At 54.3% G+C, this 57,671-nt stretch carries 52 protein-coding genes and 1 riboswitch (1 of these 53 running past the window's edge); of the genes, 12 read left to right on the top strand and 40 right to left on the bottom strand.

Annotated features, from left to right (window positions below; all coding sequences use genetic code 11):
• A protein-coding gene (locus JXO50_01970; protein ID MBN2331851.1) for a glycosyltransferase crosses the window boundary here: on the bottom strand, window positions 1-416 show its beginning. The gene continues 454 nt to the left of window position 1, outside the view; the window shows 416 of its 870 coding nt (coding positions 1-416); its start codon is at window positions 414-416; the stop codon falls past the left edge of the window.
• A gap of 28 nt (window positions 417-444) precedes the next feature.
• Window positions 445-612, bottom strand: a complete 168-nt coding sequence (locus JXO50_01965) for a hypothetical protein (protein MBN2331850.1) — start codon at window positions 610-612, stop codon at window positions 445-447.
• A gap of 25 nt (window positions 613-637) precedes the next feature.
• Here JXO50_01965 and JXO50_01960 point away from each other — a divergent pair, with 25 nt between their 5' ends.
• Window positions 638-1,279, top strand: a complete 642-nt coding sequence (locus JXO50_01960) for a sulfurtransferase (GenBank protein MBN2331849.1) — start codon at window positions 638-640, stop codon at window positions 1,277-1,279.
• Between the two features lie 120 nt (window positions 1,280-1,399).
• Here the strand turns inward: JXO50_01960 and JXO50_01955 are convergent, their stop codons facing one another.
• From JXO50_01955 to JXO50_01840, 24 genes are all read right to left on the bottom strand, one after another.
• Window positions 1,400-2,854, bottom strand: coding sequence for a leucyl aminopeptidase (locus JXO50_01955; GenBank protein ID MBN2331848.1), 1,455 nt, complete (start codon window positions 2,852-2,854; stop codon window positions 1,400-1,402).
• A gap of 106 nt (window positions 2,855-2,960) precedes the next feature.
• Window positions 2,961-3,533 (bottom strand): HD domain-containing protein, encoded by a 573-nt coding sequence (locus JXO50_01950; GenBank protein MBN2331847.1) that lies wholly within the window; start codon window positions 3,531-3,533, stop codon window positions 2,961-2,963.
• Between the two features lie 7 nt (window positions 3,534-3,540).
• Window positions 3,541-3,840, bottom strand: a complete 300-nt coding sequence (locus JXO50_01945; GenBank protein MBN2331846.1) for a hypothetical protein — start codon at window positions 3,838-3,840, stop codon at window positions 3,541-3,543.
• 14 nt (window positions 3,841-3,854) lie between these two features.
• Window positions 3,855-4,241, bottom strand: a complete 387-nt coding sequence (locus JXO50_01940; protein MBN2331845.1) for a YraN family protein — start codon at window positions 4,239-4,241, stop codon at window positions 3,855-3,857.
• Window positions 4,238-4,837, bottom strand: coding sequence for a ribonuclease HII (locus JXO50_01935; protein MBN2331844.1), 600 nt, complete (start codon window positions 4,835-4,837; stop codon window positions 4,238-4,240). The genes JXO50_01940 and JXO50_01935 overlap by 4 nt, the downstream gene beginning before the upstream one ends.
• Before the next feature lie 83 nt (window positions 4,838-4,920).
• Window positions 4,921-5,265, bottom strand: coding sequence for a 50S ribosomal protein L19 (gene rplS, locus JXO50_01930; GenBank protein ID MBN2331843.1), 345 nt, complete (start codon window positions 5,263-5,265; stop codon window positions 4,921-4,923).
• 110 nt (window positions 5,266-5,375) lie between these two features.
• Window positions 5,376-5,951 carry an RNA methyltransferase gene (locus JXO50_01925; GenBank protein ID MBN2331842.1) on the bottom strand — a complete coding sequence of 192 codons (576 nt, stop codon included), beginning with the start codon at window positions 5,949-5,951 and terminating at the stop codon, window positions 5,376-5,378.
• Window positions 5,951-6,697 (bottom strand): tRNA (guanosine(37)-N1)-methyltransferase TrmD, encoded by a 747-nt coding sequence (gene trmD, locus JXO50_01920; GenBank protein MBN2331841.1) that lies wholly within the window; start codon window positions 6,695-6,697, stop codon window positions 5,951-5,953. The genes JXO50_01925 and trmD overlap by 1 nt, the downstream gene beginning before the upstream one ends.
• A gap of 7 nt (window positions 6,698-6,704) precedes the next feature.
• A complete protein-coding gene (rimM, locus tag JXO50_01915) occupies window positions 6,705-7,223 on the bottom strand; it encodes a 16S rRNA processing protein RimM (GenBank protein ID MBN2331840.1) in 519 nt (172 codons plus the stop codon).
• Window positions 7,223-7,456 carry a KH domain-containing protein gene (locus tag JXO50_01910; protein MBN2331839.1) on the bottom strand — a complete coding sequence of 78 codons (234 nt, stop codon included), beginning with the start codon at window positions 7,454-7,456 and terminating at the stop codon, window positions 7,223-7,225. Before JXO50_01910 ends, rimM begins: the two co-directional genes overlap by 1 nt.
• A 129-nt stretch (window positions 7,457-7,585) precedes the next feature.
• Window positions 7,586-7,840 carry a 30S ribosomal protein S16 gene (gene rpsP, locus JXO50_01905; GenBank protein ID MBN2331838.1) on the bottom strand — a complete coding sequence of 85 codons (255 nt, stop codon included), beginning with the start codon at window positions 7,838-7,840 and terminating at the stop codon, window positions 7,586-7,588.
• A gap of 32 nt (window positions 7,841-7,872) precedes the next feature.
• Window positions 7,873-9,201, bottom strand: coding sequence for a signal recognition particle protein (gene ffh / locus JXO50_01900; protein MBN2331837.1), 1,329 nt, complete (start codon window positions 9,199-9,201; stop codon window positions 7,873-7,875).
• Window positions 9,202-9,322: 121 nt separating this feature from the next.
• Window positions 9,323-11,545 carry a UvrD-helicase domain-containing protein gene (locus JXO50_01895; GenBank protein MBN2331836.1) on the bottom strand — a complete coding sequence of 741 codons (2,223 nt, stop codon included), beginning with the start codon at window positions 11,543-11,545 and terminating at the stop codon, window positions 9,323-9,325.
• On the bottom strand, window positions 11,545-13,350 hold the full coding sequence (locus JXO50_01890) for a chloride channel protein (protein ID MBN2331835.1): 1,806 nt from the start codon (window positions 13,348-13,350) through the stop codon (window positions 11,545-11,547). Before JXO50_01890 ends, JXO50_01895 begins: the two co-directional genes overlap by 1 nt.
• A 285-nt stretch (window positions 13,351-13,635) precedes the next feature.
• Window positions 13,636-14,070, bottom strand: coding sequence for a CBS domain-containing protein (locus tag JXO50_01885; GenBank protein ID MBN2331834.1), 435 nt, complete (start codon window positions 14,068-14,070; stop codon window positions 13,636-13,638).
• Window positions 14,071-14,574: 504 nt separating this feature from the next.
• Window positions 14,575-16,413, bottom strand: a complete 1,839-nt coding sequence (gene glmS, locus JXO50_01880) for a glutamine--fructose-6-phosphate transaminase (isomerizing) (GenBank protein ID MBN2331833.1) — start codon at window positions 16,411-16,413, stop codon at window positions 14,575-14,577.
• Window positions 16,414-16,419: 6 nt separating this feature from the next.
• Window positions 16,420-17,859 carry a bifunctional UDP-N-acetylglucosamine diphosphorylase/glucosamine-1-phosphate N-acetyltransferase GlmU gene (glmU, locus tag JXO50_01875; GenBank protein MBN2331832.1) on the bottom strand — a complete coding sequence of 480 codons (1,440 nt, stop codon included), beginning with the start codon at window positions 17,857-17,859 and terminating at the stop codon, window positions 16,420-16,422.
• Window positions 17,860-18,066: 207 nt separating this feature from the next.
• Complete coding sequence (locus tag JXO50_01870; GenBank protein MBN2331831.1) at window positions 18,067-18,477, bottom strand: F0F1 ATP synthase subunit epsilon; 411 nt, start codon at window positions 18,475-18,477, stop codon at window positions 18,067-18,069.
• 26 nt (window positions 18,478-18,503) lie between these two features.
• Window positions 18,504-19,919 carry a F0F1 ATP synthase subunit beta gene (gene atpD, locus JXO50_01865; GenBank protein ID MBN2331830.1) on the bottom strand — a complete coding sequence of 472 codons (1,416 nt, stop codon included), beginning with the start codon at window positions 19,917-19,919 and terminating at the stop codon, window positions 18,504-18,506.
• 37 nt (window positions 19,920-19,956) lie between these two features.
• The gene (gene atpG, locus JXO50_01860) at window positions 19,957-20,817 is read right to left on the bottom strand and encodes an ATP synthase F1 subunit gamma (GenBank protein ID MBN2331829.1); all 861 of its coding nucleotides are present in this window, start codon (window positions 20,815-20,817) and stop codon (window positions 19,957-19,959) included.
• 94 nt (window positions 20,818-20,911) lie between these two features.
• The gene (locus tag JXO50_01855) at window positions 20,912-22,420 is read right to left on the bottom strand and encodes a F0F1 ATP synthase subunit alpha (protein MBN2331828.1); all 1,509 of its coding nucleotides are present in this window, start codon (window positions 22,418-22,420) and stop codon (window positions 20,912-20,914) included.
• 6 nt (window positions 22,421-22,426) lie between these two features.
• Window positions 22,427-22,975, bottom strand: coding sequence for an ATP synthase F1 subunit delta (gene atpH / locus JXO50_01850; protein ID MBN2331827.1), 549 nt, complete (start codon window positions 22,973-22,975; stop codon window positions 22,427-22,429).
• A complete protein-coding gene (locus JXO50_01845) occupies window positions 22,972-23,589 on the bottom strand; it encodes an ATP synthase F0 subunit B (GenBank protein ID MBN2331826.1) in 618 nt (205 codons plus the stop codon). Before JXO50_01845 ends, atpH begins: the two co-directional genes overlap by 4 nt.
• Before the next feature lie 20 nt (window positions 23,590-23,609).
• Window positions 23,610-24,035 (bottom strand): ATP synthase F0 subunit B, encoded by a 426-nt coding sequence (locus JXO50_01840; protein ID MBN2331825.1) that lies wholly within the window; start codon window positions 24,033-24,035, stop codon window positions 23,610-23,612.
• A gap of 377 nt (window positions 24,036-24,412) precedes the next feature.
• On the opposite strand from JXO50_01840, the gene JXO50_01835 reads away from it, so the two are divergent.
• The 10 genes from JXO50_01835 to JXO50_01790 are packed head-to-tail and all read left to right on the top strand — an operon-like array spanning window position 24,413 to window position 32,049.
• Window positions 24,413-25,489 carry a Na(+)/H(+) antiporter subunit B gene (locus JXO50_01835; protein MBN2331824.1) on the top strand — a complete coding sequence of 359 codons (1,077 nt, stop codon included), beginning with the start codon at window positions 24,413-24,415 and terminating at the stop codon, window positions 25,487-25,489.
• A 3-nt stretch (window positions 25,490-25,492) separates the two neighbouring features.
• Window positions 25,493-25,759, top strand: coding sequence for a pH regulation protein F (locus JXO50_01830; GenBank protein ID MBN2331823.1), 267 nt, complete (start codon window positions 25,493-25,495; stop codon window positions 25,757-25,759).
• Window positions 25,760-26,071 carry a monovalent cation/H(+) antiporter subunit G gene (locus JXO50_01825; GenBank protein MBN2331822.1) on the top strand — a complete coding sequence of 104 codons (312 nt, stop codon included), beginning with the start codon at window positions 25,760-25,762 and terminating at the stop codon, window positions 26,069-26,071.
• A complete protein-coding gene (locus JXO50_01820; protein ID MBN2331821.1) occupies window positions 26,068-26,313 on the top strand; it encodes a DUF4040 domain-containing protein in 246 nt (81 codons plus the stop codon). Before JXO50_01825 ends, JXO50_01820 begins: the two co-directional genes overlap by 4 nt.
• Window positions 26,310-26,606: a hypothetical protein gene (locus JXO50_01815; protein MBN2331820.1), complete on the top strand. Its 297-nt coding sequence runs from the start codon at window positions 26,310-26,312 to the stop codon at window positions 26,604-26,606. The genes JXO50_01820 and JXO50_01815 overlap by 4 nt, the downstream gene beginning before the upstream one ends.
• Window positions 26,607-27,020 (top strand): cation:proton antiporter subunit C, encoded by a 414-nt coding sequence (locus JXO50_01810; GenBank protein ID MBN2331819.1) that lies wholly within the window; start codon window positions 26,607-26,609, stop codon window positions 27,018-27,020.
• A gap of 4 nt (window positions 27,021-27,024) precedes the next feature.
• Window positions 27,025-28,524, top strand: a complete 1,500-nt coding sequence (locus JXO50_01805) for a monovalent cation/H+ antiporter subunit D family protein (protein MBN2331818.1) — start codon at window positions 27,025-27,027, stop codon at window positions 28,522-28,524.
• Between the two features lie 26 nt (window positions 28,525-28,550).
• Window positions 28,551-30,044 (top strand): monovalent cation/H+ antiporter subunit D family protein, encoded by a 1,494-nt coding sequence (locus tag JXO50_01800; GenBank protein ID MBN2331817.1) that lies wholly within the window; start codon window positions 28,551-28,553, stop codon window positions 30,042-30,044.
• 9 nt (window positions 30,045-30,053) lie between these two features.
• On the top strand, window positions 30,054-30,272 hold the full coding sequence (locus JXO50_01795; protein ID MBN2331816.1) for a hypothetical protein: 219 nt from the start codon (window positions 30,054-30,056) through the stop codon (window positions 30,270-30,272).
• A complete protein-coding gene (locus JXO50_01790) occupies window positions 30,259-32,049 on the top strand; it encodes a Na(+)/H(+) antiporter subunit D (GenBank protein MBN2331815.1) in 1,791 nt (596 codons plus the stop codon). The genes JXO50_01795 and JXO50_01790 overlap by 14 nt, the downstream gene beginning before the upstream one ends.
• 113 nt (window positions 32,050-32,162) lie before the next feature.
• On the opposite strand, the gene JXO50_01785 is transcribed toward JXO50_01790, so the two are convergent.
• From JXO50_01785 to JXO50_01720, 14 genes are all read right to left on the bottom strand, one after another.
• On the bottom strand, window positions 32,163-33,944 hold the full coding sequence (locus tag JXO50_01785; protein ID MBN2331814.1) for a penicillin-binding protein activator: 1,782 nt from the start codon (window positions 33,942-33,944) through the stop codon (window positions 32,163-32,165).
• Window positions 33,920-34,453, bottom strand: coding sequence for a DUF1669 domain-containing protein (locus tag JXO50_01780; GenBank protein MBN2331813.1), 534 nt, complete (start codon window positions 34,451-34,453; stop codon window positions 33,920-33,922). Before JXO50_01780 ends, JXO50_01785 begins: the two co-directional genes overlap by 25 nt.
• A gap of 303 nt (window positions 34,454-34,756) precedes the next feature.
• The gene (locus JXO50_01775) at window positions 34,757-35,404 is read right to left on the bottom strand and encodes a phosphoribosyltransferase (GenBank protein ID MBN2331812.1); all 648 of its coding nucleotides are present in this window, start codon (window positions 35,402-35,404) and stop codon (window positions 34,757-34,759) included.
• Between the two features lie 39 nt (window positions 35,405-35,443).
• Window positions 35,444-37,171: an adenine deaminase gene (ade, locus tag JXO50_01770; protein ID MBN2331811.1), complete on the bottom strand. Its 1,728-nt coding sequence runs from the start codon at window positions 37,169-37,171 to the stop codon at window positions 35,444-35,446.
• 150 nt (window positions 37,172-37,321) lie between these two features.
• Complete coding sequence (locus tag JXO50_01765; protein ID MBN2331810.1) at window positions 37,322-37,888, bottom strand: HPF/RaiA family ribosome-associated protein; 567 nt, start codon at window positions 37,886-37,888, stop codon at window positions 37,322-37,324.
• Between the two features lie 65 nt (window positions 37,889-37,953).
• On the bottom strand, window positions 37,954-38,403 hold the full coding sequence (locus JXO50_01760) for a CBS domain-containing protein (GenBank protein ID MBN2331809.1): 450 nt from the start codon (window positions 38,401-38,403) through the stop codon (window positions 37,954-37,956).
• A 391-nt stretch (window positions 38,404-38,794) separates the two neighbouring features.
• Window positions 38,795-40,522: an acyl-CoA dehydrogenase family protein gene (locus JXO50_01755; GenBank protein ID MBN2331808.1), complete on the bottom strand. Its 1,728-nt coding sequence runs from the start codon at window positions 40,520-40,522 to the stop codon at window positions 38,795-38,797.
• Window positions 40,523-40,532: 10 nt separating this feature from the next.
• Window positions 40,533-41,546, bottom strand: a complete 1,014-nt coding sequence (locus JXO50_01750; protein MBN2331807.1) for an electron transfer flavoprotein subunit alpha/FixB family protein — start codon at window positions 41,544-41,546, stop codon at window positions 40,533-40,535.
• A 9-nt stretch (window positions 41,547-41,555) separates the two neighbouring features.
• Complete coding sequence (locus JXO50_01745; GenBank protein MBN2331806.1) at window positions 41,556-42,425, bottom strand: electron transfer flavoprotein subunit beta/FixA family protein; 870 nt, start codon at window positions 42,423-42,425, stop codon at window positions 41,556-41,558.
• A 212-nt stretch (window positions 42,426-42,637) separates the two neighbouring features.
• A complete protein-coding gene (locus JXO50_01740) occupies window positions 42,638-43,885 on the bottom strand; it encodes an amino acid permease (GenBank protein MBN2331805.1) in 1,248 nt (415 codons plus the stop codon).
• Window positions 43,886-43,978: 93 nt separating this feature from the next.
• Window positions 43,979-45,178 carry an HlyD family efflux transporter periplasmic adaptor subunit gene (locus JXO50_01735; GenBank protein ID MBN2331804.1) on the bottom strand — a complete coding sequence of 400 codons (1,200 nt, stop codon included), beginning with the start codon at window positions 45,176-45,178 and terminating at the stop codon, window positions 43,979-43,981.
• A 1-nt stretch (window position 45,179) separates the two neighbouring features.
• Window positions 45,180-47,543: an FtsX-like permease family protein gene (locus tag JXO50_01730; protein ID MBN2331803.1), complete on the bottom strand. Its 2,364-nt coding sequence runs from the start codon at window positions 47,541-47,543 to the stop codon at window positions 45,180-45,182.
• A gap of 16 nt (window positions 47,544-47,559) precedes the next feature.
• The gene (locus tag JXO50_01725) at window positions 47,560-48,312 is read right to left on the bottom strand and encodes an ABC transporter ATP-binding protein (protein MBN2331802.1); all 753 of its coding nucleotides are present in this window, start codon (window positions 48,310-48,312) and stop codon (window positions 47,560-47,562) included.
• A gap of 340 nt (window positions 48,313-48,652) precedes the next feature.
• On the bottom strand, window positions 48,653-57,112 hold the full coding sequence (locus tag JXO50_01720) for an autotransporter outer membrane beta-barrel domain-containing protein (protein ID MBN2331801.1): 8,460 nt from the start codon (window positions 57,110-57,112) through the stop codon (window positions 48,653-48,655).
• Here JXO50_01720 and JXO50_01715 point away from each other — a divergent pair.
• Window positions 57,102-57,386, top strand: coding sequence for a hypothetical protein (locus JXO50_01715; protein MBN2331800.1), 285 nt, complete (start codon window positions 57,102-57,104; stop codon window positions 57,384-57,386). The two genes, JXO50_01720 and JXO50_01715, sit on opposite strands and share 11 nt — an antisense overlap.
• Window positions 57,361-57,436: riboswitch (cyclic di-GMP riboswitch) on the bottom strand. It overlaps the preceding gene by 26 nt.
• Window positions 57,437-57,671: the final 235 nt, after the last annotated feature.

Below are 57,671 nucleotides of genomic sequence, written 5' to 3'. Positions count from 1 at the left end.
ATCTTACGCGGATTGACCCGCACACCCCGGCGCATCCAGATCTCTTCCGTCTGGCAGATCAGTGCCTGGGGATGGCGACGGAAAAAAGCTATCTGGTGGGCAAGCTTGTCAGGCAGCCAGAGATCATCCGAATCCAGCAAAGCGACAAACTGACCGCAGCTTTTACGGATCCCACGGTTGCGGGCCGCACTGACTCCTCGATTTTCCTTGGAAGAGAGCAGGGTACAACGATCACTGTAGGCCGCTACATGCTCTCTGGTCCCGTCGGTGGAACCATCATCAACAACAATGATCTCCAGCGGCCGGTAGGTCTGCTCAAGTACCGACTGCACCGCTTCAACAACCTGTGAGGAACGGTTAAAAGTCGGAATAATGACACTGACCAGAGGATTTTCTTCAGCTGCTGACGACCTCATCACACCCCACATAGCCCATGCTGTTTACCTAAACGCCGGCGGCAACCGGGAGAAGCGTCTGTAAGAGGCCGACGACAGCTGCATCAAAACCAACCCGTTCAGGAAAATTTTGTGCAAGAATTGTCACGGTGGCAAGAAAAGCTAATCTATTGACAAATGAACTACCGCTGAATATAGTAATTTCTATACTATTCATCCATATCTTGAAAGGGAGGATTACCATGAAGCATACCTGCAGTTCCCCGCCTAAAACAGCCGCACTATTCCTTGCCATGATATTCTGCCTGGCAGCACCAGCCTGGGCAGCACAGGATTCCACCCTGACGGCCAACATCACCTCTTTGGAGGCCTATAATATCTTAATGAAAACGGCAGATACCTATCTGGTAGATGTCAGAACCCCGGAAGAATATCAGCTTATCGGCCATGCCCCCATGGCTTACAATATTCCCTTCATGTTTCTCAGCGATGAATTCGTTGTCAAGGGAGATAAGTTCCGTGGTCAGACGGCCGGCAAAACCCGCTATCAGTATTATCTCAACCCCGATTTTATACGCGAAGTGGGCAAAAAATTCAAGAAAACCGACACACTGCTGGTCACCTGTCGCAGCGGCAACCGCAGCGTCCCGGCAGTCGATCTGCTGGTAAAAAGTGGTTTTACCAAGGTCTATAATATCAGCGACGGTTTTGAAGGGGATAAGTTTACCGGTCGGACGGAAACCGAAAAAGATCTGCTGCCTCAGTACAGCAGCTTTTATGGCCACCGCAATGTGGTCAATGGCTGGAAATTCTACGGACTTCCATATACCTATCACCTGGAACCAAAATATATCTACGGACCTCACATCAAAGATACGCCCTAACGTGACCTTGTTGGCCGCTCATCGCTTACCTCTGAAAAGACAGTACTATCCTGGCAAAAACAACAAGGGGGTATGGCTAAGCCATACCCCCTTTATATCCACATAACAGCACAGCCAAAGCTACAGGTTTTTGACAAATCCGGCCAGTACCCGGGCACCGAAGCCGGTTGCTCCGGGAGCAAAATACTTCCATTTCTTATTCACAAAGGAGGGGCCGGCAATGTCCAGATGCGCCCAGGGAAGCTCCGGCGGCACAAATTCCTGCAGAAAAAGGGCACCGCGGATGGTGCCGGCATAACGGTCACTGCCCACATTGGCCAAATCAGCAATATCCGATTTCAAGTCTTCCTTATAGCCTTGCTCCAGCGGCAGTTGCCAGAGCATCTCACCACAGTTCTCACCGGCTTTACACAGACGGTCGACAACCTTCTGTTCACCTAGGACCCCGGCAATGCGGGTTCCCAGAGCCACCAGGCAGGCACCGGTCAGCGTGGCGATATCAAGCAGATAGTCAGGGTTCAATTCAACCGCCCGCAAGATGCCATCGACCAGCACCAGACGCCCTTCGGCATCGGTATTTTTCACCTCCACCGAAGTGCCGTTTTTCATCACCAGAACATCGCCCGGCCGCTGGGCCCTGGCATCCGGCATATTTTCTGCCAGCACCACAATGCCGGTAACCGACACCGACGGTTTCAGCGCCGCAATAATCTCCATCGCCCCGATAACCGCGGCAGCACCAGCCATATCCCGTTTCATCTCTTCCATGGACGCCGAAGGCTTTAGCGATATCCCGCCGGAATCAAAGGTTATCCCTTTACCCACCAGAGCGACATGGAAACGACTTTCTCCTGCCGGGTGATACTGCAACTGGACCATCCGGGGCGGCCGTTCGCTCCCTCTGCCCACCGCCAGCAAACCGGCATACCCCTCACGCCGGAGACGGCTTTCATCCCAGACCTCCACTAACAAATCTGATCGTTTGGCTATGTCCAGACAGGCAGCAGTCAATTCCTCCGGCCCAAGATTGGCGGCCGGCTGATCAACCAGATGGCGCACCCGATTGACGGTCGCACATACCTTCTCCGTCCGCTGCAGATCAGCATTGATGGCAACGGCATCAAGGGCGCCGACAACAAAGGTGATCTCCGGCAGCAGGCTTTCCTCTCTGGCCTCTTTTTTAAAGGTGGCAAAACGGTAGCCGCCCAGCATGATCCCCTCCAGGGCTTTTTTATGAAACCCCAGGGCATCCGGGGCATCAAGGACCAAGGTAACCCCTGACAGCTTCATCTCCCGGGCAACGCCGAGGGCCTGGGCAGCGGCAGCCTTCACCGACTCCCAGATATTCAGGGGGGAAAACGACTGCAGGGGGATCAGGTAGTCACCAGAGGAAAGGTCCTCACCCGCAACAAAAACCGCCTTTTTGATCTCCTTACGAGCCAGCACGTCACGCAGCTTCAAAAGCCGGTCATCGGCAGCAAAAAACTGCCGGTCATCAGCCAACAGATAAACCCGTAATTCCTGCCGGTCAAGCGGCACCGCTGACCTAACCTGCCATTGCATAGTACTATCCATACCTCAGTTCCTTCCCGCCACCAGGAATCCCGGCGCCCGGTACACGGCCAAACTCCCTCTGGAACATTATGCCGGGAGCAGTGGTTTGCGCTGATTAATCACGCTTCTACTTGCCATTGATCCACCAAGCTTCATCCTCATCCTCAAACCACCAGGCTGACCAATCTGTCTTTAAAATCACATGCGCCAGCTTGATGCCGGCTTCCGTTTGCAGCCGTTTGATAACAAGCGGAATCCAGTCAGCCGAATATTTATTGCCCAAATCCTGACATTCGCGCAGCAGCAACAATAACTCAAGCTGATCGGCATCGTTGGCCAGCCGGGATTCCTGTGACTTCCCCTCATTGAACTCGGCAAAAAGGACGGCCATCTCCTGACCGAAAAAAAGCGGCCGGGAGATATCTTTCATGGCCCTTTCTTCATTGGACTGAACATACTTTTTATTGACATAATTGAGGTCGCCGGTACGCGACTCCACCAGATCATGGAAAAGACACATCTTCAGCAGCCGGCCTTCATCAACATCATCCGTCAATTGGGCCAGGACAAAACCAATGTACACCGTGCGGCAGATATGCTCGGCAACCGACTCATTGCCCGAACCCAAAAACTGCAGGCCACTGCGGGGCGTCCTCTTCAGCATGCCCACTTCAAAAAGAAATTTCGCTATCTTATCCATGCCTGCCTTAAAAAATTTTCAGTGCCTCGATTTCCCGCAGCCGGGCTAACACCATATGTTTTTTCAACTGGCCCGCTTCATACTTCATCTCATCACCATCCTCAAGGGCCGCGGCAATCTCCCCCTCTAGCTGATCCAGGGCGGCAGCCAGCTTTGCATAGGATTCCTGCAGCTGCTCGGTAACCTGCCCCAACTCCTCGTCAACTTCCGCCAGCAGGGACGGCATCCATTGTTCGTCATCAACCTGATCAGGAAGAAGGTTTTCATCCTCTAGACGCTGTCCTTTTTTTCCCTGCTGGTCTGCCATTCATCACTCCCCTGTCAGGATATAAAAAAAGCGGCCGGCAGCCACTCAATCACCGGCTCGCCAGCTGTTGGTTTGCTGATTGCCACCACATCGAACCGAACATCTGTACTCCATTGCCGCGCAGCAATATACCACGTGGCACTACGGATAATTTTTCTCTGCTTGGCAAGCGCCACTGCTTCCTGTGGCTGGCCAAAGGCCGTCGACCGTCTGGTTTTCACTTCACAGAATACCAGACAGTCGCCATCCTGGGCAATGAGGTCAATTTCACCTAAGGGACATCGGAAGTTCCGCTCCACAATCCGCAGCCCCCGTTCTTCAAGATAGACTGCCGCCAGCCCCTCTCCCCATTGTCCCAACCGCTGGTTTGCCCCCGCCGGTTTAGACCTGATCTTCTTCATGGCTTCACTTTAAACGTTCGGCGGTGAACCGGGGAAAGCCCCCACACTCCCACTGCCTGGCGGTGTGCAACAGTGCCATACCCCTTATGCCGGTCAAAACCATATTCAGGGTAGCAGCGGTGATAGTAGGCCATGATCCGGTCACGAACAACTTTGGCAAGGATGGAGGCGGCAGCAACAGCCTGGCAACGGGCATCACCTTTCACCAAAGCATACTGGCACAAAGACAAAGGGAGCCGCTGACAGCCATCGACCACCACCAGATCCGGATACAGGTGCATCCGGCTGACCGCCCTGCCCATGGCCAGAAAGGTCGCCTGAAGGATATTCAGGCGGTCAATATCAACGGCACCGACCACCCCGATACCATAGGTAATCGCATTGCTGACGATCATATGAAAAAGCTCCTCCCTCCGTGTGAAGGAAAGAGCTTTTGAATCTTTAACCCCAGCTAATGTCGTTGCTGCCGGCAATACCACCGCAGCTGCCACCACCGGCCCGGCCAGCGGACCACGCCCCACCTCATCAACCCCGGCCACCAAAGGGTAACCGAGATGGTTGAAACACCTCTGAAGTCCCCTTAGTGAGGCAGTCATCGTCTCTCTACACCACCCTGGTACGAAAAGAGCAATAAACGGCAAACAGCAACTTCGAGAGGCAGGCCGGCAAGCAAAAGAAGCTACCTGATGGTTCTGATTCGAGCAGCTTTGCCTTGCAGTTTCCGCATGTAGTACAGTTTTGCCCGTCGTACCCGACCACGCGATACCAGTTCAAGCCGATCAATCATGGGAGAATGCATCGGGAACGTCCGTTCAACTCCAATGCCGCCGGAAACTTTGCGGACGGTAAAGGTTTCACGATTTGATTCACCCTGACGGCGGAGGACAAACCCCTGGAAGACCTGGATTCTTTCCTTTTCTCCCTCACGAATCTTAACGTGTACCTTCACCGTATCACCAGCTTTGAACGGTGGGATATCCAACCGCAAAAAATCCTGTTCAATCTGTGCTATCTGATTCATTATGCTAACCTTTCCTCACAACATGTCCACCAGTCAAGACTGGCTGATAAAACAACATGATCCACGTGCAACATTATAACAACAAGCTACATCACGCCTGATGATGTTATGCTCTACCTGCTCTCCGGTCGTCTGGCCAGCAGTCGGTCAAACATAATCGCTGCGGCAGCCCTGACCGGCAGGTGGTTGTACCCTCTATCCGGCTCAATCGGTTCCAAAAGATAATCCACGGTTGCCAGCAATCGGCCGCTGATCCCCCAGGAGGTGCCCAGCAACAGCAGATACCGTCCGGCTTGCCTTTCCAAAAGTTGGCGCAGGCCGGCAAAACTTATGGTTGTCCCGATTTTCTTCGCACTGGTGGCTACCGTAAAGACCTCGCCATCAGTCTGCTTCGCCACGCTCTCGACAACCTCACCAAGGCTGTGCGCCAACCTGATGCAAGACAATGCCAGGCGTCGATCAGGATTATGGCGGCCTCCATGGCCATCCGTCCAATGGGTGACAATGTCTCTGACCAACTGCTGCTGCTCAGGAATCGGCGTGACAATCCACACCTCACCGGCACCATATGTGCATGATATCCTGGCCAGATCATGGAGGTCAAGATTGGTTACCGCCGAGGTAATCTCGTTGCCTGCCTTATCGACAACCGGGTAGTGGAGAAGCACCAAGGAAACAGAACCATTCATCACGACTGTTTGCCGTTCTCCCGTTCCCTTTCCCAGCGGGCAACCAACTCCATTTCCTCAGCTGAAAGCCGTGCCGTCGACAGCAGATCCGGCCGGCGGCAAAACGTCCGCCAGAGAGCCTGCGTGCGACGCCATTGGCTGATCTGCTCATGGTGTCCAGAACGCAACACCTCCGGGACCACCAAACCATCATAGTCAGCCGGCCGGGTGTAGTGCGGATATTCCAGCAACGGCGAAAAGCTCTCTTCGGCCAGTGAATCGGCAGAACCAAGCACCCCGGGCAACAACCGCACAACAGTGTCAATTATCACCATTGCCGGCAATTCGCCGCCAGTCAGGACATAATCGCCAATGCTGATCTCCTGATCCACAAAAGCGCGTATCCGCTCATCAACGCCTTCATAGTGGCCACAGAAGAAAATCAGTTGCCTTTCACCGGCCAGCTCACCGGCCAGCTTCTGGGTCAGCTGCGTTCCCTGAGGTGAAGTCAGGATGACTTTTCCCGGGCCGCCCTTCCCCTTGATTGCTGTAATAGCCCGGATTGCCGGCTCCGGCCGCATGACCATCCCTGCCCCGCCCCCATAAGGGTAATCGTCCACCACCCGATGGCGATCATGACAGTAGTCCCTGAGGTTGTGGACCTTCAGGTCAAGAAGTCCCCGGTCAATAGCCCGCCTGATCATGCTCTCGGCAAACGGCGAATCGAACATCCTGGGAAAGATCGTCACCACATCGATCTGCAACATGACAGAGCTATTCACCTTCCTGCAGATTCTGCAGATCAACAACCATGCACCTTGCCTCAAGATCAATACTGACAATGAACGGAGCGGCGGCCGGGACAAGAACCTCCGCCATACCAGCCTGCCCACGAATACAGTAGACATCGTGGGCTCCGGTCTGCATTATTTCATCCAGCGTACCAAGAACCGTACCAGCCGTATCTTTGACGGTCAGCCCCAACAGTTGGAAATGATAATACTCATCATCAGCCAAAGTTGGTAGATTCTCAGCCCTGACAACTACTTCCGCCGGGATCAGGGATTGGACTGCATTGACATCAGCATAGCCATCGAGGTGAAAAATATAGCCGCCGCTCACCGGTCGTCCACCGGCAAGGGTGACCGGCACCAGACGACCGCCGGGAAGCCGCAGATGAACCCCGGGAAGCGTCAGATTTTCAAGCGATTCCCCCAGCAGCACCACCTTCACATCACCACGCAGGCCATGGGACTTGACAATCTTTCCCAGCACCAGCCAGGAATCAGCCATTACTCAACAATCTCTAAAATGGTTTTCTTGCCCAACTTCGCCGAGGTTGCCCCCATGATCGTTCGCATCGCTCGCGCTGTTTTACCTTGTCGGCCGATGACCTTGCCCAAATCACTCTTGGCAACCGACAACTCGATCACGGTAGCATTTTCACCCTCGACTTCGGTGACTTTCACCTCTTCAGGATTATCAACCAGGGCTTTGGCAAGATATTCGATCAAATCTTTCAGCATGGCTCTTCCTCCATTGATCTCTCGGAGCTGGCCAACCGGCTCCCTTGAGGATAGCGTGGACCGTGGCACCCTTGCGGAGATGGGACGCCGGACCACCAGCCTTACCCCTCACCCCTCAGGAACAGCGGCCTATTCCTGATTACCGGCAGACTGCGCCCGCTTGATCAGGTTGGCAACCGTCGTCGTAGGCGTTGCACCCTGCCCCAACCAATAGTTGACCTTGTCTTCCTTCAGGACAACTTCACTGGGGTTTTTACAGGGGTCGTAGGTTCCCACCACTTCGATAAAACGCCCGTCACGGGGAGCTTGGGAATCGGCCACTACTATCCGGTAAAAAGGTTTTTTCTTTGCACCTTTACGGGTCAATCTGATTCGCACTGCCATTCGCTCTGTTCTCCTTTTTCAGGGAAATACCCTTACTGTAAAAGTTTTTTCAATCCTTTGGGACCCATTTTATTGAATGTTTTCATCATTTTTTTCATTTCCAGATAATTTTTCAGCAATCGGTTGATATCCTGCACGGTGGTGCCGCTGCCAGCAGCAATACGCTTACGACGACTGCCGTTAATGAGCCGGTAATCCTGGCGCTCCTTGGCGGTCATGGAATTGATAATCGCCTCAACCCTGCTCAACTCCTTATCATGCTGACCATCCTCAACCAGATCTTTTACTTTACCCAGACCGGGGATCATTTTCAGCAGACCACCCATCGAGCCCATCTTTTTAATCTGCTGCAACTGGGTGCGAAAGTCTTCAAAATTAAAATCATTTTTCTTGAGTTTTTGCGCCAGCGCAGCGGCGTTTTTTTCATCAACAACTTCCTGGGCCCGTTCAATGAGGGTCAGGACATCACCCATTCCCAAAATCCGGGAAGCCATGCGATCGGGATAAAAGACATCCAGGGCGTTGAGCTTCTCCCCTTCACCGACAAACTTGATTGGCTTGCCGGTCACGGCGTTAATCGAGAGGGCTGCGCCGCCGCGGGCGTCACCGTCAAGCTTGGTCAGCACTACCCCGGTGATATCGAGCAAGTCGTGAAACGATTTGGCTATCGTTACCGCCTCCTGGCCAGTCATAGAATCGGCAACCAAGAGAATTTCCTGCGGCTTCACTGCCCCTTTCATTCGCTCGAGCTCAGCCATCAACTGTTCATCGATATGCAACCGACCGGCAGTATCAATTATAAGGACATCAATCCCATGGTCTTTACCGTAATGCAACGCATCCCGGCTGATGTCAACAGGATCCTGGCCGGCATGCGACGAAAAAACCGGAATATCGATCTGCTTGCCAAGACTTTGCAACTGGTCAATGGCCGCCGGCCGATAAACGTCTGCCGGCACCAGCAAAACCGACTTTTTTTCCCTCTTTTTCAGATGCAGGGCCAGTTTGCCACTGGTGGTTGTTTTCCCTGACCCCTGGAGACCTACCATCATGATCACCACCGGGGGGGCTGCCGCCAGATCGAGGGGGACACCAACACCGCCCATCAGGGAAACCAGCTCATCGTGAACAATCTTGACAAATTGCTGGGCCGGAGTCAGGCTCTGGAGAACCTCCTGCCCCATGGCCCGCTCACGCACAGCCTTAACAAACTGCTTGACCACTACGAAGTTGACATCAGCTTCCAGCAACACCATCCGGACATCCCGGAGCGCTTCCTTGATGTTCTCTTCGGTCAGCCGGCCATGTCCGCGCAGCTTCTTAAAACTTAGCTCTAACTTATCTGATAATGATTCAAACATAGCGTTCCACAGACACTTCCCCCAGAATAATGAAGCCTGCGATGATACCTCAAGGAAATGGAAAAGTCAAGGGCGGGGAAATGATAAAAATCACTCTGGGAAAACCCCGGTTAACACCCTTTCAGCAACGTTCCAGCTTCGCATAACGCAAGGATATTTTCTTGCGCCCACGATCACGAAAGATAATAACCAGCTTCAGGTCATCGCCATGACCCTCTCTGGCAGCCACCACTCCGGGGCCAAAAACCCCATGAATCACCTTGCAGCCAACCGGAAACCCGGCATTGGAAGAGGAATCACCCGGCGAAACCTTTTTGGCCGGCGCCGGTTTTACTCCGCTGCTTTGCTGATGTTCCCGGACCCTTTTCCCACCATGGGTTGGACCTGAAGCCGCATCCTCCTGCTGAATAAGCTGACGGGGAATATCAAACAAAAAACGAGATGGCTTATTGTCACTTCGGACCCCCTGGAATTGACGACTACGGCTGGCAACCAGGTAGAGCTTCTCCCGGGCCCTGGTCATCCCCACATAGCACAACCGACGCTCCTCTTCCATCTCGGCATCCCGATTGTAGCATTTGCGATTTGGAAACAGGCCTTCCTCCATTCCAGCCATGAAAACAACCGGGAATTCAAGCCCTTTAGCGCTGTGGAGCGTCATCAGGGTTACCCGTGACTGCTCCGGCGCACTGCGGTCAACCTCGCTGATCAAAGCCACCGACTCCAGATAGTTGGCCAGCAATGGCTGACTTTCATTGCTTTCCCAGGTTACAATGGAATTGAAGAGTTCGGCGATATTCTCCTTTTTTCCCTCATACAAATGGGCACCAGAACCCCGCTGCAGCCAGGCAGAATAGTCGGTTTTGGCAATGATATCCTGCAGCAGTGCACTGATTGTCCCCTCTTCCTGCCGGCGCCATTCCTGAACCTGCTGGACAAAAGCAACCAGCGCCTGCTTGCTTTTCCCGGCTGACGCCGAATCCGCCACCCACAACTCCAATGCCTGCCAAAGAGAACACCCCTGCGCTAACGCCAGTTCCTTAAGACTCTCTACCGTTTTTTTCCCCACCCCCCGGGCGGGAACGTTGATAACCCGTAACAGACTGACACTATCTTTGACATTATTAACCACCCGCAGGTAGGCCAGCAGATCCTTTACTTCAGCCCGATCATAAAACCGGAAACCACCAACGATAACATAGGGAATCCCCTGTCGGCTAAGGACTTCCTCCAATACCCGGGACTGGGCGTTGGTACGGTAAAAAATAGCATGGTCGGCCAAATCCCGCTCCTGCCCCCTTATTTTACCGATAATAAAGCGGGCTTCATCGTATTCATCGGCAGCCACATGCAGACTGATCAACGCTCCAGTCTCATTGCGGGTCCACAAATCCTTTCCTTTCCGTTGCCGGTTATGAGAGATAACCCCGTTGGCGGCTTCAAGGATATTCTGGGTGGAACGATAGTTCTCTTCGAGACGGACAACCAAGGCAGCAGGATAATCAGCTTCAAAATCAAGAATATTTTTCAGCCGCGCCCCCCGCCAGCTGTAGATCGACTGATCATCATCACCAACCACGCAGAGGTTGCCACGTTTTTCAACCAGCATCCTCAGCAAACGGTACTGAACCTCATTGGTATCCTGATACTCATCGACCAGCAGATAGTGGAAACGTTCCTGATACTCCGCCAAAACGTCAGGACATTGGGAAAAAAGTTTAATCGTCTTAAGATGGAGATCGCCAAAATCGAGGGCATCGTTGTGCTGCAGCTGCTGCTGATAGGCGGTATAAATTCCGGCGATGGTCTCTTCCTGCCAGGTCGATGCCCGGCGGCTGAAATCATCGGCATCGAGAGCCTTGTTCTTGGCATCATTGATAACCGCCCGCACCACTTCCGGTTTAAGGCTCACTTCTGAAAGATTATGTTTCTTAAAAACCTCCTTGATAATACTCAGCTGATCCTTGTCATCATAGATGACAAACCGTTCACTGAAACCAAGACGGCCGATATGACGGCGCAAAATACGGGCACATGTAGCATGAAAGGTATTGATCCAGAGTTTGCCAGCGGCCGGGCCAACCATCCGGTGAACCCGCTCACGCATCTCTCCAGCTGCTTTATTGGTGAAGGTAACCGCCATGATGGATGCCGGTTCAATCCCTACAACACCGATCATATAGGCAATCCGGTGGACAATAACCCTGGTCTTGCCGCTCCCCGCTCCCGCCAGAATGAGCAACGGCCCAGTGCACTTTCTTACCGCCTCCCGCTGGCCGGGATTGAGACCGGCCAGAACAGTCTCCGGATCGGCTGCATATCCTGTCCGACTCATGGCCACCATCAGGCCACCTCATCCGGCACTGTTTTTCCCTGCAGTTCTCTGCCCAGCAATGAACGGTTGTAGGCAGAAATAATGTCCTGCCGGGAAACCATGCCAATTATTTGCCGAGCGTTATCGACGGCCACTACCGGCAAATAGTCAATATTGCGATAGCCGATTTTTTTCAGTGCCAGATCTAGATTGTCGCCGGCGGTGACGGTCACCACCCGGGGGGTAGCCAATTCTTTGGCCACCAACAACTCTTCAAGACCCTGCTCGTAAACCAGCTCGCGAATATCCTGGATACTAAGAATGCCGCTTATCAAACCAGCCTTATCAACCACCGGAAAGGTCGTATTGCGGGAACGGGGCAAAAATTGCAGAATAGTCTTCAGCTTCATATCCTCCGGAATAGTCTCAATGGGACCGGAGGTCATAATATCACCAACCGTGATGGAACGCAGGAGGTTCACCTCCCGGCCGCCTTCCAAATGGATACCCTCCCGGGCCAGACCAAAGGTATCGATTCCTTCCCGTTCCAGGCTGCGGGCGATGACGGTGCCGATCACCGTGGCAAACATGGCCGGCAGAATGATCTGGTATTTGCTGGTCAACTCATAGGCCAGAAAAATTGCCGTCATCGGAGCATGGGTAACCGCTGACAGAAAGGCCCCCATAGCCACCACGGCGTAACCGTCATAGTTGACCACCACGCCGGGCAGCAGCATATTGCCAAGCTGGCCACAGGTTTCGCCGATCATGGTACCGATAAAAAGAATCGGGGCAAACAAACCACCGGCGCCTCCAGAGCCCAAGGTAATGGAGGTAGCCAGCATCTTGGTGAAAATCAACGGCAAGACAACATGCCACAACGTCGGCTGTCGCAGCACTTCCCCCATATAATGGTAGACATCACCCATCACCTGCGGGTGAACCAAGCCGATAACCCCCACCAGAAAACCGCCCAGGATTGGTTTGCTCCAGCGAGGCAGCTTGAGCTGCTGGAAAAAATCCTGAACCCGGTAAAAAAAGCGGATAAACAGCACCGCCAGAAAACCGATGATCACCCCCATGACGATGTAATTGATCAGTTCCAGATGGCTTCCGAGGGAAAACGCCGGCACCGAAAAAAAAGCCGCCTCACCAAATACCACCCGGGTAAACACAACGGCAGTGGCCGATGAGATGACAATGGGCGCAAAAATGGCCAGATCAAGCTGACCCATCATGATAATTTCGAGGGCAAAGAACACCCCGGCAATGGGGGCATTGAAAGTCGCGGCGATGCCACCGGCTACGCCACAGGCAATCAGCAGCTTGATCCTGGCCGCGCCCATGGAAAACAACTGCCCCACCGTATATCCGAGGGTGCCGCCAATCGTGACAATGGGACCCTCCTGGCCAGCGGAACCACCGGTGCCGATGGTTATGGCCGGGGCAATCATCTTGATAAAAATATTTCTCTTCTTCAGCGACCCACCGCCCAGATTGACGGCTTTGAGAAAGTTTGGCAGGCTGTAACCGGAAACCTGGCCGGGGAACAACATCTCCAGAGGAATCAGCAGGGCACCGCCGATCATCGGCAGCAAGGGCAGCAACAACCAGCGCCATCCACCTGCACCGATATCCAGGGCGTCAAAGCCGGTCATAAAAATATATTCATGACACAACTCGATGGATTTGCGCAGCCCGAGGTTTCCCAGACCGCTCAGCAGTCCGATAACCATGGCCAGAAAAATAAGAAAGTAATTTTCCGACACGGATAATCGACGCTTGAGCCGTACCACCAGATTCTGCATATGAGTAAGAAATGTACGATAGGTCATCAATAGAAACAAAAGCAGGTAATAATTTTGCCGGGAACCAAGCCGGGAAGAATAGTCGGAAACGGGGACGCCTGTCAATGAAAAGGGGAATCAAGTGCACATTCGCCCAGAAGGGAATTACTCACTTTCCACATAATGCAATGATACACAACATCTGAAGCCAGGGTGCCATGCGAGACAACTACCCCGCTGTTGCAAAAATCCTTTTAATCGCAGCCATGGCCGTTAAACGGATGCGGCAACACCCGGTGTAATCATTTCCTGTCTGGGAGCCCGCTAAAAAGATCAGCATTTTCCATAGATATAATCCTGGAGATATTTAATCGTCGTCTGCTGTTCCCTGGTTAACTGCCGGGTCAGATCAAGGATGGAAACCACGCCGGCCAGAACCCCCTGTTCCATAACCGGCAAATGACGGCAATTCTTTTCCGCCATGATTGCCATACAGGATTCCACCGTCTGATCGGGAGTGACAACAACAACTTTTTCGGTCATGATCTCTTCCACTGCGGTAGTATTGGAGGCTTTCCCCTGCAGAATAACTTTTTTAAGATAATCACGTTCCGTAATAATGCCCACCACCTGTCCCGCAGCAGTTACGACAAGCCCGCCAACATTTTTTTCGGCCATCAGTTTGATCGCGTCATAAACCGTCGTCTGCCGATCAACAGAATAGACCTGCGTGCCTTTTTCCTTAAGAACATCCGAAATTTTCGCCATGGTTATCTCCTGCATCCATACCGCTGGTCAAGCGAAAACTGCGATTGCCGACGAAACACATACCTGAGGCTTGCCCCGATAAAAGCTCATAACCGCAGGGTTGTGCAACAATTGAAAGCCTTGCGACAATCTTTGATTCCTCGATAAAAAAGCTTGATATTTTATCTTTTTATACGCTTTTCCCTGCTGCTGTCAATGGAAGTTCCATTTTTTTGTTGTTTATACGCGGCTACCCCAATCTCCTGCCAGGCAATCGGCTTCCAGACACACGTTCACCGCCCGGAGGCTTCCAAAATTTAACAAGCTGACCGTTTGCCGTGCATCACTCCCAATCGGGGCTGTTTCCACAAAATCCATTACTTCTTTCAGGGAAAAATGCAGCCAACCCCGTTGTCTTTTTGCCCAGCGCCAACCACGGCACAGGAGGGATGGTTTTTAGCATCCACAAGAAAAAGGCGCCTTAACAGCGCCCCTTGCTACATGGAGACAACAGCATCCAGTTCGTTACTCCACGGTCACGCTTTTAGCCAGATTACGGGGCTGATCAACGTCAGTTCCTTTAAAAACAGCCGTATAGTAAGCCAACAGTTGCAGGGGAACAGTATAAACCAGTGGATTCAGCAGTTCTCCTGGTTCTTCAACAAACACCACTTCGGCGCTGTGCTCGCCCACCTGCTCATCACCATCGGCGGTAAACGCGATTACCTTACCATCCCTGGCCACCACCTCCTGAAGGTTGCTTAAAACTTTTTCATAATGGCGGTCATGGGGGGCCAGAACAACCACCGGCATCTGTTCATCGATGAGAGCAATGGGACCATGTTTCATCTCCCCGGCAGGATACCCCTCGGCATGGATGTAGGAAATTTCCTTCAGCTTCAGGGCACCCTCTAGAGCAATGGGATAGTTCAACCCCCGGGCAAGATAGAGATAATCGGTCGCATGATGATAGTTCCGGGCAATGTTTTCCAACCTGGGTGCCCGTTCAAGCACCTTTTCCATCAACACCGGCAGGTGCAACAGTTGATCGACGACATGGGCAATCTCTTCACCAGCCATGGACCCCCTGGCCGCCGCCATATCCAAAGCCAGCAGCATCAGGCAAGCCAACTGGGTCGTGAATGCCTTGGTGGACGCCACCCCGATCTCGGGACCGGCATGGGTGTAGAGTACTCCATCGGATTGGCGGGCAATACTGCTCCCCATCACGTTGCAGATGGAAAAAATCTTTGCCCCCCGGCGTTTACCCTCCTGCAGGGCCGCCAGGGTATCAGCGGTTTCCCCAGACTGGGAAATGCCCACCAGCAGGGTGGACTCATCCACCAGCGGCTCGCGATATCTGAATTCAGAGGCAATATCCACCTCCGTGGGAATGCGGGCCAGTTTTTCAAACCAGAATTTGCCCACCAGTCCCGCATGCCAGGAAGTACCGCAGGCAAGGATAACCACCTTATTGAACTGCCGCCAGTCATCGGCACTAAAGCCTGATTCCTGGAGATCAACCCGTTGCCGGTCTTCTGAAATTCTTCCCAGCAGGGTGTTGCTGACCGCCTGTGGCTGTTCAAAGATCTCCTTCAGCATGAAGTGTTTATAGCCACCCTTTTCTGCCATAATCGGATCCCAGGTAATCCGATGTACCTCTTTCTGCTCTTCCCGGCCATCAGCTATCCTGCTGATCGTCATCCCGCCGGGAGTACAGACCGCCATCTCATCATCATCAAGAAAGATGACCTCCCGGGAATAGGCCAGCAGAGCCGGAATATCGGAAGCAAGATAATATTCTCCCTGCTGCTCCCCATAGGCAACCACCAGAGGGCTGCCTTTGCGGGCGGCAATCATCATCTCCGGTGTTTTTTCATATAAGATTCCCAGGGCAAAGGCGCCCCGCACCCGGTGCAACGCCTTGCGCACCGCTTCAGGAAGGCCCGCACCACCACCCAGTTCTCTGGCAATAAGGTGGCTGATAATCTCCGTATCAGTTTCAGAAGCAAAACGGTTGCCCTCAGCTTCCAGTTCCCTCCTCAGGGCCACATAATTTTCAATAATGCCATTATGGACAACCACGACCCCTTTATAAGCGTGGGGGTGGGCATTGGGCTCCGTTGGCCGGCCATGGGTTGCCCACCGGGTGTGGCCAATGGTCGGCGAACCAGCCATGGTTGACGAAAGAAGCTTCTGCTCCAGCTGCCGTAATTTACCCACACTGCGGGAAATGACAATCCGACCTTCCTGAAACGTTGCAATGCCGGCGGAGTCATAACCGCGATACTCAAGTTTATGCAGGCCGTCCATGACCACCGGCACACCATCCTGGGGACCCATATAACCAACAATGCCACACATAGGTGTCTACTCCTTGTTTTTTACTGCCCGGGATGCCATCCCCCGGCCGGGATACACCGTTTGCCGGTTTCTGCTGGTGACCACGGCATTTTCCGGCACATCCTTGGTAACCGTGCTGCCGGCTCCCACCAAAGCATCTTTCCCTATGGTTACCGGGGCCACAAACTGGGTATCACAACCAACAAAAACCCCATCTTCAATAACCGTCTCATGCTTATGAAAACCATCATAATTACACGTAATGGTACCGGCGCCAATATTAACTCCCTTACCAATTTTTGCATCACCAAGATAGGAAAGGTGGGAGGCTTTGCTACCCATACCAATTTCCGCCTTTTTCACTTCAACGAAATTGCCTATTTTTGCCGCTTCCCGCAAGACCGTCCCCGGCCGCAGGCGGGCAAAGGGACCAATCTGAACCTCTCGTTCCACCACCGCCTGTTCCAGCACTGAATAGGGAAACACTTTGACTCCATCCGCGAGAACAACATCTCGGAGAAGCACCCCTTCCCCCAGGTAACAGCCCCTGCCAATGGTTGTTTTCCCTTTTAGTGAAACACCTTTTTCAATAACGGTATCCGGGGCAATGGTTACATCAGGCTCAATATCTACCTGCTCCGGGAACCTGATGGTGACCCCCGCCTGTTGCCATTGTTTTCTGATCCGATCAGCCAGCAGTATTTCCAGAGAACTCAGCTGTTGCCGGTCATTAATTCCCTGGATTTCATCAGGATTGACAACATCATGATATGCCGCCACTGCTGCTACCCGGCGGGCACCAGCAATCATGTCGGTAAGGTAATACTCTCCCTGGACATTCTGACAGTCAATCTCCTTCAACACCTGACGTAGGAACTCCGCCTGCACACAATAGATACCGGAATTGATCCGGTTGATGGCCAGTTCTTCCAGGGTGGCATCGCGAGCCTCAACGATCCGTTCCAGCTGCCCATCCCGGTCGAGTACCACCCTGCCATAGGCGCCACCATCGGTTAGGGTGGCACTCAGCACTGTTACCGCCGCACCATCATGTCGATGCCGGATCAGAAGATCCTTGACGGTGGCGGTAGTAAGGAGTGGCACATCGCCACAGATAATGAGAATGGTCCCGGTAAAGCCTGCCAATTGAGCCAAGCCCACAGCTGCCGCATCAGCAGTTCCCCGCTGCTCACGCTGCCAGGCAAAACTTACCCCCGGCCACCCGGCAAAACGGTCCATCACCTGCTGCCGGCCGCTGCCGACCACTACCACACTTTGAACAATTTTCAGCGATGCCAGCACCCGAAGGGGATAAGCCAGCATGGGAAGTCCCAGCAAGGGATGTAACACTTTAGGAATTGAAGATTTCATCCTGGTTCCCTTGCCGGCCGCCAGGACAATCGCTGCAACCTGATCGCTCACGTACTCCTCCTCTACAACACAAACATGGACCAATGCCTTCCCCATGCCTTCGGCACCATGGGTCTAAATATTAATTGTTTTTTCAGCCACTAGGCATTGATGTGGCGACCGCCTGGTGCCGGGTGGCTTTCGTCAATCACGGCACTTCCTCCTGAACAGAATAAAATCTCGCCAGATAAGAAGCAGGGAAATATAAAAAGACGGGGCATCAACCCCGTCTTTTCATGTTTTTCACATCACGCTACAGATAAACTATTTGACTTTGGCAATATGAATCCGATTGAGGGCCCGCTCCAAAGCAGTCCGCTCCTCGAAAAAAGCTTTGTCTTCCGGCGATAGCACAGCCAGTTTCTCTTCAGCCCGCTTCAATGCTTTCTCAGCCCGCTGGATATCAATCTCTGAAGGCCGTTCAGCTGCATCAAGCATGGCGATAACCTTGTGATAGCTGGCTTCCGAATAACCGTTACTGACAGCCAGGTGGAATATCTGGTTATCTTTACGATAAAGCAGATCACCGATCCTGATCTTGGCCAGAAACGGGGTATGTCCGGGAAGAATGCCGAACTGTCCCTCTTCACCGGGAGCGATAACCTCATCAACCTCTTCGCTGAGCACCTGGCGATAGGGGGTTACCACTTCAAGAATAATTTTATCGGTTTCCATAGAATTTCCTGTCTAGCTGAGACCTGTTACACACCAAGCTTTTTCGCCTTCTCCACCGCTTCTTCGATACTGCCGATCATGTAAAACGCCTGCTCCGGCAAATTATCATGTTTCCCCGTGAGAATCTCATCGAAGCTGCGGATGGTATCGGATAACTTGACATAGACGCCGGGTGTACCGGTAAAATCTTCAGCCACATGGAACGGCTGCGAGAGAAAACGCTGGATTTTCCTGGCCCTGGTTACCAACTGCTTATCCTCTTCGGACAGCTCATCCATACCAAGAATAGCGATAATATCCTGAAGGTCCTTGTAGCGCTGGAGAATCAGCTGCACGGCACGCGCCACCCGATAGTGCTCGTCACCAATCACCTTGGGATCGAGAATCCGGGAGGTGGAGTCCAGCGGATCTACCGCAGGGTAAATCCCCAGTTCGGCAATCTGCCGGGACAAAACGGTGGTCGCATCAAGGTGGGCAAAAGCCGTCGCCGGGGCCGGGTCCGTCAAGTCATCGGCGGGAACATAAATCGCTTGAACCGACGTAATCGATCCTTTTTTGGTGGTTGTAATGCGCTCCTGCAGTTCCCCCATTTCGGTACCAAGGTTGGGCTGGTAACCAACCGCCGAAGGCATGCGGCCGAGCAGCGCTGATACCTCGGAACCTGCCTGGGTAAAGCGGAAGATATTATCAATGAAGAGAAGAACGTCCTGACCTTCCTCATCGCGGAAATATTCGGCCACTGTCAGAGCTGAAAGGCCAACCCGGAGGCGAGCTCCCGGAGGCTCATTCATCTGGCCATAGACCAGCGCTGCTTTATCAAGAACGCCGGAGGCCTTCATCTCATGCCAGAGGTCATTCCCTTCACGGGTCCGCTCACCAACCCCGCCAAAAACGGAAAACCCACCGTGCTGGGTGGCAATATTGTGGATCAGTTCCATGATAACAACGGTTTTACCAACCCCGGCACCGCCAAACAGACCGATTTTCCCCCCTTTGGAGTAGGGAGCCAAGAGGTCAACAACCTTGATCCCGGTTTCAAAGGCCTCAACTTCGGTGCTCTGCTCGGTAAATTCAGGCGCCTGCCGGTGAATCGGATAACGCTTCGTTTCATTCACCGGACCCATCTCATCAACCGGATCACCGATAACATTGATGATCCTGCCCAGAACCTCTCGGCCAACGGGAACCGTTATCTGATCGCCGGTGTCCCAAACTTCCATGCCGCGGGTCAGACCATCGCTGGAGTCCATGGCAATAGCCCGGACGGTATTTTCGCCAAGGTGCTGGGCAACTTCACATACCAGGTTCCACTCTTGATCGTTAATAGCGGGATTGGTGATTTTCAGTGAGTTAAATATCGCCGGCAGCTTCCCTTTCTGAAATTCAACGTCGACTACCGGGCCGATAACCTGGTTAATTTTACCGATATTTTTTTCACTCATCCCCTACATGCCTCCTTAAAGGTTTTATTTTTGGAGCTTACCCTAATGCCTCAGCACCGCTCACAATTTCCATCAATTCGGTGGTGATCGCCGCCTGCCGGGCCCGGTTGTACAACAGGGTAAGCTTGGCAACCATCTCAACCGCATTGTTCGTCGCCGAATCCATTGCCGTCATCCTCGACCCATGCTCGCTGGCAATGGATTCCAGCAACATCCTGAACAACTGGGTGTAAACATAACGGGGCAGGATATCTGCGAGCAATTCATCTTCAGACGGTTCATAAATATATTCCACCGCCACCTCATCTTCACCCAGAGCCTGCGGCTCCACCGGCAGCAGCCGCTGAACTATCACATTCTGCGACATAGCCGATTTAAATTCGGTGTAGACAACATAGACGGCATCAGTGGTCTTTTCCACATACCGATCAATAACCTCGTTGGCGATCTCTTCAGCATAAGAAAAGGTTACATTGCCGGGATTGAGAAATTCAGAGGAAAACTCCCAATTGCGGCGCCGGTAGTAGTCCCGCACCTTCTTGCCCACCACGCTGAGAATCACCTTCTCATAGTCCCCCTGCTTCTCCCGGAGAAACTGGTCACTGGCCTTGATGACATTGTTGTTATAGCCGCCGCACAGCCCACGGTCAGAGGTCATGACGATCAATTCGACGTTTTTCTCTTCACGCCGCTGCAACAAGGGGTGCTTGCCGGCTTCGGTCCGCAGAGCCAAACTGGCCAGCACTTCACTCATTTTGGTGGCATATGGCCGGGCAGCCACCACGCCATCCTGGGCCCGCTTCAGCTTGGAGGCAGCCACCATCTGCATCGCCTTGGTGATCTGCTGGGTACTCTTTACGCTGCTGATCCGCTTACGTATATCCCTGAGATTTGCCATCTATCTTCCCTCAGCAGAATTGCACTGCTTCATTACGGGGGTATCCACCGCCATCTTTTCGATCAGGCGGACATTGGCTACCAGTCTTGTCAACCTACGGTTTAAAAACACCCTTGAACTCGTTGAGAAGGCCTTCAACCTTCAACTTCAAGTCATCATCAATCTGCTTCTTCTCTTTGATCTCCTCAACCACTGAGGCAAACTTGCTGGCTGCAAAATCGTACAGCTCTTTTTCATAACGGCCGAGGACCGATTCATCATAGGCATCGACAAAGCCATTGGTTGCCGCAAAGATGATCAGCACCTGTTTTTCCACCGTCAGCGGCACATACTGATCCTGTTTGAGGATCTCCACCAGCCGGCTACCACGGGCCAGCTGCGCCTGGGTCGCCTTGTCGAGGTCGCTGCCAAACTGGGCAAAAGCAGCCATTTCACGATACTGGGCCAAGTCAAGGCGCAACGATCCGGCAACCTGTTTCATCGCCTTTACCTGGGCGGCGCCGCCAACCCGGGAAACCGACAAGCCAACATTAATGGCCGGCCGGATACCTGAATAAAAGAGATCAGATTCCAGGTATATCTGGCCATCGGTAATAGAAATAACATTGGTGGGGATATAGGCCGACACATCACCAGCCTGGGTTTCAATGATCGGCAGAGCGGTCAGCGAACCGCCGCCCCGCTCGTCGCTCATCTTGGCCGCCCGCTCCAGCAAGCGGGAATGGAGATAGAAGACGTCGCCCGGATAGGCTTCACGGCCCGGAGGACGACGAAGCAGCAGGGAGAGCTGACGATAGGCGGTGGCCTGTTTGGAAAAGTCATCATAAATAATCAGGGCATGCATGCCGTTGTCACGGAAATACTCACCCATGGTTACCCCGGTATAGGGTGAAAGATACTGCAGCGGTGCCGGTTCGCTGGCGGTGGCAGCAACGACAGTGGTATACTCCATCGCACCATACTCCTCCAGCTTGGCAACCACCTGGGCGACGGTGGAACGTTTCTGGCCGATGGCGACATAGATGCAATACACATCCGTGTTTTTCTGGTTGATGATCGTATCGATGGCCACCGCGGTTTTACCGGTCTGCCGGTCACCAATAATCAGCTCACGCTGCCCCCGGCCGATGGGCACCATGGAGTCAATCGCCTTCAAGCCGGTCTGCAGGGGCTCGTTAACTGATTTACGGTCAACAATCCCGGGAGCCTTGATTTCAACCCGTCGGAAATCGGTAGACTCGATGGGGCCCTTGCCGTCAATGGGCTGTCCGAGGCCATTGACAACGCGGCCAAGAATAGATTTGCCAACCGGCACCTCGACAATTCTGCCAGTCCGCTTTACTTCATCGCCTTCCTTGATCTCGATATCCTCGCCAAAGATCGCCGCTCCGACGTTGTCTTCCTCAAGGTTCAGCACCATACCATAAATATCATGGGGAAAAAGGAGCAACTCTCCAGCCATGGCTTTTTCCAGGCCATAGATCCTGGCAATACCATCACCAACCGTCAGAATGGTTCCGGTCTCGCTAACCTCAACCTTCTTATCATAGTTCTCAATCTGATTCTTGATAATCTGGCTTATTTCTTCTGCGCGTAGTTCCATGGTTGTCTACCACTCCTTTATTAGATTTTCTCCAAGATTGTTCAGTTGCGTCCTCACGCTGCCATCATAAACCATGCCGGCAAAACGGGTGATGAGACCACCAATCAGCGACTCATCGACCTCGACCGAAAGCTGTACATCCTCTTTTCTGGTCAGCTCCACCAGCTTCTGCTTCAGACGATCCACCGTTTCACCATCCAGCTGGGTGGCGGAGACCACCGCAACCCGCAGAATTCCTTCAGCTTCATCAACCATCTTCCCCAGATGGTCGAGAATCGCCGCCAGATATTTCATCTTATTTTTTTCAATCAAAATTGAGAGAAACACCCGGACATTGGCGCTGACACCAACCTTGTCGGCAACAGCGACCAGAATCGCCTTGCGCTCAGCGGCCTCAAATACCGGGTTGACCAGCACATCGGCAAGGTCAACATGCTTCTGCACCAAGTCGGAAAATCCACTCAGTTCCCCGGTTGCCTGCTCCAGTATCCCCTGCTCACTGGCAAAGGAAAAAAATGCCTTGGCATACCGTTTAGCTATGATATCGCGAATCACTGGGCACCCACCACTTTTTCTAGATAGTTGTGAACCATCTTCTCCTGATCATCAGCAGAGATTTTATGCTTAATCATTGCTTCAGCCGCCTCAATGGCCAGCCGGGCCGCTTCATCTTTCAACCGCCGCTTGGCCATCAACACCTCTTGGTCAGCCATCTGTTCAGCCTGCCTCGTGACCTTGGCAACAAACTGCTCAGCTTCGGCAGTAATCCGCTTCTTCTCCGCTTCCGCCTCAGACCGTATACGATTCTCCAACGCCTTGATCTCATCATCAAGCTGCGCCAGTTTTTCCTGATATTCCTTATACATGCGATCAGCAGCATCCTTGGCTTCCCGGGCCTCATTAATCCCCTGAAGCAATGCTTCCCGCCGATTGGCAAAGTAGTTTTTGATCGGTTTGCCGGTGAACTTGATAAGAATCCATAAGAGAACGGCAAAATTGATGATCCGCCACAGGAAATCCTTCAGCAGGGGCATGGGATTTTCTGCCAGCAGAGTATACAATGATTTATGCTCAGCCTCATGTCCGCCACCACTGGCGCAGACGCTAACCACCAGCACCATGGATACAAGCGCTACCACCAGGCTGGCAATGACCGCTTTTTTCTTCATCGCCCTGCTGCACCTCATCATCAAACGTCCCTTCCCAGAATTTTGCCGGAAATAAGCCTGGCAACCTGATCGATATCACCGGCCATCTCTGCCCGCACCTTATCATATTCAACATCAATGCGCTGGCGCATGCTTTCCACCAGACGCATCGCCTCATCCCGAGCCTTGTCCATCTGCTCCCGAGCAGCACCTGCAGTTTTTTCGCGAACCGCCTGACTCTCCCGGGCCAGCCGTTCCTGGGCCTGGGCAATTTGCGTTTCGTAACTCTCTTTATGCTCTCTGGTGCGGGCGTTCGTTTGCGCCGCACTCTCCTGAGTTCCCTCAACCTTCTCGCGGCGGGCATCGACAATGCGCAATACCGGCTTAAAAAGGAACTGATTCAGGAAAATCATCACAAAGATGAAAATTACCCATTGAATGACGAGCGTACTATTGAGATCAATCACGTAACAGACTCCTTGGCTAGCACCTTCAATAAGTCAGACGATACAACAGGTGGGGTTCATGCGGCAACCGACGGCGCATACATTCGACAAAAAACTTTTCCCGAACAGCCACCACATACAGCGAAAGCGGTAGGACAGTTATCACAACAAAACCTTCTCTGTCAAGGCTTTTTTCCCGCCCCATGGATCGAGAAAAAACCGGCACAACATGCTATTTTACCTTGACACATATTCCTTTGCCGGTATACTACACTTCCCATATGAAAAGGGCAGCTTTTATGCAGCTTATCTTTTTGTCCGGCACCGTTTCAGCAGCTGGCATCTGAATTGAAACATTGATTTAGTAATTTCATAAAAAGATTCCTGAGCGTAATCACATGGGAAAGAAAACCTCCCTTGAAAAACAGCCTGAAACCCATGCACCTACGGTTGGCTGTTCGACACTTTTACCTACGCAGCAGACGGTTAAAATACGCCATTTCAGTCTGACGTTTGTTCTTCTGCTGCTTTTCTGGCTGCTGCTTTCCGGCCATTACGATGTTTTCCACATCAGTATCGGGGTTTTCTGCTGCCTGCTGATTTCCCACACATCAAGCGAACTCCTTTTTATCCATGTGGGTGCCGAAGATACCCACCTCATCGTACCCCGCTTCCTGGCCTACATCCCCTGGCACCTGCACCAGATTATCCTGTCAAACATCTATGTGGCACAATTGGTTCTGTCGCCAAAAGCACGGCTGAATCCACAGATCATCACCTACAAAACCACGCTGAATAACGGCCTCGCCCTGGTGACGTTCGCCAACTCCATCACCTTGACACCCGGAACCATCACGGTCGACCTGGTTGACGATCTCTTCCATGTCCATGCTATTGATGACAAAGTTGCCGACGACCTGAACACCGGCGAAATGGAAGACCGGATCAGCAATATCTTCCTCCCTCTGGCCCACGCCCATGAACGATCGACATACATGCTGTCGACGGAATCCGACAACCTGATCGTCAAAACGGTCATCCGCATTTTTATCCCCTTTATCCAGTTGTATGCCCTGTATGTCATCGCCCACGGACACTATTCGCCCGGGGGAGGATTCCAGGGAGGAGTCATCCTGGGGGCCAGCATCATCCTGCTGGCGCTGGCTTTTGACATTAGAAAACTGCTGGCCAAAATGGGAGAAGGTCTCTCCACCCTGCTCTGCAGCACGGGGGTTTTCATCTACGGCGGCATCGGCCTTTTGTGCCTGCTGCTCGGCGGCAAGTACCTTGACTATGCCGCCTTGGCCGGCATTCTCGGCGTTGATCCGCCGCATGCACGCTCCCTGGGAATCCTCGGCGTTGAAATCGGCGTGGGAATTGCGGTTATGGCCGCCATGGTATCGATTTTTCTGGATATTGCCACCGGGGGGAAACTCCCGGCCACACAACAGGACGACAAGCAAACAAAGCCCTAAGCAATGGAACAGTTCTTCTTATTCATCAGTCTTTTTCTCTGCCTGCTGATCTTTCCCTGCCTCTATCGGGTCATCTGGGGACCAACGATCATTGACCGGATGGTTGCGGTGGGGGCCATCGGCACCAAAACCCTGGTTATTCTGGTCCTCATGGGCTTCATGTATGAACGCATCGCCATGTTCATTGATATCAGCATGGTGTACGCCATCCTCAACTTTGTCGGCACCCTGGCCGCAGCCAGATATTTTGAGGGAAAGGGGGAGATCTGAATGGCCATCAACGACCTGATCGCGGCAGCCTTTATCGTTGCCGGATGCTTTTTCTTTTTCACCAGCACCGTTGGTCTGCTTCGCTTCCCCGACTTCTATTCACGGATGCACGCCACCGGCAAAGGTGATACTCTTGCCGTACTGCTGTGCCTCAGCGGGCTGGCCATCCATCATGGACTGACCCTTGACAGCTTCAAGCTTGTCCTCATTGCCGCTTTCGTTTTTGTTGCCAACCCCACCGGCACCCATGCCATCTGTCGGGCCGCATTCAGATGCGGTGTCAAACACTGGACCAGGGAGAAAAATAGATGATCTGGCAGCTGGACCTTATCCTCCTGGTATTTATCGTCATCTGCGCCATTGCCGCCATCAATGTCAAGGATCTGCTCAGTGCGGTCATTATTCTCGGAGCCTACAGCTTTTTCATGTGCCTGCTGTGGACCGAGATGGGCGCCGTTGACGTCGCCTTTACCGAAGCCGCCGTTGGTGCCGGTGTCGGCACGGTTCTTTTTATCGCGGCGGTCAACAAAACCATCAGGAGATCAAAAGATTGAAACACTTCTGGTTTAAACTGATAGCCTGGATTGCCGTTCTAATGACCGGAGCCCTGCTCATCTACGGCATCCACGACATGCCGGCCTGGGGAGATCCCCATTCACCGGCCAACTCCCATGTCTCCCCCAGGTATATCGAGGAAGCCCTGGAGACCACCGCCACCCCGAATATCGTTACTGCGGTGCTGGCTGACTACCGGGGATATGACACCCTGGGGGAAACCACGGTTATTTTTACCGCTGCCATGGCCTGCCTTTTCCTGCTGCGTCGCATCAGAGGAGGGGGAAAATAGATGCTGGAATATATTATCAGCAAATATAATTTCTGGGTTTACGTCATCCTGATGATGATCGGTCTCTATGCCATGATGGGAAAGCGCAACCTGGTCAAAAAACTCATTGGCATGAACATATTCCAGACCTCCATTATCCTCTTTTTCGTTTCCATCGGAGTTAAAAAGGGCGGCGCTACGGTGCCCATTCTCGAAGGTCTTGGCCATGGCCACGAACACCACCTTATCAACGTCGCCCATTATCTCAACCCCTTGCCCCATGTGCTGATGCTGACGGCCATCGTGGTTTCCATCGCCACCACCGGCGTTGCCCTGGCCACCCTGATTCTCATTTACCGACGTTACCGGTCTCTGGAAGAGGACGAAATCATGCTCATCAGACGTGAAGAAACAACCTTACGAGAGACTCGATAAAAAGATGACTGATCAGCTGCCTGCCCTCATTATTGTTATCCCCCTGCTCGGCGCTTTTTTGACGCCGCTCATCGGCTGGCATTATAAAAATCTGTGCCATACCTGGGCCGTTGCCGTTTTGATCATACCCTTTTACGGGGCGACCGGCATCCTGTGGCAGGTAGTCACGACCGGCCCCTTCTCCTACCGGCTGGGCAACTGGGCACCACCATGGGGGATTGAGTATGCCCTTGATCACCTGAACGCCCTGATGCTGGTTATCATTTCGGCCATCGGACTGCTGGCGGCTATCAATGCAAAACAGGGAGTCAGCAACAGGCTGGCCGGTAAAGAGCCGCAGTTTTACACCCTGCTGCTCCTCCAGATTGTTGGCTTGATGGGCATTGTCATTACCGGTGATCTGTTCAACCTTTTTGTCTTTCTGGAGATCTCCTCCCTGTCCGGCTACGGTCTGATCGCCCACGGAGAAGACGGCGCCCCCCTGGCGACCTTCAACTACATTATGATCGGAACGGTGGGCGCCTGTTTTTATCTGCTGGGCGTCGGCTACCTCTACATCGCCACCGGCTCGCTTAACATTGCCGACCTGGCAGCCATGCTGCCGGCCCTGTATCACTCGAAAGTTATTTTGGTGGCTTTTGCCTTTTTTACTGTTGGCGTGGCCATCAAGATGGGGCTGTTTCCCCTCCATATCTGGATGCCGGATGCCTACACCACCGCCCCCAATCCGGTGAGTACACTGATTGCCCCTTTGATGACCAAGGTCGCCGCCTACATCCTCATCCGCATCATGTTCACCCTCTTTCAGCCTGACTTTGCCATCACCGTCATTCCGGTAGCCACCATTCTGGGCTGGATGTCGGTGATTGCCATCCTGGCGGGGGGACTGAAGGCCCTGGCGCAAACGGATATCAAGAGAATGGTAACCTACATTATGGTTGCTGAAGTCGGCTACATCGTCATGGGGGTCAGCGTCATGAATCGGATGGGCTTGACGGGGGCAATTCTCCACATTCTCAATGATGCCTGCATGGTCTTCTCCCTCTTTCTGATTATCGGAGCCATCGCCCACCGGGGCCATGGACGGAACATTTATCATTTGAACAATCTCCACAAAAAAATGCCGTTGACCATGGCCGCCTTTACGATCACTGCCCTTTCCATGTGCGGCATCCCGCCGGCCTGCGGCTTTTTCAGTAAATGGTATCTTATTCTGGGAACCATCAAAGCCCACCAGTGGATATTTGCCGCCACCCTGCTGACCAGCAGCCTGATCAATGCGGTACTTTTTTTCCGGATCATCGAACAGGCCTATCTGCTGCCGATCAGCAATAGCGAACATGGCCTCGGGCAAAGCCACGAAGAGGTCATCACCGCCAATGAAGCACCACCGAGCATGTTGATCCCGATCATTATCATGGCGGCTACGATCATCCTGCTGGGCCCTTTGAGCGGCAAAATCATCACCGCAGTTATCCAGCATGCGGTACCGGTAATTTTTTAACTCTCTGGTGAAGGAAAACTGATTCTATGGGTGAGGTGATCTACTCTGCAAAGCCGCTGTGGGCCGTCCTGGTTTCCATGATTGCCGCCTTGCTGATTCTGCTAACCGGGGAAAGGGCCCGTAATCTGCGGGAAAGCTGGACGATCATCGCCGCAGTTATCAAGTTCTGCCTGGTGTTTTCCCTGATTGCCCCCATTCTCCAGGGTAAAACCATCGTCTACGACCTGATCACCCTCCTTCCCGGGGTCGGCCTCACCTTCAGGGTTGATGCCTTTGGCCTGTTGTTCGGGGTTATCGCCTCCACCTTATGGATCCCCACCTCATTTTATTCCATCGGCTATGTCCGAACCCTGAACGAACATGGCCAGAGCCGCTATTTTTTCAGCTTTGCCATGTGCCTGTCATCGGCAGTCGGGGTAGCGTTTGCCGGCAACCTGCTGACCCTGCTAATTTTTTATGAAATCCTCACCATCGCCACTTGGCCGCTGGTGATTCACCATGAAGATGAAAGTGCCGTTATGGGGGGGCGAAAATATTTCGCCTACACCCTGACTGCCGGCTGTATTCTGCTGCTGGCTATTGCCATCACCTACACCCTGACCGGCACCCTGGATTTCCAGGGCGGCGGCTTCCTTGCCGGGCATGGCTCACCTGGGCTGCTGATCCTGCTCTTTGTCATGTTCATTGCCGGTTTTGGGGTCAAGGCCGGACTCATGCCGTTTCATGAATGGCTGCCCACCGCCATGGTGGCGCCCACCCCGGTAAGCGCCCTGCTCCATGCAGTGGCGGTGGTCAAAGCGGGGGTATTCGGCTGCGTCCGCGTTCTCCTCTTCGTTTTCGGCCCAAACCTCTTACAAGAACTGGGGATCTGGCAGATCATGGCCGGCGTCGCCGCCTTTACAGTGGTGGCCGCCGGGCTCCTGGCCCTGGGTCAGGACCACCTGAAGCGAAGGCTGGCATTTTCCACCATCAACAATCTGGCACTGATTCTTCTGGGGGTCACCCTGCTCAGCAAAAACGCCATTACCGGCGGCATTTTACATATTGCCAACCACGCCTTCATGAAGATCACCCTGTTTTTCTGCGCCGGAGCGATCTATGCCAAGACGCACAAAGACCACGTTAGTCAGCTGGATGGCCTGGGACGGCAGATGCCTTTGACTTTCGCCGCTTTCACCATTGGCGCCATGGGGCTATCCGGCATTCCACCGGTCAACGGTTTCATCAGTAAGTGGTTTCTCTGCCTGGGTGCCGTTGAAGCCCATCAGCTGATTTTTCTCTTTGCCATCCTCACCAGCGCCATGCTGGATGTTGCCTTCTTTTTTCCCATCATCTACAACGGCTTTTTCAAAAAACCACTGGATGACGTCGCCCCACACCTTGATGAAGCACCCATGATCATGGTCATTCCCCTGTGTCTGACCGCCCTGTTGTCCGTCACCTTTGGCATTATGCCCGACGCCATTCTTCATTTTTTCAGCATTACCGCCCAAGCGGTAGCCAGCGTTTTGGGAGGATAGGAAGAAACAATGATCATCAAGTTGCGCTATGCTTTGTGGATCAGCATCGCTTCAACGTTCATCCTGGGGTTTTTCTTCCCCAATCAACATCCCCATTTCTGGTGGCAGAAGCTGCCGGTCTTTGATGTTTTTTTTGGTTTTTTCGGCTGCATTCTGATTATTGTCTTTGCCAAGTGGGTTGGTCATAACTGGTTGATGAAGGACAGGGATTACTATGACCGTAATTAACAGCATGCCGCCGGCTTTTATCTATATCCTCGGCGCCCTGATTCTGCCCGTGGTCAGGATCAGACGGGTGCAGCAGGCTCTTGCCCTGCTGATCCCGGTCATTGCCATGGTGAGTCTCCTGCAGCTGCAGCCAGGAATCTACTGGACCGGAAAATTTCTTGGCTATGACCTGGTCTTCGGACGGGTTGACAAGCTGAGCCTGCTCTTTGCCTATGTCTTTGTCATCATCTCGTTTATCGGCATGGTCTATGCCATCCATATCCGGGAAACCGGTCAGCATGTCGCAGCCTATCTTTATGTGGGCAGTACCTTGGGGGTCGTTTTCGCCGGCGATCTCTTTTCCCTCTTCGTTTTCTGGGAAATCATGGCCGCCTCCTCGGTTTTTCTCATCTGGTACAATAAAACCAAAACATCCCTGGATGCCGGATTCCGCTATGCCATGGTTCACCTGCTGGGCGGCGCCATTCTCCTGGCCGGCATCGTCATGCAGACGGCAACCACCGGCTCCATCGCTTTTAATCCTTTCGATCTCCACACAACGGCAGCCAAGTTCATCCTGGTGGGATTCCTCATCAACGCCGCCGTTCCACCGCTGCATGCCTGGCTGCCGGATGCCTACCCGGAAGGAACGATCACCGGTAGTGTCTTCATGACTGCCTTCACCACCAAAAGTGCGGTGTACGTTCTGGCCCGCTCTTTTGCGGGAACCGAAATGCTGGTCTGGCTGGGAGCCATCATGGCCCTCTATGGGGTTTTTTACGCCGTTCTGGAAAAAGATATCCGCCGGCTGCTGGCCTACCATATTGTCAGTCAGGTGGGCTACATGGTCTGCGGCGTCGGCCTGGGAACCGAGATGGCCATCAACGGAGCCACCGCCCACGCTTTCTGCCACATCCTCTATAAAGCGGTCCTCTTCATGGGCATGGGAGCCATCATTCACGTTACCGGCCGGCGTAATATCTTTGACCTGAAGGGCCGCAACCTCTATCGCAAGATGCCCATCACCCTGATCCTCTATATGGTGGGGGCCTTCTCCATCTCGGCCGTCCCCCTGTTCAACGGTTTTATCAGCAAGACCATGGTGGTAGCCGCAGCCGGCTATGATCATCGGCCAGTCATTGAGCTGTTGCTTCACCTGGCTTCCGTGGGTACCTTTCTCAGCGTCGGCCTGAAACTTCCCTGGGGAGCCTGGTTTGGCAAACCAACCGGGCAGGAAGACGATATCCCTGAAGCAAAGGAACCACCAATCAACATGCTGCTGGCCATGGGCATCGGCTCTTTTCTCTGCATTCTGACCGGCATCTACCCCAAGCTGCTCTATGATCTGCTGCCTCACCCGGTCCATTTTCATCCCTATACTCCCAGTCATGTAGTGGCCAGCCTGCAGCTGCTGATCCTTACCCTGGCCGGCTTCTGGCTCTATCTCGACAAACTGATGGCCGGCAAACCTGCCATCACTCTGGATACGGACTGGTTTTACCGCCAATTCGGCCGGGCGGTGTTGCTGTTCTGCCTCTATCCCTTGAACCGTTTCCGCCTTCTGATCCAACTGGCTTTTGCGGAGAAAACCAAGACTGTCTGCCGGCTCAGTAAAAACCCCTACATTCTCCTGGAAATGATCTGGGCATCGCTGCAGGGAAAGAATGCTGTCTTGGAAACTCTTCTGCAAAGGGCATATAATGAAAACGCCTACCGGATTCCCATCGGCATCGGCGTCTGCGCTTCACTGATCTTCCTCTTTCTTTACGCTCTGGTCTATATGCGGGTTGCGGGTTAATCCCCTCCTCCCGACCGCTGGTAAGCGTAAAAAAGGCCGATCCCTGATTCAGGATCGGCCTTTTTTAGCATCTCTGGGCCATAAGATTTTTTTATTGATCAACAAAAAGTCTTCTAATCCCATCCTTCCCGGCATATGGCATCCTCGGCCACAATAGCTCCCCTTTGAAAGGTCAGGGTCTGGAGTTTTTTAGCCACCTCACCGTCGGGGAGCACCGAGGTAATTCCGGTTACCATCGGTACGTCTTGAAAATTTTTCAATGCCTCCACCAACCATGCGGAATCCGGTGCCACCTGGTGCTGCTCTCGGCCGGCAAGAATGGTGTTCACCAAGACAATGGTGTCAAAACCATAGGCGTCATACACCGACGCCGGTTCCATAAACATGTCGCCATACCGCTGGCGATAGTCAGCCAGCTGCGGAGGTTCCACGCAATCATCACAGTAGGCATCAACAAACAAGGCCCCCTCCACCTGGTTGCCGGCATCATCAGCCAGCTGCGGCGAGTTCCATCCCCGGGTACCAAAAAGTCGGCAGTCGGTCAGATCATAAAAAGCCAGCTGCGGAGCCAGCAGGCGGACCCGCTGATAAAAGTCGGGGATGACAATGCCGGCAAAATCAAGCTCCAGGATCGGGCGCGGCATAAACGCTGCCAACTCCACCTCTTTGGCGAAAAGACCTTCCTCTGTCAGCCCTATTTCCTGCGCCAACGTCAGGAGGGAATTCTTTTCTTCAGCAACCTCCGCAGCATTCTCCTGCTGTTTTTTCGCCTCCAGCCAGGCCTCATACTCATCCTTTTTTCGCTGGTACTCCGCATACCGCTGTTCGCCGATCAGGGTTTTAATGCTGCGGCTGTAATCATCGCTGGCAGGGTCATAGCTCACCACCCGAACCAGATCGGCACCCCACTGCTCACTCAGTGTTTCAAAAACCTCGGCGAACTCCCGGCCAAACAGAGTCGCCGGGTAAAGAACGACCAGGGAAGTAATCCCCAAACGACCCACCGCCAGATCAAGGAGCTGCTCGGCCTGATTGCGCATCGTCAGAAAATGCTGAAACACATAGTCCCCCCGGCCGGCAACTCCGGAACGGGGAGTCAGGGTAATAATGGGGATACTCCTGCTGTCTGCTTCAATGGCTGCATAGAGAGCCGCTTTGCCGGTCACCGGTCCCAGCAGCAGGCTGACACCTTCGTCATCAAGCTCTTGAACCAAACTCCTGGCCTGCTCACCCTCGCCGGCGGTATCACGGACCAACAGTTTGAGCGGGGGGAAAGTCCCATACTCCTCTCCATGATGAAATACTTCCAAAGCCAGCTCCATCCCCCGCAGCACTTTTTGGCCATAGCTGGCATATTCTCCTGACAACGGTAGCAGACAACCAACAACCAGCGGCTTTTCCCTTTTTTCCTGGGAAAGGCGCTGGAGCAGCTGTTCATAGGAATGGCGTTTGGCGGCAGGCAGGGTGCAGTGGGTAAGAATCTCCATTATGATGGGAACAACACGTGCGTCTTCAGGCTCCATAGTCTGCAAACGATCACTCAGCACTGCCAGAACCTGGCAGCGCAGTTCATTACTTTGCTCCTGCACGCGGACACGCTCGAGGTCCTCCAGCGACATGGCATCAAGCAAGCGTACCAGCCATCGATGCAGATCAGGACGCAGTGAGCGGAAATAGGGATCATGGATCTGCAGATATGCCGCGAGATACTGGCCCTCAAACTCCAACTGGCGGGCCTGCCGCTCCCATGCAGGTTCATCCACAGTGGGAATCCTTTGGGCAGGAGGCTGGGGCAGGGAATGACGTACCGGTGCCCGAACACAGCCGGGCAACCATGAAAAAAGGATGATAATGACCAGAATGGGGCTGGTTATTTGGCGAAGGTGTTGGCCCATAACTCACAAAACTCCTGTTCATATCGCAATGCCAGCTCAACTGAATTGACAATCAGCAGATTTTCATAATTCCACTGTTCCGCCGAAGCAGTCCAATTATAGGAACCGGTGATGACCGTTTTTTTATCAATGACAGCAAATTTATGATGCATCAAGCCGAATGATGCCTTTTTCCCTTTGCGCCGTCGGCCGCGGGCATATCGTACATCAATTCCCCGCTTGTAAAGATAGAATCCCTTGGAATATTCACTTTCGTCATTCCCGTCAAGGATCAACGACACCGCCACCCCCCGTTCCTGGGCTCTGAGCAGCGCCTGGGCCAACACTCGATTGGTGAAGGTATAGACAGCCACCCTGATAGACGTCTTTGCTCCGTCTATTTTTTCAACCAGTACCTGTTCAGCCCCACCCTCAGGGCTGAAATAGACCGCTACCGGCGTAGCACCGGCCGCCGATACCACAACCAGCAAAAAAATCGGCAATAGAAGAAAAAGTGCCGTTTTTTTCATTGTCCACCTCGCGAAGTGGCTGCCACAACCAGGCTGGCATCATAATGGTCTTTTCCGGCATTTGTCAACGAAGAAAGCGGTAAAGGGCAAACTACTGCACGGCTGCCACCACTGCATATCAATCAGCAGACTGGCCGGCTGATGATGTCTACCACCTCACCTGCAGAAACCCACAGGAGAAAGCGAATCTTTACATGCTTGTATTCCATCTGGCTGGTGGGGATCTCGGAACACAGCCTTGAATGAGCGGGAAGCTGAATTCTGGCAGCATTATTGATGCCAGGGCACACTCAACGGAAAAAATTATCCAGGGAAACATCCACCGGCGGGGGGAAGGCCCGGTCGCGGTAGCAGGTCCAGGAGATCTTGCGCCATAACCAGGGAAACTTTTATTCCATAGTCCCGCTCAAACCGCCGGACAACCTTCGTCGGTGACGTGGGTCTATTGTCCATTCGGCTGAGAAAACCGGTAAGATCTTCAATCACCGCCCACGGATAAATAAGCCAGCGCCATTTGATAATCCGCCGAGCGGCAAAATCAGGCTGAAGGTGGGAAACGGTTTTATGATGCAATACCGCCGTCCGGTTCTCTCTTGGGTTATGCATCGCGAGATGCTTGCTGGCCAAGGCCAACGTTTCACCAGTATCGTTGACATCATCGACAATAAGGACCTTCATGCCGGCAATCGCGACTTTCAGGGGATACCTGATGCTAGCCCACCGGCGCCGCTGGGCACCCATAGTATAGTGTTCAATTTTAATGGTGGTCAGCTGCGATATCTGAAGATAATCGGCAACCAGTCGGGCCGGTACATAGCCGCCTCGACCAATGGCCACAATAAGATCAGGATGATACCGGGAGGCGAGTATCTTGAATGCCAGCTCGCGGGCCAGATGCTGAACGGCACACCAGGTTAACAGTTCACAGCAAAAAGAGGGTGGAGACACCATGACGCTCCGGGAAATCCTTTCACAGCCAATGACTGTGACTCATGAGGCGGAAAACAGGGGCACAAAACTTTGGCTGTTGACATCCACCAAGCCCCGATCGGTCAATTTAAGCGACGGTATAACCTCAAGTCCGAGAAAACTCATAGTCATGAACGGATCAGGCAGTGGTGAACCAAGAGTGTGGACCGCTGCAGTCAACAAACCAACCTGAAAACAGACATCCTCGAGTGAGGCCGAGGCCATCAGACCGGCTATGGGTAACGGCAGATGGGCAAGAATATGGTCACCGAGAGCAACAGCCTGACCGCCACCACTGGCGGCCGCTGTCCTGGCAGCGGTCTTCATGGAACGATTATCAATCCCGACCACCATGAGATTATGATGATCGTGGGCAACCGTGCTGGCCAGCGCCCCCCGTTGCAACCCTAGACCGTGAACAAAGCCCCGACCGACCCGGCCCGAAGCCCGATGCCGCTCGATAACCATCATTTTAGCCACGTCTCTCTCGGGGTCGGCCACCACCTGACCACCAGCGGTTGCTGGAGCCAGCATCAAGGTTTCCGTAGACAGCTGCCCGGGCACGACACCAATAACCCGCATCTGCGGCCCTTGCCGGGGGATTCGCCAATCAACCCTGGACCAGTTAACATGGACCGTATCCTGCATCTGCCATGCAGCATCCTGCTGGGCACAATCACCGGCGACAGCCGACAGGCATTCGCCATCACGAGCCCGCAGCACACCATCCTGAAACACCAACTCCGTTTTCAACCGCTGCAGATCACTGAAAACGATCAGGTCAGCCCGCCTCCCGGGGGTTACCGCCCCCCGGTCAGATAAACGGAAGTGCACCGCCGGATTTATGGTCGCCAGGCGAATAGCCGTCAACGGCGGCACCCCATAACTGACCGCCAACCGCACCAGATGATCGATGGACCCTTCACCCTGCAGATCAATAGGCTGGCGGTCATCGGTGCAAAAAGAAAACCAGCGCTCATTATCAGGGGTAATCATCGGAGCCAGCGCCTCAAGATTATGGGCCACACTTCCTTCGCGAATGAACAGGCTTATCCCTGCACGCAGTTTTTCCTGCGCCTCTGCAACGGTTGAGCACTCATGATCAGAGGTAATACCAGCCACCACATAGGCATTCAGATCCCGTCCCTGTAATCCGGGACAATGACCGTCAATAATCTGGCTGCGAAAACGATCCAGCTCGGCGAGCACCCGTCCATCGCCAGCCAGCAGGCCATGAACATCCATCACCTCACCCAACCCAATCACCTGCGGTTCCGCCTGCAGCCGCGCGATTGCCGCCAATGACAACTCCGCCCCGGACGTTGCCAGATTGGTTGCCGGGACGCAGGAGGGAATAGTGACATAGGTCGTTAAAGGACTCCGCTTGCCATCGGCAAGCATGAAATAGATCCCCTCGAGACCACAAACATTGGCAATTTCATGGGGATTGCTCACCACGGTCGTCACCCCATGGGGGACCACCGCCCGAGCAAACTCACAGGGGCGCAACAGGGAACTTTCCACATGCACGTGGGCATCAATAAATCCGGGACAAACATATCGATTCTGGAGATCAAGAACCTTACGGCCGCCATAACCGAAACCAATGCCGGCAATTGTCGTGCCGGCAATGGCAATCTCCGTGGGGAAAATTTCGCCTGAGATCACATCAACAAGTCTCAGGTTGGTTAAAAGCAGGTCAACTTGTTCACTGCCGCGGGCCAGTGAAATCAGACGGGCGGCATCCATAGGTTCTGTCGACAACACCATCTTGCGCCCCCATATTGAATCATTGCATCCTCAAGGGCTGCCAGATTCAGCTTCAGGAGCACTCCCGCCAAGCATTCAGAAACACCCAGTTTCTTCATCCAAGCATCTCCTGCCCAGCCTGCTGAACTACTAGTCCACAAGGTGATGCTTGCCCACCATGAGAACGCTGCTTGCCTGGGGACCATGGTCGCCCATCTCTTCACTGAACCTGACTTCGGCGCCAATTTCCACATCCTTGAAATCCATCTGCAGCACGCTGTGGGCGTGAAAATAGACCTCCCGGCCATCGGAGGTTTCAATGAAACCGTAGTGCTGGTCCGGATAGAGCCGGACGACCCGACCATGGGGCGGAAGCTCATGGATTTTTATCTCCCCTTTGCGACGCTCCACATAGGCTGCCAGCTGCCTCTCCATGGCGGCAAAGGCATCACGCACCACCACATAGATATCCTGGTAGGCCTGGTGCAAGTCCGGCTCCCGGTTGACAACCAGTTCCGCACCGGGCAATGTCAGATTAATCCGCACATGGTAGAGCTTGCCCTTCTGATGATGTTGATGGGGCATCTCCACCACAACCCGACAGCTCATAATATCGCTGTACCGCTGATCTAACTTAGCCGCCTTTTCCCGGATATCATCCTCCACTGACGGTGATGGGTCCAGGTTGCGATAACTAATTTGCAAGGGAACTTGCATATTCATCCCTCCTCAACTTGTTTGGCAACAAAAACCTGCACCCCTTCAAGACCGGCAAACAGCGTTCAGACTTTCAGCTCCCGCTCTTTTGCCTGCTCACTCTGGATTATTCTCACCAGGGCACCCATCTCATCAGCCAGCAGCTCCAGGATATCATCAACGGCGATAATCCCCACCAAGGATCCGTCGTCGCTCACCACCGGCAGCCGGCGGATACCGCCGCCCACCATGCGCTGCATGGTATCCCACAGACTGTCATGCTCGACGGCGCTGATCAACTCACCGCTCATGAGGTCGCTGACCGTCAGGAGGGAGATATCAATCTGCTCCGCAATGAGTGAAACCACCATGTCACGATCGGTGACAATCCCAATGGGCTCTACCTTGCTTCCCTGCTGATCGACAACCACCAGACCACCCACATGGTGATGGCGCATAAGCCTTGCTGCTTCAACGATGGTCGCCGTTGGCTCAACAATAACCACATCACGATTGCAGAATTTTCCTACCGACATCCAGGACCTCCTTTCTCCCGCAACATAATCAGCTTTTTAAAAACATTATTCAGACTGCTGCACTTCGATGGCAAAAACAGCGTACCCCTTCAAGATCAACAACACTTACTCCAGTAATAGTGCGTATGGCAAAGCTGTCAATGCGGAAAATTTCGGATTCTGTGACGCGATTTGGACACCCGGAGAAACAACCTGGATGGCTATTCACGAGATGCCTTGGGGCCGGCAAGAAAAAGGCTCTAATCTAAGTTTAACAACCAAATCGCAGTAGTCAAATGGGTAACAACACTTTAGGAAGGGGCATCCCAGCTGGATAGGGAGAAAGTAAACAAAGAAAGCCGCGTTACCGCGGCTTTCTGATGATCTCGAAAGATAAGGACGACACACCAGGCTAGAGCTGTTCCTCAGCATCAATGACGGTTGTGTGGTAGTCGATGAAACTGCAATCATCATTGAGAATATAGTCAAGCGTCCCCTTGGCCCGCGACAACGCCTTAGCAATATACAAGCGGGCAACAACTTTTTTGCGCTCCGAATGAAGGCCAGTAATGCACAGCAGGTAACCGATGATAACATCGGAGGTCATGGCCACCAGGCGGGCTGCATGAAATTCCTGAAAGGTCACATCGCCACGCTCTTTAACATGGGAGATTGCCCGCTCCAGCAGCATACGCAGCTGCTGGGCAGATAGGAAAAGATCGCCCAGCGGAGCAAAATCATAGTCCTCCTCATATTCATTGAGGCGCTCGGAGACCACCCCACCAACAACACCACCCATGGCAGCCACCACCTGCAGCTGCGTGGTCCCTTCGTAAATATTGGTAATCCGGGCATCCCGATAGTGGCGTTCCACGTCAAATTCGCTCGTATAGCCAACCCCGCCATGAACCTGAATAGCATCATAACAAACCTTGTTGGCCATTTCGGCAGCATAGCTTTTGGCCAGGGGGGTGAACAGGGAGGCAAACCGAGTATAGCGTTTCAGGTCATCCCTGAGATCAGCAGACCGTTCAGGATGTTTCTCAATCCGATCTTCGATCCCCTCCTTGATATCAACTATGCGTGAGGTTTCATACACCAATGAACGGGCCGCCTCAATCGCCACCTTCATATCGGTGAGCATCTCATAGACTGCGGTAAAATCACGTACCGGTTTTTTGAACTGCACCCGATCATTGGCATAGGCATAGGCTTCACGATACGCAGCTTCAGCAATCCCCAACGACTGGGCAGCCACCGCCAGACGGGCGCCATTCATCAGGTAGATGGTATATTTTATCAACCCCAATTTGCGCTGCCCCAACAGTTCCGCCCGGGCGTTGTTAAACTGCAGCTCACAGGTTGGCGAACCTTTAATCCCCAGCTTATGTTCGATCCGACGGATTTTCATATCCTGATCACGCTCATAAATGAACAGGGACAGACCACGGCCGCTGCTGCTGCCATCCTCAGAACGGGCCATCACCAGTGAAACCTTGCCGCAGCCATTGGTAATGAAACGTTTCACCCCGTTGAGCCGCCAGATGCCATCCTCATCCTGGTGAGCCCGCAGCATGGCCGACTGCAGATCGGAGCCGGAATCAGGCTCGGTCAACGCCATGGAACCCACCACTTCGCCGGTGGCAAACCGGGGAAGATAGCGCTGTTTCTGATCCTCAGAACCAAACTTGGCAATCGTATCACTCAGTCCCTGCAAACCGAAAACCAGCATCAGCGAAGCATCCGCCCGGGAAACCATCTCAATAGCCGCTGAAAAAATAGTCATGGGCATATTAATGCCGCCATAGGTGCGCGGCATGGTGAAGCCAGCCATGTCAGCCTGATTCATCCGTTCCATCGTTTCCCTGATTCCCCTGGGATAGGTCACCTCACCATCGGCAAAGTGAGCCCCCTCCTCGTCCACTTCCCGGGCTCTCGGAGCGGCAAACTCGCCGGCAATCTCACCAACAATCGCCAACACCCGATCATAGTTGTCGCGGGCGTCAGCAGTATCCTGGGGAGCATAGGGGAACAAATCTTTTTCGGCAAACCCGTCTTCCCGCAGATCAATCACCCGGGCCAGGTCCATATGTTTCATATGAAAAAGAATATCTGCATTATCACGATAAAAATTCGCCATTATCGGACTCCTAAACGTTGGTTTTATAGGCTTTGACCATTCTGGTCAGCACATCTTTGACATCACCAACAATTGCGTAATGGGCAATGGAAAAAATCGGTGCCTGGGGATCACTATTGATGGCAATAATCCGTTTGGCCTCTGACATCCCGGCACGATGCTGAATCTGCCCTGAAACGCCACAAGCAATATAAAGGTTGGGACGGACGGTCATCCCCGTCTGGCCCACTTGGTGATCCTTGTCCAACACCCCTGCATCGACAACAGGTCGGGAACAGCCGACCTCACCGCCCAGAAGACGAGCCAGCTCCTTGACTTTGTCGAGTGCATCAGGGTCGCTCGCCCCCATCCCGGCAGAAACAATGATCTGCGCTGCTTTCAGATTGACTTTTTTCTCCTCCCGCACCACGTCAAGCACCTCAGTCAAAAAATCATCGTCGGCAACCAGGCATGGCGTCATAACCACCTCGGCAGTTTTGCCGACTTCCGGGGCAGTCATTTTCATCACCCCTTCGCGAACGGTTGCCATGCTGGGCACGCTTTCGGGTGAAACGATGGTTGCGACAATATTGCCGCCAAAGGCAGGACGGATCTGGAGCAGAGTATCCTGATAAACAACATCCTTGATCTGGTGTTCGCCAATCTGCAAATCGGTGCAATCAGCAGTTAAACCACATTTCAATGCCGAAGCCACCCGGGGAGCAACATCCCGGCCCATGGTGGTTGCCCCGAAAAGGACAATTCGCGGCTGGTGGCTTTTAATCGTCTGCACAACCGTCTTGGCATACGGAACGGAAGTGAAACGAGCCAATCGACTATCATCAGTATAAAAAACCCGCTGACAACCATACTGGCCAAGACTTTCCAGCACTGTTTTCAGATTGCAACCCAAAGCAACAGCCTCAACCTCACAGCCCAGTTTGGCCGCCAATCGCCTGGCAGCACAAATAAGCTCCAAACTGACATCGGCAACACAGCCATCCCTAGCTTCAATGAACACCATGACATTTTTTCCCGTACCCATTCCCCACTCCTATCCGATGATATTCTCTTCAATCAGTTCATGCATCAAGTCACCGATGCCAGCATCGGTATTGGCAACCAGTTTGCTTTCACAAGCGGTCAACACCACGCTCTGAATTTTTTTCACCTTGGTCGGTGATCCGGAGAAACCGCACTGCTCGGGATCTGCGCCGATCGCTTCCAGATTCCACTCCTTGATATGGCTAACCATTGGGCAGGCTCCGGGCACCAGATAAGCCTCATCATAGGAAACGGCACAAGCCTCATTGCCGATATTTTTATAGGCCATCACCCGCTTGGCACCGGCTGAGCGAGGTTCATTAGCCACACCCGTAACGGTAAGCAGTACAGGGAATCGGCTTTTAACGATCTCGCTGCCATCCTCAACCAGTCGCCTGACTGCAATCTCCTGGGCGTCAATCGCCACCACGGCACCCACACAGGTCAACTGATTAATGGCAAGTTTTTCAGCAATCTGGGGTCCTACCTGGGCGGTATCACCGTCAATCGCCTGCCGGCCGCAGAGAATAAGATCGTATTCCCCCACCTGCTCAATGGCACATTTGAGCGCGTATGATGTCGCCAGGGTATCAGCCCCGGCAAAACGCCGATCAGAGACCAGAATGACATCGTCGGCACCACGATAGAGACACTCTTTCAACACCTCGGCAGCATTGGGCGGCCCCATGGATATGCAGGTAACCGTACCTCCCATTGCCTCCTTGATTTTCAAAGCTTCTTCCAGAGCATTGAGATCTTCCGGATTAAAAATTGCCGGTAGCGCCGCCCGGTTGACCGTACCATCCTCTTTCATTGCATCTCCGGACACATTATGAGTATCCGGCACCTGCTTAACCGTTACGATTATCCGTAACCCCATGGATACTTCCTCCACCTCTTTGATGTAAAAAAATATTTTTCTGAATCATACAACAACAGCGGCGAAAGTCCTGAAGACGACTCTCTGCTGCAAACCATTCACCCATCTCATTAAGACAAGCCCATCTGCATAGCAAAAATAAGCTATAAAGACAAGAAGTTATATTGTGCTCAAAAAAGCCAGGAAGATAACGGGTGTCGGCAACACCCTCATCATACAACCTGAAAAAAACCTTTCATCAAGGCCATCAACTCACTGCCCAGCAGCAGGAAATTAATGACAATGGCAGCATAAGGCACCCACAGAGGAATGACCATGATATCCGAGCGGGTAATATGATGTTTTTTGATACGAATCAGAGCCCCGTTAACTAAGGTAAAGGTGATGAGAATAAAAAAACTGGTCAGCTTGGCCAGGGTCAACACCGGCAGCCAGAGGGCCAAAAGCACTACCATTGCCACCACCAAAGCAGTCGACTGGACCGGGGTGCGGGTAACCGGGTTCACCCTGGAAAACAGGGCCGGCAGCCAGTGTTGCCGACTCATACCATAGAGCATGCGGGCAACCATGATCATCTGTACCAGGGCGCCATTGATCACTGCCGCCATGCCGATCAGGCTGAGGATCGTGGCCGGCCGACCAGTAGCGGCACTGTAAACAGCAGCCAGCGGGGCTCGACTCCGGGCCAGTTCAGCCGGATCAACCGCCAGCACGGTCACCATTGCCACTCCACAATAGAGAATCGTCGATAAGAGCAGGACAGCAATGATCGCCATGGGCATCACTACCCGGGGATTTTTGACCTCTTCGGCAATATTGACCATATCTTCAAAGCCAATAAAGGCATAAAAGGCAATGAACCCCCCCGAGAAGATGGCCGGCCAGGCAGAGAAGCCCCGCGGAACCAACTCCCAGAAGGAAGTTCCCTGCTGCTGGATCAGGCCGCTGCCGACCACGATAATGACTAGCAGCCCCCCCAGTTCCACCAGGGTAAAGAGGGATGCGATGGCCACCGATGTACCGATTCCCCAAACGGCAATCAGGAACAGGATCACCCCAATCAGGACAATAATCTGATACTCGGTCAGCCCGGAAAAAACCGCACAATAGCCATAAAATCCCCTGATCAAGGTAGCCGACGATACCAAACCGCTGCAAATGATCAAAAAACCGATAAAAATCGCCAGGCTGTCACTGCCATAGCCTTCTTTAACATAAACAGCTTCACCAGCACTGACAGGAAAACAGGAGGACAACTCGGCATAGCTGAAAGCGGTACCAAGAACAGCAAACAGGGCGATCAAGAAGGAAAATGGTGTCTGGTAGCCGACGATGCCGGCAATTTCACCGATGAGAACGTAGATCCCCGCTCCGACGATATTCCCCAAACCATAAAAAATCAGGAAAGGAAGGGTGATCACCCGTTGCAGGGATGGGTTTGCTTCCGGCTGGCTGTTCATCCTACCATCACCCCCACATTCTTCCAGCAACCGACAGGAGAAGCCGGAAACGTCTACCACTTCCAGAAACGGGCGAAATAAAAGGCAGTTTCATCAGCGGCGGGCAATCCGCCGGCCAGCCTCAACCTTGGCGGAAGGGTGGATAATGACCTGCTGACCCTCTGCCAGGCCGGCAAGGATCTGGACCTGCAGTCCGCCGTGCCGGCCAACCTCCACCAGCTGTTGGCGAGCCCGGCCCCGCTCGACAACAAACACCGCCCAGCGGCCTGCCTCCCGGAAGAGGGAGCTGCTCGGCACCTGCAGCACATCATCGTCATGCCACAGGATAAAGCGGGCATCCAGACGATAGCCGTCACCCAGACGCTCCCACTCCTCTGCAGACGAGGTAAAATCAACAATAACCAGCACCCGCTGTTCCTCCACCCCGAGGGCTGATATCTTGGTAAAACCACGGGGTTCCACCCTTTTAACCACGCCATGCAACGGGTCTTCCCCTCCCCAGTGCTCAAAAATCACTGGGGTTCCAGCAGCTACCCGTACTGCATCAGCTGACAAAAGATCTACCTCCACTTCCAGGGAACGGGGATCGCCCACTTCCAGCAGTGCTTCTCCAGCTCCAACGACGCCGGCACTTTCATGGTAGACCGCCAGGACCCTGCCAGCTGCCGGCGCCTTGATTACCACTTGCTCACGTGGTTCGGGAACCATTTCCGCAGCCGAGATCTGCAGCACCGCCAGCGCCGCCTCCAGTTCATAGCCGGCAACTTGGACCATAAACTCAGCTGACCGCAGCGCTGCCTCGCTAGTTCTGGCCCGGCTTTCTGCCTCATCCAGCGATTCCCGCGCCGCACTGTCGGTAGCCACCAGCTGCTGCAGCCGCGCTTCCTTCACTTGGGCCAGTTCCATCGCTGCCCGGGCCGCAACAACCTGCTCACGGGTAGCCTGTAATGCTGCCCGGGCAGCGGCAACCTTTGCTTCGGCTTGGGCACGACTGCGACGATCAAGCATCTCCTCCGTGAGCGGCAGCAGCTCAGCCACCCTTTCACCGACACCAATCTTATCCCCCACATCCCAGGTGAGCCGGCGGACAAAACCGGCAATCGGAGCTGACAGCAGATAGCGATCAACGACCCTCGCCTTGCCCTCCTCGGCAATCGTAACCGTCAGGGGACCCCGCTCAACCGCAGCTGTTTCCACCATCACCGGTCGTGGCCAGAAACCATAGACAATACCTAGCACCACCAACCCGATACCAATGGTTATGAACACATATTTTCGCCACTGCACAGCCATGTTACTCCCTTGTTTTGAGAACGGCGATCAAATCCAGATGATCCAGACGCCGACGGACCAGCAATCCTGAAATGCCGGCGGCCAGCAAAACCATGACGGCTGAAAAGGCATAGGTAGAACCATCAATCACCAGGGGAATCCTATACAAATCGGTCTGCAGATATGAAATGATGTAGAAGCATAAACCATACCCTGCCAGAAAGCCAAGGGGAATCGCCGCCAGAGTCAGGATCGCCAGCTCCCCCAGGAGTATGGCGGAAATTTCCCGCCGGCTGAAACCCAGAACCCGTAGGCTGGCCAGCTCCCGTCCCCGCTCGGCCAGGGAAATCCGGGCACTGTTGTAGACCACGCCGAAAGCGATAATACCGGCAAACATGGTCACAAAAAAGGTGAAAATCAGCACCTGTTCAGCCATGGTTTCATAGAAGCTTTCCACCGCATGCCGTTGAACCACCGTCCCTGCTACCCGGGGCATGGTGTTCAACGCCGCATAGACTGCCGGTAACCGGTCCTCATCAACCCGCAGATAGACCCCGGAGACCAGCTCTCCCTCCGCCATAAAGCGGTTCAAAGCAGCCAGCTCCATATATGCTGAAACCCCCACATATTCCTTCACCAGCCCGGCGACGGTCAACTCCCGCACCGGACGACGCCCCTCCAAGGCTTCCACCGTCAGCCGGTCGCCCTCCTTGACCTGGAGGATGCTGCCCAGCTGGTCGGTAAGCATGATGCCGGCCGGCGACGGCTGGAACGGCTGCAGGTCGCGGTCAAGCAAGCGATGCAGTTCATTCTCCGGCCGAACCCCCATCACTGCGGTACGGTACTGGCGGTGCCGGCTGCGCAAACGCACCGGCACGGTGCGATAGACTTCCCCCCAAATGACGCCGGGATAACGCTGCAGTTCATAGAGGGACCGGCTGGCCGTCGGTTCAACAAAGGCAACCGTCAGATCTTCCCGGTGGGCCAGACCGAAATGAACATCAACCAGATATTCGATGGAATTCTGAAAAATGCTGCCGACCATGAGGATAGCCCCGGCCATGGCAATCCCGATAATGGTAAGTCCGCTTCTCAGGGGCTGGCGTTCGAGATGGCGGATAACCATCCTGGCCGGCTGGGAGAAAAAACGCTGCAGCCCCAGACGTTCAAGCCAGCTTGGCCGATAGACTGCCGGCGGTGCCGGGCGCATGGCAACCGCCGGCGGCAATCGGACAGCGCCACTCACTGACCAGACGGTCCCCAGGGCCGCAGCCAGTACCGTCACCGCCGCCACCGCGGCCACAACACCTGGACTCACCGTATAGGAGAGGAAGGGAAAGCGGTAATACTCCATATAGAGTTCGCTCAAATGCCGCCCGAGCCACACACCGACGGCAACACCGCAGGCAACCCCCACCAGGACGATCATCATCACCAGTCTGAAATAGTGCAGCCCAATAACCCCGTTCTGATAGCCGAACGCTTTCAGAATGGCAATCTGCTGTCGTTCGGTGTGAACCAGCCGGGAAATCACCACATGGAGCAGGAAAGCCGCCACCCCGAGGAAAATAGTCGGATAGATGGTGGCCATCTGTTCCAGCTGGCGAAATTCCTCGCTGAGATAGCGGTGCGACAACTGCTCAGCGCGCCCGTACGCCCCCTGGCCACCGTAGGGTTCCAGCAACTGATCCAGCCGGTCAACCACACTGCCAATGACCGCCCCCGACCCCAGGGTGGCCACCACATTATTGAACGCCCCCTCCATATCATAGGCATTTTCCAAGGCTTTCCGTCCGAGCCAAAGAATGCCGAAACGTTTGTAATCGGGCAGCAAAGAACCGGGTTTCGCCTCGTAGACAAATTCGGGCGACAGGGCAATGCCGACAATCTCCAGGTTTTGCTGCCGACCGTTGATAATCACCGTCAGGGTATCCCCCGGAGAAAAGCGGTGGGCGCGAGCAAACGACTCACTGATCACCACCTCATCATCCCGATCAGGCTCCACCAGCCGGCCATGCCGCACCGTCAGCCGGTTAAGCCAGACATCACGCTGTTCGGGAATGGCAATCAGCTGGCCGGTAACCGGTTCATCACAACCGGCAATTCTCAGGCTGGCAGCCGCCACCACCCGCGTTTCAACTATACCCATGCCGGGAATTGCTGCCAAACGACGGCGCAGGGACTCCGGCGCCCTTTTGAGCTCGGCAAACACCTCGGCAAAACGATTTTGCTGATAATAGAGCGATCGGGTTTGGCGAAGCGAGTAGAGGGTGGAAAGGGACATGATAGCGATGGCCACCCCGCTGGCAACCACCAGGGTAATGGCAACCACCTGGCCGCGAAGATGCCAGAAGTCACGCCATCGTTTGCGATCCAGAGAGTTCATGAACACCTTGCCTTGATCACCAGTTCAATTCTTTGGGACTTTTCTTGCGCTCCGGATAGTTGACCCCGACAATAATACCATCCGCCAAACGGATTACCCGGTCAGCCATCTCCGCAATAACGGCATTGTGGGTGATCAGCACCGTGGTGGTGCCCAATTCCTGATTGATACGGGCCAGCGCTTCCAGCACCACAATACCGGTGGTGGAATCAAGGGCCCCGGTGGGCTCATCGCAAAGGAGCACAGAAGGATTTTTGGCGATCGCCCGGGCGATGGCCACCCGCTGCTGTTCGCCGCCGGAAAGCTGGGCCGGGAAATGATCCAGTCGGTCCCCAAGACCGACCAGCTCCAGTGCTGCCGCCGGCGCCATCGGCGCCGGCGAGATTTCGGTAACCACCGCAATATTCTCCCGGGCGGTGAGGCTGGGGATCAGGTTGTAAAACTGGAAGACAAAACCGATATGATGGCGTCGGAAATCGGTCAGCTCCCGGTCGGACGCACCAATCAACTCCTGGCCCTGATAGCGCAAGGTACCGCTGCTGGGAACATCCAAGCCACCGATGATGTTTAACAAAGTGGATTTACCGCTGCCGGAAGGCCCCAGCAACACCACCAGTTCACCGGCATAGAGAGTCAGATCAACCCCGCGCAGGGCATGAACCTGGACTTCGCCCATCTGGTAGACTTTTGTCAGCCCGGCGGCGGCAAACACCACCTCATGTGCATATCTACCGTGGACAGCAGCTGACAGTCCGGCCTGATCAGACATCCCCTTCTCCCGGCAAAAGGCTGAAAGGATAATACTAAAAGAGGCTAACAGCAATTCACCTCTACAGAAAAGATACGGTGCCAGAGGGTATTTGTCAAACGCCAATTCCCACAACGGCAGAAAGCTTTGGGCCATTTCCCGCAAGTAAAACGGGCAGGAAATCCCCTGCCCGTCAATCATATCTCTTGTTTTTTTCTGCTGCCAACTTACAACCCTGATCGGGCAATACAAGCTGCATGAAGCTGTGAGAAACTACAACGCACAGATCTTTGCTCACTCTTGTACCACCAGCCGGTGACTGAAAAGGCCTGGCAGGAAATGGCAGATGGATGATCCGACATCAGAATTTGTAACGGATTTTTGCCACCAACCCATGTGCCTTATAACTGCCACGAAACTCACCACTGTACCGTAAGGACAGTGAACAACCACCGTTGCGAACCAGAGAGACAGCCCCACCAATCATAGCACTGTCCTTTTGCAGATCCTGACCTTCAATGGTAAATTCACTGGCCGGCGCACCGGCAAAAGCAGCGCTGATCATCTGATCATCAAGATCAAAATCATGCAGCCATGAGAGGGAAAGTTCAGGAATCCATTGTCCTTCCGGCCGCTCGATGACCCGGGCAACCCTGACCCCCAACTCTGAAGAAAGGGAGTCGGCAGACCGATCACCAATGGTCAAGTTTAAGCTGTCAGCGCCGGTTTCAGAAAAACCATCTTCATTCAGAACGGCATACTGCAAGGAGACAAAAGGACTTAAAGCCCATCCATCAAGCCGGTGCACATAGCCCCCTTCAACAAAAGCTCCATAGAGATCACCATCGTGATGGCTCCGGGCAATGCGCAGCAGCGGGCCGACAACCGCAAGCCGACTGTTTTTATAATGCTGTCTGCCATAGGACAAGGCCGCATCGAGGTAGGTGCTGCCTTGGACATAACTACCATACAGGGAACCGAAGGTACTGTTGATATCGCTGTCTCCCAGGCTGCCGTCAAGATCTACATCGGTACGGGAATACCCCAGGCTTACGCCAACCGTAAGCTGATCCGTCAACAGATAATCAAAACCTCCCAAGATGCCGGCCACCCGGTAATCAAAACCGTGAAAACCATTGCTGCCATCCTCATCTCCCCAGCGTCCGAATCCGTCAAGCCACAGTCCGTACTGCGGGTTTTCCGGCTCCAAGCCTCTGTTTAACAGTTGGCCGATGCCCGCGTCCGAACCGTTATAGGCCAGCAGCAGTGGTTCATTATCAGTTTGGGCACGAAGGCCGTTGTTGGTCATCCGCAGGCCGCCAAGCCGCTTTTCCAAGGCACGGAGATATTCCTGAGCAACAGTTTCGGTCACGCTGGTGGCATTGCCGTAGGCGGCTGGACTGATGGACAGGAAGGCTTCGGCAAAGTCATCAGCCGACAGCAGCTGAAACTCAGCAAGAATGGTTGACCAATCACCGTCGGCTGACAGCAGGGTATCATCAAAACACTTGCCCAGGGACAGCTCCATCGGATTTTCGGCCACCGTTGTAAAGCTAGGGGCATGGGTCTCCAACTGCACGGCCTCAGGCAATTCATTGACCTGAAAGCTGAGCAGCGGTTTGGCTTCAGGCAGGTCATAGGTACCAAAACTCCCGGTCATGGAGCCGGGATCATCCACTCTGATAAGCTCGTAAGAGGTTCCATCAAAATAGGGGCCTTGCCCCCTGATCACCGACAAGGTTCCAGCAAGCGAAACGGCACCATCAACCAGCAGTTGGTCATGGACACCGGAACCGGAAATATTGGCCTCTACAACCCCCGTATCCGCTTGCACCAGGTTACCAGAAAACACCGTGGTTTGAAAAGTTTCCTTACCTCCCGGAGATAACACCCCGGCATTTAACAATTGATTGCCGGCACCAATCGTAATCATTGGCCCGGCTTCAAAACGGCCGCCGGCTCGATTGTTGAACGCATTAGAGCCCAGACCCAAATCAACCGAACCGATAATCGTGCCACCATTGCTGACGGTATCGTTGCAATCTCCGGCAATAATTGCACTCCCGCTCAAAGCTAGAAGCGTCCCTTCGTTGGTAAGCAGGTTATCATTGCCGTCAATAATCCGTATTCCGGCAGCAGAACCTCCACCTCCCTGCACGGTGCCGCTGCTGATCTGTACGGTAATCATCCCGCCGCCCTGATCCCCGCGGCTCTGGGCAACAAGAGCATCGGAACCATCACCTATAACCGTAATATCACCGGCAAGGGTTATGGTAACGGCACCACCAACATCATTGCCACCGGCACTCTGGGCGACAATACCGTGGGAATGAGCACCACTGGTGCTAATGGTTCCCTCATGGGTGACCTTGACCACGCCCCCTGAGCCATCACCGCCGACACTGCCGGCAAAACCGATGCCCAGGCCCGTATCACCGGCGATTCCACCGCCACCGCCCACACTCTGGGCAACAATGCCGTTGGCACCCTCACCTTTGGTGACAATATCACCGCGGCTGACAACCTCAACCCGACCACCGTCACCGCCACCACCACCGGATTGGGCAAATGAATAGCCAATCCCAAGATCAAACAACCCCCGATCAACATTGCCAGCCATCCCACCGCCACCCCCCACACTCTGGGCAAAGATGCCGTAGGCGGCCGCGCCAGCGGTTTCGATCCGGCCATCATGGCTAACCGCCACCTCACCACCATTGCCGGCAGCCCCGGCGGCGCCACCTATACCGATATTGCCCACCAGACCCTGGGCACCACTGCCGCCAACCCCACCACCACCGCCGATGCTCTGGACAAAAATGCCACAGGAACCATCACCGAAGGTTGCAACATCACTTTCATTGCTAATACTGACCTTTTTGCCATTGCCGCTGCTGCCGCCAGAACCACCGACCACGATCTGCATATCCTCCAGGCCTTTTAGCGGCGTCAGTTCAAGAAAAGGTTCAAGCCAAGTGGGGACAAAAGGAATACCATGGGCAGCATCGCCCCCTGCCCCACCACCGCCGCCGATGCTCTGGACAAAAATACCATGGGCGTCGGCACCTCGGGTAATAATGACATTCTGGTTGGTAATCGTCACCAGCCCGCCGTCACTGGCGCCACCACCGGCACCGCCGACCGCCAGATTCCAGGTGCTGAACAAATCGGAGCAAAAGTCATTGAAATCTTCTTTTTCAAACGTCGGGATCCAGTCTTCAGGGTTGACATCCAGGGTCAGTGCCCGCGAACAGCCGCCGGTACCACCGCCGCCGCCGATGCTCTGGGCAAAAATACCATGGGAACCATCGGCGGAGGTATCAATGACACCGCTGTTTTCGACGTCCACCGAACCGCCATCATTGCCGTCTCCGCCGCCGCCGCCAATCGCCATGCTGACATTAACCGGCTGTTTGGCTTCATCATCACCGGTTTTTTTCTCAAAACTAATCGTCCCGGCCAGGCTGTAGCCACCGTTGCCACCACCACCGCCGAGGCTCTGGGCCTGAATACCATGGGAGGCAATACCCCGTGTAGTAATCATGTTGCTGTTGACCACTTCCACCGTACCGGCAGTATTGCCATCACCACCGCTGCCACCCACCGAAACGGCAACATTATGATTAGCGCCGCTCTTGGTTGAAACACCAAAGTCTAGAGCAACACTCGTCCCCCCATTGCCACCGCCGCCACCAATGCTCTGGGCCTGAATGCCATGGGAAAAATCTTCAATCGTATCGATGATTCCGCTGTTGTTCACCACCACCGCACCGGCGTAACCACCATCGCCGCCGAAGCCGCCGACCGCCACCGAAAGATTTTTCGCCTCCGGGCCGGCAAAGGAACCGGCAAAACTGAAGCCGCCGTCGCCACCACCGCCACCAACGCTCTGAGCATAGATGCCGGCTGATTGCTCACCACTAATCATAATATCGCCGCTGTTGGCGACGGTCACCGATCCGCTGTTGCTGCCGGGTCCACCAAAACCGCCAATAGCAACCGCCAATTGTTTGCTGCTGGTACCGGCACTGAGAGAACCGGTGGCACTGAAACCGCCATTACCACCGCCGCCACCGACGCTCTGAGCATAGATGCCATGGGCTTTGCTGCCGGCGGTCTGCACCAGTCCTTGATTGTCAAGTTCAACGCTGCCACCGGTACCGCCAGGACCGCCAAAGCCACCAACGGCAACCGACAGATTGACCTGCTTATCTTCCTTGCCAATGGCGACGCTGACGCTGTCGCCGCCGTCACCACCGCCGCCGCCGACGCTCTGAGCCAGAATACCGTAGGCACCGGCACCGAGAGTAGAAACAGGACCACTATTATCGACATCTACCAGGTTGCCATCACCGCCCTCACCACCAAAACCACCGACACTCAGGGCAACACTGGCACCATCGCCAAAGGCACCGGTAATGGCACCGGAAAAACCGCCGGCGCCACCACCCCCGCCGACGCTCTGGGCCACTAGGCCGTGAGATCCATCGCTGCGGGTCGTAATCATGCCGCGCTGGTCAACAATCACCTCACCGGCGTCACCACCCTGGTCGCCAAAACCGCCCAGACTGGCACTGAGGCCGCCACTGTCAGCAGCAAAACTGCCGGCAATACTGAAACCACCGGAACCACCGCCACCACCCACACTCTGGGCAAAAAGTCCGTAAGAATCGACACCATCGGTATAAATATCGCCGGTGCTGCTGACATCGACCAATTCGCCGCTACCACCCGCACCGCCACCGCCACCAAGGCTGAAGGTGACCGCCGGGCCTTTACTGATTGCCCCGGCAATACTGAAACCACCGTCACCACCGCCGCCGCCCACACTCTGCGCCAGAATGCCATAGGCGTGGTCGCCAAACGTCGCAATATCACCCTGCAGGTCGGCGGTAACAATACCGGCACCACCGCCGCCGGCGCCACTGCCGCCAATACTGGCACCAATGCCGACACTGCCCGCCGAAGCTCCGCCGGCAACACTGAATCCTCCGGAACCACCGCCACCACCCACACTCTGAACAACGACCCCGTGAGCATCGGTGCCTACGGTAGTAATAGTATTCATACTGTAAAGTTCAACATTACTGCCAAAACCACCGCCATTGCCACTGCCACCCAGGCTGAAAGCGGCCGTCGGGCCGGACAGACTCAAGGCCCCGGCAATGCTGAAACCCCCGTCACCGCCGCCGCCGCCCACGCTCTGCGCCAGAATGCCATAGGCATGATCACCAAACGTCGCAATATCACCGTGGATAGCCTCCTGCTGGCCGGCAGCAGGATCACCGCCAACAAATACGGCACCCCCATCACCACCGCCGCCTCCGGAGCCACCCAGGCTCGCAGCAATCCCTCCTTCGAGGCTCAGAGCAACCGCAATACTGAAACCACCGGAACCACCGCCACCGCCCACACTCTGGGCGACAATCCCATGGGCGTCATCGCCTTCAGTGATAACAGCACTTTCACTATAGAGGTTCACCTCGTGGCCGCTGCCGCCACCGGCACCGCTGCCACCCATACTGAAGGCACCGGAAAACTTGCCGGCCCCAAGGCCGATGCTGAAACCGCCATCACCACCGCCGCCGCCCACACTCTGCGCCAGCATCCCATAGCTATGATCACCAAAGGTTACCATGGTTTCACCAAGGCTGCTGAGACTGACTTGGCCACCTTCGCCACCGCCGCCACCGGAACCGCCAAAGCTCAACCCGGCACCCACACCACCCACAGCGCCGGCACCACTGAAACCACCCGAACCGCCACCACCACCCACACTCTGCACTACCATGGCATGGGCATCCGTCCCCCGGGTCGTAATACTGCTGCCACTGGTGAGCAGCACCATACTGCCGTCACCACCACCGCTGCCGCTGCCGCCAAAACCAAGACTTACCGCACCACCGCCGGCAGCCCCAGCAATGCTGAAACCACCATCACCACCGCCGCCACCGACGCTCTGCGCCAAGATGCCGTAGGCATGGTTGCCTGAAGTATCGATCATCCCGCTGCTGTCAACCGTCACCTCGCCAGCATCACCACCGGCCTCTCCCTGACCGCCCATGGCCAAAGAGCCGGCAAAACCGCCGGTTGCCAGGGCAACACTAAAACCACCGGAACCGCCGCCACCGCCCACACTCTGGGCAAAAATACCGTGGGCATCCGATCCTTCGGTAACAATCAAACTCTCACTGTCGATGACCACCGCGTTGCCGGCACCCCCCAGACCGCCATTGCCGCCCAGAGCAACGCTCAGCGACAAACCGCTACCCTGGGACATGCTGATGGCATAACCGCCATTGCCGCCACCGCCGCCCACACTCTGGGCAAAAATACCATGGGAACGCTCCCCGGCTGTCTCAATGGAACCGCTGCTGGTCACCGCCACCAGTTCACCGGCATCACCCCCTTCGGCCCCATTGCCGCCAATAGCAACGCTGACCGACCCGCCGCTGCTGTAGGAACCACCGCCGTTACCACCGCCGCCACCAACACTTTGAGCAAATATACCGCTGGAATCCTCCAGCAATGTCTTAAGCTGGCCACTGTTATCAACGACAACATTATCGGCGTCACCGCCACCGCCACCGTCACCGCCAATGGACACCAGACCTGAGCTGGAACCGCCGTCACCACCGCCGCCGCCGATGCTTTCAGCAAAAATGGCAATCGACTGCGCGCCCTCGGTTGCAATGGTTCCGGTGTTGACAACCGTGACCCGGCCACCGTCACTGGTGCCGCTGCCGGCCCCGCCAATAGCCACCAGGCCGCCGGAATCACCGCCGTCGCCGCCGCCGCCGCCGATGCTCTGGGCATAGATGCCCCGTGAGTTTTCACCAAAGGTCAAAATCTGGCCATCATTACCAACATCCACATCACCACCATGCCCGCCGGCCGCCCCGGTGCCGCCAACCCCAACAATTGCGCCGGCACCGCCGCCGCTGCCACCGCCGCCGCCCACACTCTGGGCATAGACCGCGTGGGCTCGGGCTCCATGGGTACTAACAATACCGTCAGCGGTGTTGACGACCGTGACCATTCCACCGCTGCCGGCACTGGCGCCATCGCCACCGGAGGAATAGAAGATGCTGCCGCCGCTACCGCCCTGGCCACCGAAACCACCAACACTCTGGCCGTAGAGACCAAACGCATCATTGCCAAATGTTTCTATGATACCGCCGCTGAAAAGGCTCACAGTACCGCCGTCGGTTGCCTGTCCTCCGGGGGCCGGCTGACCGGCTAGCCAACCACCGCTGCCGCCCATGCCGGCATTGCCGCCGATACTTTTTGCCCAGATCCCATGGGCCTTTTCCCCTTCAGTCGTAATATCCCAGTTCCCATCGACATCCACTGTCCCACCCATGCCCCCAAAACCGCCATGGCTGCCATCGGTAACAAAGCCGCCGTCACCACCATTGCCGCCAAAACCGCCCTGACTGACCGCCATGATGCCGGAAGCGTAGTTGCCTAGGGTAGAAATCGTGCCGCTGCCAAAAACTTCCACCAGACCACCGTCACCGCCGGTGCCGCCCCGCCGGCCGTCATAGTAGGTACCGCCATTGCCACCCCGGCCGCCATTGCCGCCCCGGCTGATTGCGAGCACCCCGTAGCCGGCATCCTCGGGCTTGTCCAAACTGGTCTCATAGGTGGTCGAGATCATCCCTTCAACGATTACTGAAACATTGCCGCCATCTGAACCGTCACCCCCCGCCGTCGGTCTGCGTGAGCCAAAGCTCCAGAAACCGCCGCCGTTTCTGCCGCCGCCACCTGAGTTGCCCCTGCTTTCGGCAAAGATGCCATGGGAAGCGGCACCACTGGTGGCGATGCTTCCCTGATTGATCACGGAAACACTGTTGCCGGCCCCACCAGCCTCGCTGGCAATGCCGATCAAGCCTCCCACGTAGCTATAAAGGTCGGGCAGCACCAGCTGCTCATCGTGCGGCCTTGAGCTTTCGCCATAGTCATCAAAGTAGGCATGGGTTACTGTTTCGAGACCGCTCTCGGTCCTGGTCACCGTGGCAAACAGTTCCGCGTTGATATCCTCACGCTTCAGATCCCCACCCCGATAGCCATCAAGGGCGTAACTCACCGAAACAGTCCGAGACTCACCCAACGCCAGATCATCAAATGCTGTCCCGGGATTAAAAGCACAACTGCCATCCACAGCCAAAGTAAAGGTCCCTGCTTCATCGCCGTAGCCGACAAACAGGTTATCAGCATCCAGTTCCAGGATGCGCCCCTGCACCTGATTCCAGTCACCCGCTTCCGATCCATCCGGATTTTTGACTGACACTACCTGGAAAACAATCCCGGCATCGGAAAAGTTTTCCAGCGAACTGATCACCGAACCACCGTAGCCGGTGGTGTTGCTGTAGGCCGCTATCCCATGGGCATGGCTGCCACTGGTGGTGATCTCGCTGAAGCTCAGCACTCCGACCACCCCGCCGGACACCTCCGGTGTTCCGGGAATAGGAATATTCAATAACGGATCGTTGGGCGCCGGTGGCGGGCTGCCCTTGCTCTCGGCAACAATGCCGGACGCCTGATCGGTGACCGTGGTGATGACCACAGAAGACTGGGATTCACCGCTGTTGATGGTGATATTACCGCCCGCGTTGTTTTTGAAAGCAATACCGTTTACCCCATGGCCACCAGGTTGGATGAGATTGGGATCAAGATCCAAGACGTTCAGCGTCGTCAGACTGTTATCGTGAATCTCAATGCCATTTAGCTGCTCACCGGTGCAGGTCATGGTATTACCATCCTGAATCCATGGACCGGCAGCCATTGCCGACGGCAGGCAGCATGCAATGGCTGCCAAAAAAAACAGCTCTCTGAAGCAAAAAACCCTGAAGGCAAAAACAATTTTTTTCGCCATAAACGGCCTATGCCATGAAAACGGAAGACCACTATTGGACCTTGTTTTTTTAGGGTTTTCAGAGATTCTCTTGCTGGCCATGGGGTTCTCCTTTTCACCTCTTGATGGCTGCCTGAACTTCATCCCGGGAGCTCCAAATCAACATGAAACTCCTGATTTTTCTATCAACAAAAAAACCGGGCTACCTCATTCAAGGCAACCCGGCTGTTTCAGCTGAAACCCGTGGCTTTCCGTCCCTATCTCACGATAGGTTTGGCTTTATGCTGTTCCAACAACATCAAAACCGAAAAAGCACCTACAATCAAGAGCTTCTCTTTCATTGTCTACTATAGCCGACTTACTTGCAAAGTCAATGCTGTGGGCATAAAAAAATAAAATATACAATGCAATTAAAGAGTGGGACCTTTTCCCATTGCAGGTTTATCAACAAACACAAAGGGGCCAGCCTCTTAAGGCTGACCCCTTGAACATACTGGTCGGGGCGAGAGGATTTGAACCTCCG

Source organism: Candidatus Anaeroferrophillus wilburensis (assembly GCA_016934315.1).
GTDB classification, from domain to species: Bacteria; Desulfobacterota; Anaeroferrophillalia; order Anaeroferrophillales; family Anaeroferrophillaceae; genus Anaeroferrophillus; species Anaeroferrophillus wilburensis.
This window is presented reverse-complemented; position numbering and strand designations above follow the sequence as displayed.

What these genes read in the sequence shown, in the direction of transcription:
- JXO50_01965 (MBN2331850.1), bottom strand. Translation starts at nt 612, where the DNA reads ATGAATAGTATAGAAATTACTATATTCAGCGGTAGTTCATTTGTCAAT.
- JXO50_01960 (MBN2331849.1), top strand. Translation starts at nt 638, where the DNA reads ATGAAGCATACCTGCAGTTCCCCGCCTAAAACAGCCGCACTATTCCTT.
- JXO50_01955 (MBN2331848.1), bottom strand. Translation starts at nt 2,854, where the DNA reads ATGGATAGTACTATGCAATGGCAGGTTAGGTCAGCGGTGCCGCTTGAC.
- JXO50_01950 (MBN2331847.1), bottom strand. Translation starts at nt 3,533, where the DNA reads ATGGATAAGATAGCGAAATTTCTTTTTGAAGTGGGCATGCTGAAGAGG.
- JXO50_01945 (MBN2331846.1), bottom strand. Translation starts at nt 3,840, where the DNA reads ATGGCAGACCAGCAGGGAAAAAAAGGACAGCGTCTAGAGGATGAAAAC.
- JXO50_01940 (MBN2331845.1), bottom strand. Translation starts at nt 4,241, where the DNA reads ATGAAGAAGATCAGGTCTAAACCGGCGGGGGCAAACCAGCGGTTGGGA.
- JXO50_01935 (MBN2331844.1), bottom strand. Translation starts at nt 4,837, where the DNA reads ATGACTGCCTCACTAAGGGGACTTCAGAGGTGTTTCAACCATCTCGGT.
- JXO50_01925 (MBN2331842.1), bottom strand. Translation starts at nt 5,951, where the DNA reads ATGAATGGTTCTGTTTCCTTGGTGCTTCTCCACTACCCGGTTGTCGAT.
- trmD (MBN2331841.1), bottom strand. Translation starts at nt 6,697, where the DNA reads ATGTTGCAGATCGATGTGGTGACGATCTTTCCCAGGATGTTCGATTCG.
- rimM (MBN2331840.1), bottom strand. Translation starts at nt 7,223, where the DNA reads ATGGCTGATTCCTGGCTGGTGCTGGGAAAGATTGTCAAGTCCCATGGC.
- JXO50_01910 (MBN2331839.1), bottom strand. Translation starts at nt 7,456, where the DNA reads ATGCTGAAAGATTTGATCGAATATCTTGCCAAAGCCCTGGTTGATAAT.
- rpsP (MBN2331838.1), bottom strand. Translation starts at nt 7,840, where the DNA reads ATGGCAGTGCGAATCAGATTGACCCGTAAAGGTGCAAAGAAAAAACCT.
- ffh (MBN2331837.1), bottom strand. Translation starts at nt 9,201, where the DNA reads ATGTTTGAATCATTATCAGATAAGTTAGAGCTAAGTTTTAAGAAGCTG.
- JXO50_01895 (MBN2331836.1), bottom strand. Translation starts at nt 11,545, where the DNA reads ATGGTGGCCATGAGTCGGACAGGATATGCAGCCGATCCGGAGACTGTT.
- JXO50_01890 (MBN2331835.1), bottom strand. Translation starts at nt 13,350, where the DNA reads ATGACCTATCGTACATTTCTTACTCATATGCAGAATCTGGTGGTACGG.
- JXO50_01885 (MBN2331834.1), bottom strand. Translation starts at nt 14,070, where the DNA reads ATGGCGAAAATTTCGGATGTTCTTAAGGAAAAAGGCACGCAGGTCTAT.
- glmS (MBN2331833.1), bottom strand. Translation starts at nt 16,413, where the DNA reads ATGTGTGGCATTGTTGGTTATATGGGTCCCCAGGATGGTGTGCCGGTG.
- glmU (MBN2331832.1), bottom strand. Translation starts at nt 17,859, where the DNA reads ATGGGGAAGGCATTGGTCCATGTTTGTGTTGTAGAGGAGGAGTACGTG.
- JXO50_01870 (MBN2331831.1), bottom strand. Translation starts at nt 18,477, where the DNA reads ATGGAAACCGATAAAATTATTCTTGAAGTGGTAACCCCCTATCGCCAG.
- atpD (MBN2331830.1), bottom strand. Translation starts at nt 19,919, where the DNA reads ATGAGTGAAAAAAATATCGGTAAAATTAACCAGGTTATCGGCCCGGTA.
- atpG (MBN2331829.1), bottom strand. Translation starts at nt 20,817, where the DNA reads ATGGCAAATCTCAGGGATATACGTAAGCGGATCAGCAGCGTAAAGAGT.
- JXO50_01855 (MBN2331828.1), bottom strand. Translation starts at nt 22,420, where the DNA reads ATGGAACTACGCGCAGAAGAAATAAGCCAGATTATCAAGAATCAGATT.
- JXO50_01845 (MBN2331826.1), bottom strand. Translation starts at nt 23,589, where the DNA reads ATGAAGAAAAAAGCGGTCATTGCCAGCCTGGTGGTAGCGCTTGTATCC.
- JXO50_01835 (MBN2331824.1), top strand. Translation starts at nt 24,413, where the DNA reads ATGGGAAAGAAAACCTCCCTTGAAAAACAGCCTGAAACCCATGCACCT.
- JXO50_01830 (MBN2331823.1), top strand. Translation starts at nt 25,493, where the DNA reads ATGGAACAGTTCTTCTTATTCATCAGTCTTTTTCTCTGCCTGCTGATC.
- JXO50_01825 (MBN2331822.1), top strand. Translation starts at nt 25,760, where the DNA reads ATGGCCATCAACGACCTGATCGCGGCAGCCTTTATCGTTGCCGGATGC.
- JXO50_01820 (MBN2331821.1), top strand. Translation starts at nt 26,068, where the DNA reads ATGATCTGGCAGCTGGACCTTATCCTCCTGGTATTTATCGTCATCTGC.
- JXO50_01810 (MBN2331819.1), top strand. Translation starts at nt 26,607, where the DNA reads ATGCTGGAATATATTATCAGCAAATATAATTTCTGGGTTTACGTCATC.
- JXO50_01805 (MBN2331818.1), top strand. Translation starts at nt 27,025, where the DNA reads ATGACTGATCAGCTGCCTGCCCTCATTATTGTTATCCCCCTGCTCGGC.
- JXO50_01800 (MBN2331817.1), top strand. Translation starts at nt 28,551, where the DNA reads ATGGGTGAGGTGATCTACTCTGCAAAGCCGCTGTGGGCCGTCCTGGTT.
- JXO50_01795 (MBN2331816.1), top strand. Translation starts at nt 30,054, where the DNA reads ATGATCATCAAGTTGCGCTATGCTTTGTGGATCAGCATCGCTTCAACG.
- JXO50_01790 (MBN2331815.1), top strand. Translation starts at nt 30,259, where the DNA reads ATGACCGTAATTAACAGCATGCCGCCGGCTTTTATCTATATCCTCGGC.
- JXO50_01785 (MBN2331814.1), bottom strand. Translation starts at nt 33,944, where the DNA reads ATGGGCCAACACCTTCGCCAAATAACCAGCCCCATTCTGGTCATTATC.
- JXO50_01780 (MBN2331813.1), bottom strand. Translation starts at nt 34,453, where the DNA reads ATGAAAAAAACGGCACTTTTTCTTCTATTGCCGATTTTTTTGCTGGTT.
- JXO50_01775 (MBN2331812.1), bottom strand. Translation starts at nt 35,404, where the DNA reads ATGGTGTCTCCACCCTCTTTTTGCTGTGAACTGTTAACCTGGTGTGCC.
- ade (MBN2331811.1), bottom strand. Translation starts at nt 37,171, where the DNA reads ATGGATGCCGCCCGTCTGATTTCACTGGCCCGCGGCAGTGAACAAGTT.
- JXO50_01765 (MBN2331810.1), bottom strand. Translation starts at nt 37,888, where the DNA reads ATGCAAGTTCCCTTGCAAATTAGTTATCGCAACCTGGACCCATCACCG.
- JXO50_01760 (MBN2331809.1), bottom strand. Translation starts at nt 38,403, where the DNA reads ATGTCGGTAGGAAAATTCTGCAATCGTGATGTGGTTATTGTTGAGCCA.
- JXO50_01755 (MBN2331808.1), bottom strand. Translation starts at nt 40,522, where the DNA reads ATGGCGAATTTTTATCGTGATAATGCAGATATTCTTTTTCATATGAAA.
- JXO50_01750 (MBN2331807.1), bottom strand. Translation starts at nt 41,546, where the DNA reads ATGGGTACGGGAAAAAATGTCATGGTGTTCATTGAAGCTAGGGATGGC.
- JXO50_01745 (MBN2331806.1), bottom strand. Translation starts at nt 42,425, where the DNA reads ATGGGGTTACGGATAATCGTAACGGTTAAGCAGGTGCCGGATACTCAT.
- JXO50_01740 (MBN2331805.1), bottom strand. Translation starts at nt 43,885, where the DNA reads ATGAACAGCCAGCCGGAAGCAAACCCATCCCTGCAACGGGTGATCACC.
- JXO50_01735 (MBN2331804.1), bottom strand. Translation starts at nt 45,178, where the DNA reads ATGGCTGTGCAGTGGCGAAAATATGTGTTCATAACCATTGGTATCGGG.
- JXO50_01730 (MBN2331803.1), bottom strand. Translation starts at nt 47,543, where the DNA reads ATGAACTCTCTGGATCGCAAACGATGGCGTGACTTCTGGCATCTTCGC.
- JXO50_01725 (MBN2331802.1), bottom strand. Translation starts at nt 48,312, where the DNA reads ATGTCTGATCAGGCCGGACTGTCAGCTGCTGTCCACGGTAGATATGCA.
- JXO50_01715 (MBN2331800.1), top strand. Translation starts at nt 57,102, where the DNA reads ATGGCTGCCAAAAAAAACAGCTCTCTGAAGCAAAAAACCCTGAAGGCA.